The 55,917-nt window shown below is 65.4% G+C and carries 55 protein-coding genes (1 of these 55 only partly in view); 34 read left to right on the forward strand and 21 right to left on the reverse strand.

What is annotated here, in order from left to right; all coding sequences use genetic code 11:
- Together RT697_RS04115 and RT697_RS04120 are read left to right on the forward strand one after the other, a co-directional pair.
- Positions 1-431, forward strand: a 431-nt coding sequence (locus tag RT697_RS04115) for a TonB-dependent receptor domain-containing protein (protein WP_313697107.1), incomplete at its 5' end; no start/stop codon positions are given.
- Between the two features lie 72 nt (positions 432-503).
- Complete coding sequence (locus RT697_RS04120) at positions 504-701, forward strand: hypothetical protein (protein ID WP_313697108.1); 198 nt, start codon at positions 504-506, stop codon at positions 699-701.
- Positions 702-737: 36 nt separating this feature from the next.
- Here the strand turns inward: RT697_RS04120 and RT697_RS04125 are convergent, their stop codons facing one another.
- The gene (locus RT697_RS04125) at positions 738-992 is read right to left on the reverse strand and encodes an RNA-binding protein (RefSeq protein ID WP_313697109.1); all 255 of its coding nucleotides are present in this window, start codon (positions 990-992) and stop codon (positions 738-740) included.
- Between the two features lie 17 nt (positions 993-1,009).
- A complete protein-coding gene (ppk2, locus tag RT697_RS04130; protein WP_313697110.1) occupies positions 1,010-1,831 on the reverse strand; it encodes a polyphosphate kinase 2 in 822 nt (273 codons plus the stop codon).
- 236 nt (positions 1,832-2,067) lie between these two features.
- On the opposite strand from ppk2, the gene RT697_RS04135 reads away from it, so the two are divergent.
- From RT697_RS04135 to RT697_RS04170, 8 genes are all read left to right on the forward strand, one after another.
- On the forward strand, positions 2,068-2,313 hold the full coding sequence (locus RT697_RS04135) for a hypothetical protein (RefSeq protein ID WP_313697111.1): 246 nt from the start codon (positions 2,068-2,070) through the stop codon (positions 2,311-2,313).
- A 30-nt stretch (positions 2,314-2,343) separates the two neighbouring features.
- Positions 2,344-2,736: a PRC-barrel domain-containing protein gene (locus RT697_RS04140; protein WP_312438454.1), complete on the forward strand. Its 393-nt coding sequence runs from the start codon at positions 2,344-2,346 to the stop codon at positions 2,734-2,736.
- A 59-nt stretch (positions 2,737-2,795) separates the two neighbouring features.
- Entirely contained in the window at positions 2,796-3,074 is a 279-nt protein-coding gene (locus tag RT697_RS04145; protein ID WP_313697112.1) for a hypothetical protein, read from the forward strand.
- Between the two features lie 21 nt (positions 3,075-3,095).
- Positions 3,096-4,091, forward strand: a complete 996-nt coding sequence (locus RT697_RS04150) for a Ku protein (RefSeq protein WP_313697113.1) — start codon at positions 3,096-3,098, stop codon at positions 4,089-4,091.
- Between the two features lie 2 nt (positions 4,092-4,093).
- Positions 4,094-6,655: a DNA ligase D gene (gene ligD / locus RT697_RS04155; RefSeq protein WP_313697114.1), complete on the forward strand. Its 2,562-nt coding sequence runs from the start codon at positions 4,094-4,096 to the stop codon at positions 6,653-6,655.
- A gap of 132 nt (positions 6,656-6,787) precedes the next feature.
- Positions 6,788-7,333 (forward strand): cytochrome b, encoded by a 546-nt coding sequence (locus tag RT697_RS04160; RefSeq protein ID WP_313697115.1) that lies wholly within the window; start codon positions 6,788-6,790, stop codon positions 7,331-7,333.
- Positions 7,334-7,366: 33 nt separating this feature from the next.
- The gene (locus RT697_RS04165; RefSeq protein ID WP_313697116.1) at positions 7,367-7,606 is read left to right on the forward strand and encodes a DNA-3-methyladenine glycosylase; all 240 of its coding nucleotides are present in this window, start codon (positions 7,367-7,369) and stop codon (positions 7,604-7,606) included.
- Positions 7,607-7,706: 100 nt separating this feature from the next.
- On the forward strand, positions 7,707-8,609 hold the full coding sequence (locus RT697_RS04170) for a symmetrical bis(5'-nucleosyl)-tetraphosphatase (RefSeq protein ID WP_313697117.1): 903 nt from the start codon (positions 7,707-7,709) through the stop codon (positions 8,607-8,609).
- A 10-nt stretch (positions 8,610-8,619) separates the two neighbouring features.
- On the opposite strand, the gene RT697_RS04175 is transcribed toward RT697_RS04170, so the two are convergent.
- On the reverse strand, positions 8,620-8,904 hold the full coding sequence (locus RT697_RS04175; protein ID WP_313697118.1) for a hypothetical protein: 285 nt from the start codon (positions 8,902-8,904) through the stop codon (positions 8,620-8,622).
- 261 nt (positions 8,905-9,165) lie between these two features.
- Between RT697_RS04175 and RT697_RS04180 the strand changes: the two genes are divergently transcribed.
- Both RT697_RS04180 and RT697_RS04185 read left to right on the forward strand, forming a co-directional pair.
- A complete protein-coding gene (locus RT697_RS04180; RefSeq protein ID WP_313697119.1) occupies positions 9,166-10,605 on the forward strand; it encodes an NAD-dependent succinate-semialdehyde dehydrogenase in 1,440 nt (479 codons plus the stop codon).
- Positions 10,606-10,851: 246 nt separating this feature from the next.
- Positions 10,852-11,475: a class I SAM-dependent methyltransferase gene (locus RT697_RS04185; protein WP_313697120.1), complete on the forward strand. Its 624-nt coding sequence runs from the start codon at positions 10,852-10,854 to the stop codon at positions 11,473-11,475.
- A gap of 65 nt (positions 11,476-11,540) precedes the next feature.
- Here the strand turns inward: RT697_RS04185 and RT697_RS04190 are convergent, their stop codons facing one another.
- On the reverse strand, positions 11,541-12,269 hold the full coding sequence (locus RT697_RS04190) for a carbonic anhydrase family protein (RefSeq protein WP_313697121.1): 729 nt from the start codon (positions 12,267-12,269) through the stop codon (positions 11,541-11,543).
- Positions 12,270-12,535: 266 nt separating this feature from the next.
- On the opposite strand from RT697_RS04190, the gene RT697_RS04195 reads away from it, so the two are divergent.
- The 13 genes from RT697_RS04195 to RT697_RS04255 all read left to right on the forward strand — a co-directional run bounded on the left by RT697_RS04195 (position 12,536) and on the right by RT697_RS04255 (position 27,209).
- Positions 12,536-12,772, forward strand: coding sequence for a lipopolysaccharide assembly protein LapA domain-containing protein (locus tag RT697_RS04195; RefSeq protein WP_175121496.1), 237 nt, complete (start codon positions 12,536-12,538; stop codon positions 12,770-12,772).
- Positions 12,773-12,850: 78 nt separating this feature from the next.
- A complete protein-coding gene (locus RT697_RS04200) occupies positions 12,851-13,291 on the forward strand; it encodes a hypothetical protein (RefSeq protein ID WP_313697122.1) in 441 nt (146 codons plus the stop codon).
- 40 nt (positions 13,292-13,331) lie between these two features.
- Positions 13,332-13,829, forward strand: a complete 498-nt coding sequence (locus RT697_RS04205; protein WP_313697123.1) for a glycine zipper 2TM domain-containing protein — start codon at positions 13,332-13,334, stop codon at positions 13,827-13,829.
- Between the two features lie 67 nt (positions 13,830-13,896).
- Positions 13,897-14,553: a response regulator transcription factor gene (locus RT697_RS04210; RefSeq protein WP_313697124.1), complete on the forward strand. Its 657-nt coding sequence runs from the start codon at positions 13,897-13,899 to the stop codon at positions 14,551-14,553.
- 1 nt (position 14,554) lies between these two features.
- On the forward strand, positions 14,555-15,958 hold the full coding sequence (locus RT697_RS04215) for an ATP-binding protein (RefSeq protein WP_313697125.1): 1,404 nt from the start codon (positions 14,555-14,557) through the stop codon (positions 15,956-15,958).
- 108 nt (positions 15,959-16,066) lie between these two features.
- Positions 16,067-16,486, forward strand: coding sequence for a NirD/YgiW/YdeI family stress tolerance protein (locus RT697_RS04220; protein WP_313697126.1), 420 nt, complete (start codon positions 16,067-16,069; stop codon positions 16,484-16,486).
- A 130-nt stretch (positions 16,487-16,616) separates the two neighbouring features.
- Complete coding sequence (gene ribA, locus RT697_RS04225; RefSeq protein ID WP_313697194.1) at positions 16,617-17,198, forward strand: GTP cyclohydrolase II RibA; 582 nt, start codon at positions 16,617-16,619, stop codon at positions 17,196-17,198.
- A 324-nt stretch (positions 17,199-17,522) separates the two neighbouring features.
- Positions 17,523-19,583, forward strand: a complete 2,061-nt coding sequence (locus RT697_RS04230; protein ID WP_313697127.1) for a TonB-dependent receptor domain-containing protein — start codon at positions 17,523-17,525, stop codon at positions 19,581-19,583.
- Between the two features lie 3 nt (positions 19,584-19,586).
- On the forward strand, positions 19,587-20,141 hold the full coding sequence (locus tag RT697_RS04235) for a MotA/TolQ/ExbB proton channel family protein (RefSeq protein WP_313697128.1): 555 nt from the start codon (positions 19,587-19,589) through the stop codon (positions 20,139-20,141).
- Complete coding sequence (locus tag RT697_RS04240; RefSeq protein ID WP_313697129.1) at positions 20,138-20,497, forward strand: DUF2149 domain-containing protein; 360 nt, start codon at positions 20,138-20,140, stop codon at positions 20,495-20,497. The genes RT697_RS04235 and RT697_RS04240 overlap by 4 nt, the downstream gene beginning before the upstream one ends.
- A 3-nt stretch (positions 20,498-20,500) precedes the next feature.
- Complete coding sequence (locus RT697_RS04245; RefSeq protein WP_313697130.1) at positions 20,501-24,442, forward strand: cobaltochelatase subunit CobN; 3,942 nt, start codon at positions 20,501-20,503, stop codon at positions 24,440-24,442.
- 4 nt (positions 24,443-24,446) lie between these two features.
- The gene (locus RT697_RS04250) at positions 24,447-24,680 is read left to right on the forward strand and encodes a hypothetical protein (protein ID WP_313697131.1); all 234 of its coding nucleotides are present in this window, start codon (positions 24,447-24,449) and stop codon (positions 24,678-24,680) included.
- A 96-nt stretch (positions 24,681-24,776) separates the two neighbouring features.
- On the forward strand, positions 24,777-27,209 hold the full coding sequence (locus RT697_RS04255) for a membrane-bound PQQ-dependent dehydrogenase, glucose/quinate/shikimate family (RefSeq protein ID WP_313697132.1): 2,433 nt from the start codon (positions 24,777-24,779) through the stop codon (positions 27,207-27,209).
- 54 nt (positions 27,210-27,263) lie between these two features.
- On the opposite strand, the gene RT697_RS04260 is transcribed toward RT697_RS04255, so the two are convergent.
- The 5 genes from RT697_RS04260 to RT697_RS04280 form a co-directional block, all read right to left on the reverse strand.
- On the reverse strand, positions 27,264-29,045 hold the full coding sequence (locus tag RT697_RS04260) for an iron chelate uptake ABC transporter family permease subunit (RefSeq protein ID WP_313697133.1): 1,782 nt from the start codon (positions 29,043-29,045) through the stop codon (positions 27,264-27,266).
- Positions 29,042-30,034 carry an ABC transporter ATP-binding protein gene (locus RT697_RS04265; protein WP_313697134.1) on the reverse strand — a complete coding sequence of 331 codons (993 nt, stop codon included), beginning with the start codon at positions 30,032-30,034 and terminating at the stop codon, positions 29,042-29,044. Before RT697_RS04265 ends, RT697_RS04260 begins: the two co-directional genes overlap by 4 nt.
- Positions 30,034-32,208: a TonB-dependent siderophore receptor gene (locus tag RT697_RS04270; protein ID WP_313697135.1), complete on the reverse strand. Its 2,175-nt coding sequence runs from the start codon at positions 32,206-32,208 to the stop codon at positions 30,034-30,036. Before RT697_RS04270 ends, RT697_RS04265 begins: the two co-directional genes overlap by 1 nt.
- Positions 32,209-32,393: 185 nt before the next feature.
- A complete protein-coding gene (locus tag RT697_RS04275) occupies positions 32,394-32,792 on the reverse strand; it encodes a hypothetical protein (RefSeq protein WP_313697136.1) in 399 nt (132 codons plus the stop codon).
- 196 nt (positions 32,793-32,988) lie between these two features.
- The gene (locus tag RT697_RS04280) at positions 32,989-33,492 is read right to left on the reverse strand and encodes a hypothetical protein (RefSeq protein ID WP_313697137.1); all 504 of its coding nucleotides are present in this window, start codon (positions 33,490-33,492) and stop codon (positions 32,989-32,991) included.
- 416 nt (positions 33,493-33,908) lie between these two features.
- Here RT697_RS04280 and RT697_RS04285 point away from each other — a divergent pair, with 416 nt between their 5' ends.
- On the forward strand, positions 33,909-34,634 hold the full coding sequence (locus RT697_RS04285; RefSeq protein WP_313697138.1) for a glutamine amidotransferase-related protein: 726 nt from the start codon (positions 33,909-33,911) through the stop codon (positions 34,632-34,634).
- Between the two features lie 72 nt (positions 34,635-34,706).
- Here the strand turns inward: RT697_RS04285 and RT697_RS04290 are convergent, their stop codons facing one another.
- Positions 34,707-35,411 carry a ribonuclease activity regulator RraA gene (locus tag RT697_RS04290; RefSeq protein ID WP_313697139.1) on the reverse strand — a complete coding sequence of 235 codons (705 nt, stop codon included), beginning with the start codon at positions 35,409-35,411 and terminating at the stop codon, positions 34,707-34,709.
- 165 nt (positions 35,412-35,576) lie between these two features.
- Here RT697_RS04290 and RT697_RS04295 point away from each other — a divergent pair, with 165 nt between their 5' ends.
- Entirely contained in the window at positions 35,577-35,864 is a 288-nt protein-coding gene (locus tag RT697_RS04295; protein WP_409517396.1) for a LysR substrate-binding domain-containing protein, read from the forward strand.
- On the opposite strand, the gene RT697_RS04300 is transcribed toward RT697_RS04295, so the two are convergent.
- The gene (locus tag RT697_RS04300) at positions 35,861-36,796 is read right to left on the reverse strand and encodes a dihydrodipicolinate synthase family protein (protein ID WP_313697140.1); all 936 of its coding nucleotides are present in this window, start codon (positions 36,794-36,796) and stop codon (positions 35,861-35,863) included. The genes RT697_RS04295 and RT697_RS04300 overlap by 4 nt on opposite strands.
- A gap of 42 nt (positions 36,797-36,838) precedes the next feature.
- Entirely contained in the window at positions 36,839-37,624 is a 786-nt protein-coding gene (locus tag RT697_RS04305) for an SDR family oxidoreductase (RefSeq protein ID WP_313697141.1), read from the reverse strand.
- A gap of 279 nt (positions 37,625-37,903) precedes the next feature.
- On the opposite strand from RT697_RS04305, the gene RT697_RS04310 reads away from it, so the two are divergent.
- The 4 genes from RT697_RS04310 (at position 37,904) to arsC (ending at position 41,086) form a co-directional block, all read left to right on the forward strand.
- Entirely contained in the window at positions 37,904-38,812 is a 909-nt protein-coding gene (locus RT697_RS04310; protein WP_313697142.1) for a LysR substrate-binding domain-containing protein, read from the forward strand.
- A 275-nt stretch (positions 38,813-39,087) separates the two neighbouring features.
- On the forward strand, positions 39,088-39,414 hold the full coding sequence (locus RT697_RS04315) for a helix-turn-helix domain-containing protein (RefSeq protein ID WP_313697143.1): 327 nt from the start codon (positions 39,088-39,090) through the stop codon (positions 39,412-39,414).
- An 89-nt stretch (positions 39,415-39,503) separates the two neighbouring features.
- Positions 39,504-40,583: an ACR3 family arsenite efflux transporter gene (arsB, locus tag RT697_RS04320; RefSeq protein WP_313697144.1), complete on the forward strand. Its 1,080-nt coding sequence runs from the start codon at positions 39,504-39,506 to the stop codon at positions 40,581-40,583.
- 71 nt (positions 40,584-40,654) lie between these two features.
- The gene (gene arsC, locus RT697_RS04325; protein WP_313697145.1) at positions 40,655-41,086 is read left to right on the forward strand and encodes an arsenate reductase (glutaredoxin); all 432 of its coding nucleotides are present in this window, start codon (positions 40,655-40,657) and stop codon (positions 41,084-41,086) included.
- A gap of 498 nt (positions 41,087-41,584) precedes the next feature.
- Here arsC and RT697_RS04330 read toward each other — a convergent pair whose 3' ends face one another.
- The 7 genes from RT697_RS04330 to RT697_RS04360 form a co-directional block, all read right to left on the reverse strand.
- Positions 41,585-42,751: a PepSY-associated TM helix domain-containing protein gene (locus tag RT697_RS04330; RefSeq protein WP_313697146.1), complete on the reverse strand. Its 1,167-nt coding sequence runs from the start codon at positions 42,749-42,751 to the stop codon at positions 41,585-41,587.
- Complete coding sequence (locus tag RT697_RS04335; protein ID WP_313697147.1) at positions 42,751-45,147, reverse strand: TonB-dependent siderophore receptor; 2,397 nt, start codon at positions 45,145-45,147, stop codon at positions 42,751-42,753. The genes RT697_RS04330 and RT697_RS04335 overlap by 1 nt, the downstream gene beginning before the upstream one ends.
- Before the next feature lie 106 nt (positions 45,148-45,253).
- Positions 45,254-46,234, reverse strand: a complete 981-nt coding sequence (locus RT697_RS04340; RefSeq protein ID WP_313697148.1) for a FecR domain-containing protein — start codon at positions 46,232-46,234, stop codon at positions 45,254-45,256.
- 4 nt (positions 46,235-46,238) lie between these two features.
- Complete coding sequence (locus RT697_RS04345; protein WP_313697149.1) at positions 46,239-46,739, reverse strand: sigma-70 family RNA polymerase sigma factor; 501 nt, start codon at positions 46,737-46,739, stop codon at positions 46,239-46,241.
- A 133-nt stretch (positions 46,740-46,872) separates the two neighbouring features.
- The gene (locus RT697_RS04350; protein WP_409517397.1) at positions 46,873-47,898 is read right to left on the reverse strand and encodes an HAD family hydrolase; all 1,026 of its coding nucleotides are present in this window, start codon (positions 47,896-47,898) and stop codon (positions 46,873-46,875) included.
- Positions 47,899-47,957: 59 nt separating this feature from the next.
- Positions 47,958-49,091, reverse strand: a complete 1,134-nt coding sequence (locus tag RT697_RS04355; protein ID WP_313697150.1) for a formylglycine-generating enzyme family protein — start codon at positions 49,089-49,091, stop codon at positions 47,958-47,960.
- A gap of 55 nt (positions 49,092-49,146) precedes the next feature.
- Positions 49,147-50,469 carry a tetratricopeptide repeat protein gene (locus RT697_RS04360; RefSeq protein ID WP_313697151.1) on the reverse strand — a complete coding sequence of 441 codons (1,323 nt, stop codon included), beginning with the start codon at positions 50,467-50,469 and terminating at the stop codon, positions 49,147-49,149.
- A 416-nt stretch (positions 50,470-50,885) separates the two neighbouring features.
- Between RT697_RS04360 and RT697_RS04365 the strand changes: the two genes are divergently transcribed.
- Both RT697_RS04365 and RT697_RS04370 read left to right on the forward strand, forming a co-directional pair.
- Entirely contained in the window at positions 50,886-52,547 is a 1,662-nt protein-coding gene (locus RT697_RS04365) for an arylsulfatase (RefSeq protein ID WP_313697152.1), read from the forward strand.
- Positions 52,548-52,686: 139 nt separating this feature from the next.
- The gene (locus tag RT697_RS04370; RefSeq protein ID WP_313697153.1) at positions 52,687-53,622 is read left to right on the forward strand and encodes an SMP-30/gluconolactonase/LRE family protein; all 936 of its coding nucleotides are present in this window, start codon (positions 52,687-52,689) and stop codon (positions 53,620-53,622) included.
- An 8-nt stretch (positions 53,623-53,630) separates the two neighbouring features.
- Here the strand turns inward: RT697_RS04370 and RT697_RS04375 are convergent, their stop codons facing one another.
- Together RT697_RS04375 and RT697_RS04380 are read right to left on the reverse strand one after the other, a co-directional pair.
- Entirely contained in the window at positions 53,631-54,116 is a 486-nt protein-coding gene (locus RT697_RS04375; protein WP_313697154.1) for a DUF6644 family protein, read from the reverse strand.
- A 13-nt stretch (positions 54,117-54,129) separates the two neighbouring features.
- Positions 54,130-54,531, reverse strand: coding sequence for a DUF6152 family protein (locus RT697_RS04380; protein ID WP_313697155.1), 402 nt, complete (start codon positions 54,529-54,531; stop codon positions 54,130-54,132).
- A 525-nt stretch (positions 54,532-55,056) separates the two neighbouring features.
- Between RT697_RS04380 and RT697_RS04385 the strand changes: the two genes are divergently transcribed.
- Positions 55,057-55,917, forward strand: partial view of an APC family permease gene (locus RT697_RS04385; protein ID WP_409517398.1) — the 5' portion only. It continues 504 nt past the right edge of the window; the window shows 861 of its 1,365 coding nt (coding positions 1-861); it begins with the start codon at positions 55,057-55,059; the stop codon falls past the right edge of the window.

A 55,917-nucleotide genomic window follows, 5' to 3' on the forward strand; every position in this document is an offset into this window, starting at 1 on the left:
ATGCCATGTCGCCTACCTGGAAGCTGGGCGCCACGCTGGCCTACGCCTGGGGCCAGAACCGCAGCGACGGCCGGGCGCTGCCGCAGATCCCGCCGCTGGAAGCCAAGCTCACCGCCGCTTATGACGACGGCACGTGGTCGGCGGGCGCCTTGTGGCGCCTCGTCGCGCCGCAGAAGCGCTATGCGCTGAACGAAGGCAACGTCGTGGGCAAGGATTTCGGTCCCAGCGCCGGTTTTGGCGTTTTTTCCCTCAATGCCGGTTACGTCGTGAACAAGCAGGTACGGCTGTCGCTGGGCGTGGACAACGTGTTCGACAAGACCTACAGCGAGCACCTGAACCTGGCGGGGAACGCCGGATTTGGCTATCCGGCGGGGACGGCGGTCAACGAACCCGGCCGCAGCGTCTGGGCCCGGGTCAGCGTCCGATACTGACCGAAACGGGGTTGGGCACGCTACTTGCTGAAAGGAGGGTGAGGGTCATTCCTTGTCTTATGGAGAAGCATCATGGAAGAGTTCAAGTACACGCCCACCTTGTCCACCCCCCAGCCGATGACAAATGGCGAACGTTGCGCGTTGCGAACGCTTGCTGCCGCGCAGCAACTGTTGCACCCGGAGCGTCCGCCGGCCGTTCTGATGTCTACGGTCGAGGCTGAATTGGCCAAATATGTAAAAGATACCTACCGGCCGCGTACGGCGTGGTGAGGCGAGAGGGCGGGCGCCGCGGAATGACGGCGCCTGTCACTCGATCGGCGCCCGCATCACCAGCGCCGAGATGGTGTGGTTCTTCCAGAACATCTGATGGATCCGGGGCAGCAGGGCCTGCAGCTCCGGTTCCGTCACGCCGTCAAATGTGACCAGCACCGCCGGACGATCGCCTTCACTGGGCACGCGCTGCACGCCGTCCGGGGCGGGAAAGCCGTACTTCATCAGGAAAGCCCGGATGTCTTCGTCGCTGGTGGTGTCTTCGACCTGATTGATGAGCAGCGCTGCCATGACGGAGCCTCCGGAGGTCAAAATTTCTCGGGCACATACCGGAATGGATGTTCCGGCTGCGTGTAACCCTTGGCCTTCTGCCGTTTGGGCAGGGTGATTTTTTCCCTGGCGCCGACGGTGTAGGGAATGTGTTCGAGCAGGTGGGTGATGATGTTCAGTCGGATACGCTTCTTGTCGTCGGAGCGTCCCACGTACCAGGGCGAGATCGCCGTATCCGACGCCCGGAACATCTCGTCCCGGGCACGGGAGTAGTCGTACCAGCGGCTGTACGAATCCAGGTCCATCTTCGTCAGCTTCCAGGTCTTGCGCGCATCGTTGATGCGCGACTGCAGACGGCGCGTCTGTTCCGCTTCGGTGACTTCCAGCCAGTATTTGAAGAGCAGGATGCCGGAGTCGATCATCACGCGTTCCACCAGCGGCGCGGCTTTCAAAAAGGCGTCGACCTGCGCCTGGCTGCAAAACCCCATTACGCGCTCAACGCCCGCCCGGTTGTACCAGCTGCGGTCGAAGATCACGACTTCGCCCGCGGCAGGCAGGTGCGGCAGGTAACGCTGCATGTACATCTGGGATTTTTCGCGCTCCGTGGGCGCGGGCAGGGCCACCACGCGAAACACGCGGGGACTGACGCGCTCGGTCAGCGCCTTGATGGTGCCGCCCTTGCCGGCGCCGTCGCGCCCCTCGAACACGATGCAGACCTTGGCGCCCGTTTCGATGACCCATTGCTGCAGCTTGACCAGTTCGACATGCAACTGGGCCAGTTCCTTCTCGTACTGCTTATTGGAAAGCCTGGCCTCGTCGGCGGCCTCGGAGGTGTCCTTTTGCTTTTTCTTGTCGCCCATCGTCGCGCTCCGGAAGTATTCCTGCCACGAATGAACGGCGCCTGTCGGCGCCACCTGTGATCTGAATATATTGCCGATTCAAGGCAGTTTGGGACCGCGTTACCAATGGAATTATGGTGCCGCAGCCGGCCAGGCTATTGGGCGGTGGGAAGCCGTCGCGCGATTCGGGAACGCTATTTGCTGTCCAGGTCCATGGCCACGTTTCCGCTGGCCCCAGTAAACCGGAGGTGACGAAAATGGAACCAGTTCATTCCGTTGGGCAGGCATCGTCCCAGGACAACGCCGTAGAGGCGACCTCGACGCCGGACGATCTGCCGGTGCGGCCTGGTGGAGGCCCGGAGGACACGGGCGGCGCGCCGCCGGTCAAGCCGTCTGACGCCAGCGACAACACGCAGGGCAACGAAGTCAGCAATGAGGACATGGAGCCGTCGGACGCCTCCGAATCCAATCCCGATCCCGCCGACTCGCAGCGCTCGTCCTGACCACCAAATGACCCCCGAGGAGATCCGATCATGATCGTAAAGACCGCAATGCTGGGCGTGGCCGTCATGCTGGGCGCCACTGGTGTCGTTTCCACAAGCTGGGCGCAGGGCGCGCCGCAGTCCGTGACCGAGGTCCGTGTCGATGTCGCCAAGGTCGAGGCCGGCTACCGCGCCTCGAAGATCATCGGAGCGACCGTCTACAACGGCAAGAAGGAAAAGATCGGCACCGTGGATGACCTGATCCTCGGCCCGCCCGATTGGGCGCCGTATGCGGTGTTGTCGGTGGGCGGGCTGCTTGGCGTCGGCAATCATCTTGTGACGGTGCCGCTGTCGAAGATGCAGGTCGCCGGCGACCAGTTCCAGCTGCCGGACGCCACCAAGGATACGCTGAAGGCGCTGCCCGAATTCAAGTACGCCAAGTGAACTGGCGCGGGGCAGCCCGCTCCGCACCGCATGCCTGATCCACGCCCGCAGGAGGCCACATGCAGATCGAACCCGTCGACGAACCCCGCCGTTACGAATCGCGCTCGCGTTCATTGGTTGCGCAGATCAAGAACATCGACGCCCGCAGGCCGGATTTTCCCGGCGAACACCTCATCGTGTTTGGCGTGGGCGTGCTGCTGATGCTGTCCGGCATGCGCAGCCGCACGCTGTTGCGGCGCACCCTGGTGACCGCCGCCGGGACCGCCTTGATCGGCCGCGCGGCAAGCGGGACGGGCGGCATTGCCCGCGTCGCCCGGATCGTCAAGCGCCTGGGCTGATCACTGCGCAGGGAGAGTGTCATGGCAGCAAGAACCATATGGAAAGGGGCGATTTCCTTCGGGCTGGTTCACATCCCCGTGGGCCTGCACACGGCCACGACGGAGTCCGGCGTGGACTTCGACTGGCTGGACAAGCGCTCGATGGACCCGGTCGGCTACAAGCGCATCAACAAGCGCACCGGCAAGGAGATCGACAAGGACAACATCGTGAAGGGCGTCGCGTACGAGGACGGCAAGTACGTCATCGTGTCGCCCGAGGAGATATCCGAGGCCTATCCCCGGACCACCCAGACCATCGAAATCCAGCAGTTCGTCGACGCCGGGGGCGTGTCTTTCGTCTATCTCGAGCGTCCTTACTACGTCGCGCCGATCAACAAGGGGCATAAGGTGTACGCCTTGCTGCGGGACACGCTCGTCAAGACCGGAAAGATCGGCATCGCCAAGGTCGTGATCCAGACCAAGCAGCATCTGGCGGCATTGATTCCGTCGGGCGATGCGCTGGTCCTGAACCTGATGCGCTGGGGCGACGAGGTCAAATCGGTGGAAGGGCTCGATCTGCCCAAGGCCGGCGCCAAGAACATGACGCCCAGCGCCAGCGAATTGAAGATGGCCAAGATGCTGGTCGATGACATGTCCGGTGAATGGGATCCCGAGCAGTACAAGGACGAATTCAAGGCCGCCGTGATGGAGCTGGTCGAGCAGAAGGCGCGCGCGGGCGAGACTGAGACCGTTATCGAGCCGCAGGAAGAATCGCCCGCCTATGCAGATAATGTCATTGATCTGACGGAGCTGCTGCAACGCAGCCTGAAGGGGGGCAAGGGCGGGTCGAAGGCGCCGGCCAGCAAGTCGGCAACCAAGTCGGCCAAGAGCGCAAGCAAGACGGCCAGCAAGTCCGCAACCAAGGCGGCAAGCAAGGCGGCAACCAAGGCGACGGCTAAAACCGTCAGCAAGGCGAGCGGTAAGACGAGCGACAAGGCCAGCGGCAAGACGGCGAGTAAAGCGCGCAAGGCGGCCTGACCATGGCTGACACGCTGAAGAAGTACCGCGAAAAGCGCAACTTCGAGGTCACGTCGGAGCCCGCCGAGGGTGGCGAGGCCAATGAGGATGCCCGCGCCTTCGTCATTCAGAAACACTGGGCAAGCCGGCTGCACTATGACTTTCGCCTGGAGCTGGACGGGGCCATGAAGAGCTGGGCGGTGCCCAAGGGGCCGTGCTACGACCCGGCCGTCAAGCGCATGGCGGTCCAGGTCGAGGATCATCCCATCGCCTACAACCAGTTCGAGGGGCAGATTCCCGAAGGCCAGTACGGTGCGGGCAAGGTCATCATCTGGGACGAAGGCAAGTGGATGCCTGTGGGCGATCCGCGCAAGGGCTATCGCGACGGTCATCTGAAATTCGACCTGCAAGGCGTCAAGATGCAGGGCCGGTGGGCGCTGATCCGTCTGAAGGGCAAGGAGTCCGAAAAGCAGCCGCCCTGGCTGCTCATCAAGGACCGCGACGATTTTGCGCGGCCCGAGCGGGAATTCAGCGTGGTGGATGAAATGCCGGATAGCGTGGTGCCGCTGCGCAAAACCGGAAAGGGCGCGGGGAAGGCCAAAGCGCGCCCCAAATCCAGTTCCCCGGCGGATGAGGCGGCTGAGGACCAATCCGAGAATCTGGCCGACAACGCCGTTGATACCTCCGTAGACGATCAGCCCGCCTTGCCCGGCGTGGCCGCCGACTTGCCCGCGCAGCTGAAACCCCAGCTCGCCACGCTGGTGGACGGCGTGCCGCAGCATGCGCCGGACTGGCTGTACGAGATGAAATTCGACGGCTACCGGCTCGTCGCCCGGATCGAAGGCGAGGATGTGCGGCTGTTCACCCGCAACGGCCACGACTGGAGCGCCAAGATGCCGCATCTGGTCGAAGCAATGCGCGCATTGCCCGCCAAATGGGCGTGGATCGACGGGGAGATCGTGATGCTCGACCGCGAAGGCATTCCGAACTTCCAGTCGCTGCAGAACGCCTTCGACAACGATCGGACGCAGGACATCGTGTTCTACGCCTTCGACCTGCCGTTCATCGGGATGCGGGACTTGCGCCAGGAACCGCTGGGCGTGCGGCGGGCGCTGCTGCAGCAACTGATGGACACCGCCGAAGACGACCAATTGCGATTCAGCGAGGCCCTTGAGGCCGCGCCCTCAGACTTGGTGGCAACCGCGTGCAGGATGGGGCTGGAGGGCATCATGGCCAAGCGCCTGTCTTCGCCCTACGTGTCCCGCCGCAGCGATACCTGGGTCAAGGTCAAGTGCGCCCGGCGCCAGGAGTTTGCCATCGTCGGGTACACGGCGCCCAAGGGCAGCCGCGCCGGATTGGGCGCGCTGCTGCTGGCGGTCACCGAGCAGGACGGGAGCTTGCGCTATGCCGGCAAGGTGGGCACGGGGTTCGACGACGCGAGTCTCGTGTCCCTGCAGAAGCGCCTGGCGGCCATCGAGACGGACAGGAAGCCGGTGACCAATGTGCCCGCGGCCGGCGGGGTGCGCTGGGTCAAACCGGAACTGATCGCCGAAGTGTCGTTCGGCGAATGGACAAGTGGCGGCCACATCCGTCATTCCGTGTTCCGGGGTTTGCGGGAGGACAAGCCAGTGAAAGCGATCTCCAGGGAGAAGGCGGTGCCGGTCGAGGACATTGACGCCGCCAAATCCACGCCCGCCAGCAAAACCGGCCGCGCCAAGGGCGGCAAGCTCACCAATCCGGATCGGGTCATCGACCCGTCCACCAAGCTCACCAAGCTGGATCTCGCGCGCTACTACGGGCTGATCGCGCCGCTGATGCTGGAGCATCTGAAGGGAAGGCCGGTGTCCTTCCTGCGTGCGCCCGCCGGCATCCAGGGTGAATTCTTCTTTCAGAAGCACCTCGAAGCCGCGATGCCCGGCGTGAAACCCTTGCCCGCGAAGCTCGATCCAGATCATCCGCCGCTGCTCGAAGTGCCGACGGCAGAGGCCATCATGTCCGCCGTGCAGATGAATGTCGTCGAATTCCACACCTGGAACGCCGTCAAGACGTCCATCGGCAAGCCGGATCGCATGATGTTCGACCTGGACCCGGGCGAGGGCGTGCAATGGCCCGCCATGCAGCAGGCCGCCAATCTGGTGCGCGTGCTGCTGCAGGAAATCGGCCTGCAAGCCTGGCTGAAGACCAGCGGCGGCAAGGGGCTGCACGTCGTCGTGCCGCTGCGCAAGCAATACGGCTGGGACACCGTGAAGCGGTTTTCGCAGGTGATCGTGCAGCATCTGGCGCGGACGCTGCCGCAATTGTTCGTGGCCAAGAGCGGCCCGAAGAACCGCGTCGGCAAGATCTTCGCAGATTACCTGCGCAATGGCTTCGGGGCGACGACGGTGTGTGCCTGGTCCGCGCGGGCTCGGCCTGGCCTGGGCATTTCGGTTCCGGTCGCGTGGGACGAATTGGACAAGCTGACTGGCGGTGCGCACTGGACGATTCAGAATGTTCATTCCCGGCTAGATGCGGGCAACACGCCTTGGGACGACTGCGCGCCGCAATCGCTGACGGCCGCCATGTCGGCGATGGAGTTCGAACCATGATGAGCACGCGTCCGCAGCCGTCCTGCCGGCCAATTGCTATTGCAAATCGTTGCACGCGCCCGCAAGGGCGTTGGCACAATGCTCGGATGAGGTCTTGCCTTGCGCCGCATGGATCTCCGAAGGAGGCTTCCTATGTCACCCCGCGTCTCCGCCTCAAGCGTGATGGACCACCCGGACGGGTATGGAATTGTCAGCCGCGTGCTGCACTGGCTCATGGCCGTGTTGCTGGCCTGGCAGTTCACCAGCGCGGCGTCGCGGCAATTTTTTCCGGACACTCCGATCGAAGATTTCTTCTGGGCCTCGCATACGTCGTTGGGCCTGTTGCTGCTGATTCTGGTGCTGGTGCGCGGCGCCTGGGCCATTGCCAACTGGGGCAAACGGCCCGACAGCGGCCTGCTGGCGGGCTTCGGCCATCTTGTCCTGTACCTGATGATGATCGCCATTCCCACGCTGGCGCTGTTGCGGGCCTATGGGCGGGGCAGGGGATATTCCGCCTTCGGCATCCAAATCTTCAGCCCCCGCGACCAGGAGATCGAAGACCTGGTGGAACTCGGCAACGCCTGGCACGGACTGCTGGGCTGGACGCTGCTGGCGCTGGCCGCCGGCCACATCACGATGGCCTTCCTGCACCGCAGGGCGGACGGACGGCGCGTATTGACCCACATGACGAAGGGATGACGGCCGGCGCGGCGGCTGTCAGTGGAGGGAATCATGCAGCGCGATGAGCTCTTGGCACTGATGATCTCAGTCTCCGCACCCGCACCCCGGCTGGATGAATGGGACCGGGTGCTCTCCCTTTACGCGGGATACCTGGAAGGCGTTGCGCCCAAGCTGTCCGAAAAGGAGCTGGGCAACTTAATTGGCGCCGGCGCCATGTTTTACCGCACGCTATGCCAGGCGGATTCCTATCGGCAGGAATCCGTGTGGGGGCGCCGCAAGAAGGACGGCTAGCGCCCCGGATGCAAACGTTTACATGGGCATGGGGCTTGCTGGCCTGCCGGCACGAAAACCATTGATTCGTGCCAGGAACTGGCCGGCCAGAAGGACAAACATGCTACGCAGACGGGTAAGACAGCCAACGACCAGTGCCGGCGATCCGCCGCTGGCGGACAGCGCGCCGGACACACAGCGGCCCGCGATCTGGGCAATTGGCGACGTACATGGCTGCTGCCAGTCGCTGGACGCCTTGCTGGCCAGTCCGGAGATCGCGGGCGATCCCACCTGCAGATTCTGGTTCGTCGGCGACCTGGTCAACCGCGGCCCAGCCAATGCCGAGACGTTGCGGCGGGTCATGTCGCTGGGCGATCGCGCCACGGTGGTGCTCGGCAACCACGATCTGCGCGCCCTGGGCCTCGCCGCGGGATGTCTGCGGCCGGACTCCCGGGATACCCTGCAGGATCTTTTCGATGCGCCCGATGCGGGCGTGCTGTTGGATTGGCTGCGCGCGCAGCCCCTGATCCACGTGCAGGACCGTCACATCCTGGCGCATGCGGGCCTGTATCCCGGCTGGGATGTACTCCAGGCCATGGCGCACGCGGGGGAGGTCGAGGCCATGCTTCGGGACAGCGACTGGCGTCGGCACATGCGAACGCTCTCGGGCGCGGCGCCGCTAGCCTGGAATGCCAAGCTGGATACGCAGCAACGCCTGCGCTTCATCGTCAGCGCGTTCACCCGCATGCGGCTGTGCACCCGCAACGCGGGGCTGGCGCCCGGCGCGAAGTCCACCCCTGGGCGCTGGCCTCGCGAAACCCTGCCTTGGTACGACCTGCCGCGGCGGGCGGGCGCCGACAAGACCATTGTGTTCGGACACTGGGCGACGCTGGGCCTGCTGGTGCGCACGGACGTCGTCTGCCTGGACACGGGCTGCGTCACGGGCGGTCCGCTGACCGCCTATCGGCTATCCGACCGCAAGCTGGTACAGGTGACGCGCGAGGCGCTGACGCAGGTTGCCTGACCGGAGCCGGTCACGCGAACAGCCGGTAGGCCACGCCCAGGCTGAAAAGCAGCACCGTGCCGATCGCGTAGAACGCCAGCGACAGCCAGGCGCTCAGCGGCACGCGCGCCGGCGCGTCAACGTCTGCGGACAGCCGGGCCGACTGCGCCGAGGGCAGGATTTCTTCGTTGGCGGCTTTGGGGCGGAGGCGCTGGCTGACCACGGTGTCCGAGTGGCAGGCCACGGGCGCAATGCCGAGGGAAACGAGGGGGGCGCCGGCGCGAGTCGGCGATAGAACGGGTTCCGGTGAGCTCATGGAAAGCCTCCGCAATCAAAGGGTTGGGTGACGAAAGGCGAAACGCCTACAGCAAGCAGCGTGCCCAATCCATGCCGTCAGCCGGACGTCAGCCTAGGGGCAGCCCCGGCATCAACCGGCCCGTCAGCCGGACGGTCCGCACCTCGCCCACTTCCCGTCTCCTGCCCAAACACTTACGATACGGCAGGCGCCGGGCGTTTCTCGCCGCGCTTGCCCGAATCGACTGACACGTGACGGCCGCATTTCAACCACGGAGCATTCATGAACGGTTACCCAGATACTCTTCTCCTGATCGACAACGAATGGCGCGAGGCCCGCGGCGGCGCGCGCATCGACGTCGTCAACCCCGCCACCGGCCAGAAGATCGGCCAAGTGGCCAGCGCCTCCCGCGAGGACCTGGACGCCGCGCTGGCGGCAGCGCAACGCGGCTTCGAGACGTGGCGCGACACCTCCGCCCACGAGCGTTGCGCGGTCATGCGCAAGGCAGCCGTCCTGCTGCGCGAGCGCGCGGAGGACGTGGCGCGCCTGTTGACGCAGGAGCAGGGCAAGCCGTTCGCCGAAGCGCGCGGCGAAGTGCTGGCCGGTGCGGACATCATCGACTGGTTCGCCAACGAGGCGCTGCGCGTCTACGGCCGTATCGTGCCGTCGCGCAATCCCTTGGCCCAGCAATTGGTCATCAAGGAACCGGTCGGTCCCGTCGCCGCCTTCACGCCGTGGAACTTCCCCGTCAACCAGATCGTTCGCAAGCTGGGCGCCGCGCTGGCGACGGGCTGCTCCTTCCTGGTGAAGGCGCCCGAAGAAACCCCGGCCTCGCCCGCCGCGCTGCTGAACTGCTTTGTCGACGCCGGCATCCCGAAGGGCGTGCTGGGCCTGGTGTTCGGTTCGCCGGCCGAGATTTCCAGCTACCTGATTCCGCACCCGATCATCCGCAAGGTCACCTTCACGGGTTCCACGCCGGTTGGCAAGGAATTGGCAGCCCTGGCCGGCCGCCACATGAAGCGCGTCACGATGGAACTGGGCGGTCACGCACCGGTGATCGTCGCTGAAGACGCCGACGTCGAACTGGCCGTCAAGGCCGCGGGCGGCGCGAAGTTCCGCAACGCCGGTCAGGTCTGCATTTCGCCGACCCGCTTCCTGGTGCACAAGAACGTCAAGGCCGCTTTCGAGCAGGCTTTCGTGGCCCATGCCGAAAAGCTGAAGCTGGGCGACGGCCTGACCGAAGGCACCACGCTTGGTCCGCTGGCCAACGACCGCCGCCTGGCCGCCATGGACAAGATCGTCAAGAATGCGGCCGAGAAGGGCGCGCGAGTGGCCACCGGTGGTCAGCGCGTGGGCACCGCGGGCAATTTCTTTGCCCCGACCATCCTGACCGACGTGCCGCTCGAGGCCGATATTTTCAACGAAGAGCCGTTTGGTCCCATCGCGGCGATCCGCAGCTTCGAAACCCTGGACGAAGCCATCCGCGAAGCCAATCGCCTGCCGTTCGGCCTGGCCGCTTATGGCTTCACCCGCTCGATCAAGACGGTGCACGAGCTGTCGCGCCGCCTTGAAGTGGGCATGCTCTGGGTCAACCAGCCCGCGACGCCTTCGGCTGAACTGCCGTTCGGCGGCGTGAAGGATTCCGGCTACGGTTCCGAGGGCGGTCCCGAAGCGCTCGAGGCGTACCTGGTCACCAAGGCCGTCTCGGTCGTGGGCGTCTAAGTCCGCGTCAGGCCTAGCCTGACTAGAAACAGGCCGTATCCGGAACACAACCGGTTACGGCCTTTTCATTTGTGCCGTTGATTCGTGTTTTGAGCCGGATTTCGTTTCGGCGGCCATCCTTTGGATGTCTCTCGCCGTTCTCCATTTGACAGGGTCGCTTACGCACCGTTGCCGGTCGCGCCCGCTGCCCACAGGTAAGGTCTCCCTGACCAAGTCGCACCGGAGATAGACGTTTCGATGTTTTCCATGCCGCCCCTCAAGACCCTTGCCCGGCACAAGTCCCACGCTGGCCCGGCCATGAACTGGCTGAAGGAACGCAAGCAGTTCGTCAAGGCGCTGCTGTCCAACCCGGCGGCGGTCGGCGCGGTGGCGCCTTCCAGCGCGGCGCTGGCCGCCGCCATCACGGAATCGATCCAGCCCCGCGCCGGTAAAGTCCTTGAGCTGGGCTGCGGGACGGGCGTGTTCACCCGGGAAATGCTGCGCAAGGGCATCGCGCCGTCCAGCCTGGTCCTGGTGGAGCAGGACTCCGAAATGAGTTCCAGCCTGCGCAACCAGTTTCCCGAGGCAGCCGTGCTGCAGGTGCAGGCGCAGGATCTGTCGCGCGACAGCCATCCGGAGCTGCACGGAATCGGCGCGGCCATCTGTGGTCTGCCGCTGCGGAACATGAGCGGCGCGCATCACCACAAGCTGCTGACTGCCGTGTTCGAGGCGATGCCGCCGGGCGGGTCGATGCACTTTTTCACCTATGGCGTGAAATGCCCGATCTCGGCGCGCGTGCTTGAGGACTGTGGTCTTTACGCGCGGCGGGTGCGCTTTGTGCCGATGAACCTGCCGCCGGCCTCGGTCTACAGCTTGAGCCGAATGCCCTGAGGGCAGGGCAGGCGCGCAGCGATGCAAGATCGGCTCGCGCGCCCGACGGCCCGTGGTGCGGGCTGCTACGCCAGGAAGGTCAGCATGCCGTTGCTCAGGTCGTACATCGACCCGACGATCTTAATCTTGCCTTCCTTTTCCAGCCCGGCAAGGATCGGGCTGTTCTTGCGGATGGCCTCCACGGTGTGCAGCACATTCGTGCGCGCCACGGCGTCCACGAACTGGCCATTCTTGCCGCTTCGGTCTCCTGTGTACTTCGTTGCCTCGACCGCCGGCTTGATGACGTCCAGGAGGCCGGTCAGATGGCCGAGCTGGACATTGTCGATCGCGCCGGCCACAGCGCCGCAGGCCGTGTGTCCCATTACCAGAATCACCTTGGCGCCCGCCGCCGCGCAGGCGAACTCCATGCTGCCCAGCAGATCGTTGTTGGAAATGTTGCCCGCGATGCGGCCGTTGAAGGTCTCGCCGATGCCCGTGTTCAGGATGATTTCGGCCGGCGCGCGCGAGTCGATGCAGCTCAGAATCACCGCCGCCGGAAACTGACCGAGGGCGCTGGAACGCTTCTGCGCAAGATAGTCATGCTTCTGAGGCTTGCCCGCGCGAAAGCGCGCATTGCCCCGCTTCATCATGTCAATCACCTGGTCCGGCGTCATCGCGTCGCGCTGCGCCTGCGTGAGCGATGCGGCCTGCGCGTCGCCAGGCGCAAACGCCACGCCGGCCATCGCTGCCGCTCCCGCGCCAACGCCGGCCTTCAACCAGCCCCGCCGCCCCAGGTCCAGAGGGTGCCCAGCCATGCAACAATCCTTGATCGCTTCCATGAGGTGTCCCCTATAAGCAGCCCACAACGATAGACCGCGGGACGCGGCTATTCGATGATGGGCCGGCCACACATGCCGTTTTTGCGGCGAGAGACATTCTGTTCCTGTTTGCGGCGGTGAACAATGGCCGGCGCGTGGCCCTGTTTTTCTTGTTTTCGTGCCGGATGAGTGGCATAGTTTTCCGCACGACGGGCCCCAAGGCGGCTTCGGGGCGGTTCGACAACGAATACGAAAGGTGCCCCATGCGATACCTGTACATCGTATTGATCGTGTTGCTCACGGCGATGGTTTTGTCGTTCAAGATCCAGAACTTCGAATCCGTCACCCTGACGCTCTGGACCTCCACCTTCACTTTGCCGGCGTCGGTTCTCGTCATCGGCGTCTACATCCTGGGCATGCTCACAGGCGGCTTTCTGCTCAGCCTGCTGCGTTCCGCCTTCCGTGGGGCCACCGGCCGTCCCGCCGGTCCCACCCCCTGAAAGATTCCCCAAGCGCCACCCGGCTAGCCGCCGTGCGTCCGCAGTCAGGGCGCGAACGCGTACTTAGGAGCAATCCCGATGAAAAGGCTATTCCTTGTCCTGTCCACGTGCGTGCTGGCCGGCTGCGCCGGCACGGTCGCGACGAAGAACGATCTGGCGAAGTACGGCACCCCGCCCAGCGACGACGACCTGTACCAGTACATGTCGTCGCTGCGCGACACCATGCCGCCGACCCGGTATGTCAGCTATCGCGACAAGGGGTATGCGGAATCCGTGAAGAAGACCACGGTGATAGCGGAAGATGGCAAACCGGTGTCCGCCTGGCAGTACGACTTTGAGGTCGCCGGCTACGACCAGCCTGGCCCCGACCAGCCGCAGTGGACCGCGCGGCGTGTCGTGTTCTTCAATGGCCGCGCGATAGGCGGCTTCGATGCGAATGGGAAGTTCATGCGCACCAGCGCCCAGCCACCGGCGGCGGTTGCGCCCGCGCCCGCAGCCCCGCCGGCGCAGCCGCGCTAGGCCCCGGCATCCCCCATTGCACCGTTCCGGAGAACCCATCATGCAAAAGCCTCAACAGGCCGCCCCGCGTCGCCCCCTGACCCTACTCGCCGCAGGCGGCATCCTTGGCCTTGCCGCCATCCTTGCCGGTTGCGCCAATCCGTCCGCTTCGTCGCGCGTCTACACCTTCGACCAGGCGCAGCGCGCGCAGACCGTCACGCTTGGCTATGTCATCGGCGTGCGGCCCGTCACCATCCAGGCCGCCCAGACCTCGGGCCTCGGCGTCATCGCCGGCGGCGCGCTGGGCGCGGTCACAGGCAGCGCCGTGGGCGGCGGCTCGGGACGCCGCATCACCACCGTCGGCGGTGCGGTCGGCGGCGCCATGGCTGGCAACGCCATCGAAAACGCCAGCGCGCGCCGGGCAGGGCTGGAGATCACCGTGCGCCTGGACTCGGGCGACGTGCGCGTCATCACGCAGGAAGCGGATGTGCCAATCTCCACGGGCCAGCGCGTCCAGATCGTGACGCAGGGCGGCGTCAGCCGCGTGGGCGGAATTTGACGCGGCGGTAAAGGCAGCGGGCGCCCGGCCTTAAGATTCGCTTCATCCTGTCGCGTATAGTCGGCGCATGCGTATCCTACTGGCCGAAGACGATGTATCCCTGGGCGAGTCGATCGAATCCTGGCTGGAGCTCGACGGCTACGTCGTCGACCGCGTGACGCGCGGCGATCTTGCCGAGACCGCGCTTGCCACGCACGACTATCACTGCGTCCTGATCGACCGCGGGCTGCCCGGCATGACGGGTGATGACCTGCTGCGGCGGTTGCGCGCGCGGCGCGACAACGTGCCGGCCATCATGATCACCGCGCGCGACGCGGTGCCCGACCGCATCGAAGGCCTGGACCTGGGTGCGGACGACTACCTCGTCAAGCCGTTCGACCTGGAAGAACTGTCGGCGCGCATCCGCGCCGCCTTGCGCCGCCGTGACGGCAACGCCACCCCTGCGCTGGAATACGGCGGCGTCTCGCTCGATGTGGCCGCCAAGCAGGTCCGTTACCAGGGCGCGCCGGTCGAGCTGACGGCGCGTGAGTTCGCCATCCTGCACGCGCTCATCCGCCATCCCGGCCACATCGTGTCCCGCGCGCAACTCGAAGAAGCCCTGTACGGCTGGGGCGACGAAGTCGAAAGCAACACGATCGAAGTGCACATCTACAACTTGCGGCGCAAGCTGGCGGCGGATCTCATCAAGACGGTGCGGCGCCAGGGCTACCGCCTGGCCGACTGACATGCGCTGGCGCAAGACGACTTCCAAAACCGCGTCGAACACCCCGCGCGGTTATTCGCTGCGGCGGCGGCTGATCGGCACCACCCTCGGCTCCAGCATCCTCGTCGGACTCGTCAGCACCCTCATCGTGTTGGCCATCGCGCGCAAGGAGGTCAACGACGCCTACGACGACTGGCTGGAAGAGGGCGCGCGGCTGGTCCTGGCGCTGGGCGAAGGCAGCATCGGCCGCGTGGCGGGCGAGCGGTCCCCGGCCGACGCGCAACCCGCGCTGCGGCTGGACTACCAGTTGGTGTCGCGCACGGGCGAGGTGCTGCTGCGGGGCGAAGACGCGCCCAAGCGCCCGTTCGTGGATCCCGAGCGCCGCGGCGACCGCTATTACGACGTGCGCGCCGACGGCGAGGACTGGCGCGTCTACGTCCGCCATCACGACACCCTGGGGTTTTCGGCGCAGGTCGGCCAAGAGATGGACGAGCGCACCGACCTCATCTGGGACATGCTCGAATCGCTGGCCTGGCCGTTGGTCGGGTTGTGGGTGCTGCTGGGGTTGATCAACTGGTTTCTGATCTGGCGGCTGCTCAAGCCGCTTGCGCGCATGACGCGCGGCATCGAGGCCAAGTCGCCGACGGACCTGTCGCCGGTGGCCGAGGAGAGCAGGGCGCATGAAGTCCAGTCGATCACGGCGGCGCTGAACCGGCTGCTGGGGCGCCTGGATCATGCGCTGGAAGCGGAGCGGCGCTTCACCGCGGATGCTGCGCACGAACTGCGCACGCCGCTCGCGGCGCTGGCGTCGCGGATCCAGGTGCTGCAACGCAGCCATCCGCCCGAACAGGCCCCGGCGCTGGCGGCCCAATTGCAACGCCTGCGCGCCGACATGATGCGCACGACCAGCCTGGTCGAGAATCTGCTGCAGCTGGCGCGGCTGGACCCGCAATCGGCCGATGCCATGCCGCGTGAGCGCGTTGATGTGCCGAGCCTGCTGCAGGATGCCGCCGAAGCCTGCGGGCCCACGGCGGCGGCGCAGGGCACGACGATATCGATTGCGGCGCGCGAAGCGGCACTGGTCGGCAACCGGGATGCGCTTTTTACCGCCTTGCGCAACCTGATCCATAACGCCGTGTCGTACGGCCGCCCGGGCGGGCGGGTGCAGGTCGCGGCCGACCGCGAGGGCCAATACGTTGCGCTCAGTGTGAAGGACGACGGGCCGGGCGTGGCGCCGGCCGATCTCGAGCGGCTGACGCAGCGTTTCTACCGGGTACTGGGCACCAACGTCCCAGGAAATGGCCTGGGGCTATCCATCGTCGCGCGCGTGACCGGAATGCACGGCGGAGAATTGCGGTTCGGGCCGGGGTTGGACGGACGGGGACTGGGCGTCACGCTGCTCGTGCCAGTCCAGATCAAGGCCTGACGACGACAAATCTGCATCCGCGCCCAACGCTAAGGTCTGCTTCATCTTCGGGGCGTCAAATGACGCCATGTTCAACAACGAAGCGCAATCCGCGCAAGGAGCCGCACCATGACCCAGTCCACTCGTCGTTCCACCTTCATCCGCACCTTCCTGGCCAGCGCCGTGCTGGCCGGCGCCACGGTAACGGGCGTGGCGCACGCCCAGGGCTACACGGGACCCAGCACCGGCAAACCGGCGGCCCAGGGCTACAGCGGCCCCAGCACGGTGGCCGTCACCACGGTCAAGGAATTGCTGGCCAACGGCCGCGATGACCAGAACGCCATCTTGCGTGGCCGCATCGTCTCGCACGACGGCGACGATCACTACACTTTCGACGACGGTACGGGCCAGATCCGCGTCGAAATCGACAACGACGACTTCCCCGCCGGCCAGAAGATCGACGACAAGACCCAGGTCGAACTGCGCGGCGAACTGGACCGCGATCGCAACAACGTCGAGTTCGATGTGGACAGCGTCCGCGTGATGTAAAGAGCGTGCGGCGGGCGCATACGGTATTCTGTCGGCCTCAAGTCGATACCCGTACCTGTTTGTCGTGAACCCCGTAACGCCCCCCGCCGCGGTCCAACTGCCCGAAGCCACCATCCGCGCCACCGTCCGGTTGCCCATCCGTCTTGCCGACGGCTCCGAGGCACAGGCGCTGGCGTACAGCTTTCACGGCCTGGCCGACGCCCGCGACCATCTCGCCCTCAAATTCGGGCAGCCCGGCCCGCAGCCGCTGGTCCGGCTGCATTCCGAATGCATGACCGGCGACGTCTTCGGTTCGCTGCGCTGCGACTGCGGCCCGCAATTGCACGAAGCGCTGCGCCTCATGAGCCAGGAGGGCGGCTACCTGCTGTATCTGCGGCAGGAAGGCCGCGGCATCGGCCTGTATTCCAAGATCGACGCGTATCGGTTGCAGGAATTGGGCTACGACACCTACACCGCCAATCTGGAACTCGGCCACGGGCTGGACGATCGCGACTACACGCCGGCGGCGCAAATGCTGCGGGCGCTGGGCGTCGATGATCTTGAACTGCTCACGAACAATCCCGACAAGCGTACGCAGTTGGAACGCATGGGCATCCGGGTCAGCGGCTGCCGCCTGACCGGTGTCTATCCGAACGAGCACAATAAGGGCTATCTGCTGGCCAAGGCGCTGCGCACACAGCACCGGATCGAACTCGGCCAGACCGAGGAATGACGGTGTCGCCGGCCGCCTAGCCGGCGGCTCGCCGCGCGCGTTCTGCGCGCGGTTCCCGAATCCAACTCCGCTCGCCAAGCGGAATTCTCGCTTCCTTGCAAAGCATTCATGCGCGCCCATCGGGCGCGTAACTATATGCAAATTGAATGTGATGTTATAACATTACGACGGTTTCGCCGGGGGGACGGAACACAACGCGCCAAATGCGCGCCAATCGGCCGCCCGGGGATACGCAGAAATTTCATCCCATTCGAGAAGTCAATGAAGAAGCATCACCACCCGGCGTCTCAAGACCGCCGGCAACGCCGAGGCGCGCGCGCCGCAATGGCCGCGATCACCCTGGGCACCGTCTGCGCCGCACAAGGCGCCGACGTGTCGCCGCCAAACCCGTCGTCCCCGCAACGCGTTGCCAACAGCCCCCAGCCGGTGGAACTGAACCCGGTGGTCGTCACTGCCACCCGGAACGAACAGCGCCGGGACGATGTCGCCTCGTCGATGGAAGTGGTGGACGGCGTCACGCTGGATGAGACGGTGGGCAATACGTTCCTGGACCGCCTGAAAAAGAACGCCAGCGTGGACGTGATCCAGTATCCGAATGGTTTGGCGGGTATCGGCTTGCGCGGCTTGCGGCCGAACTTCGAGTTCACCATCAATCCGCGCACATTGGTGTTGGTCGATGGCCGTCCGTCCGGGTCGACCAGTTTCACGACCTTGTCGCCCGAGAGCATCGAGCGCGTGGAAGTCCTGAAAGGCCCGGCGTCGTCGCTGTATGGCGCCTCGGCCATGGGCGGGGTGGTCAACATCATCACGCGCCGCTCCAGCGGGCCGATCGGCGGCTCGGTTAGCGTGGGCTACGGGTCGTTCGACACCCGGCAGACGGATCTGGCGTTAGGCGGCTCCATCGACGACCGCACCGACTTCGACCTGGCGCTCGGCTACGTGAACCAGCACGGCGATTTTCGAACCGGCGCCGGGGACAAGCGGCCGAACAGCGACTTCCGGCGCACCTCGGGCAAGGCCCGCATCGGCAGCGATCTGACCGACCGCGTGCGCATCGACGCAACGCTCGACTGGGCAGACCTCAATAACAACGCGCCGGGCCCGGTCAGTTTCGATCCGCCCAACGCGTCCGCCAACCAGACGGACCGGCTAGGCGGCGACGTGCGCCTGCAGGTCTCGCCGGACGACCACCTCATCACGGCGGTGGTGTATGCCTCGCGCGAAAACTACAACTACATCACGGTGCCGCCCGCTGCGTCGCGCTATCGCTCCAGCCGCACCGAATCGCGTTATGTCGGCATGCAGCTGCAGGATGTCTGGACGCTGACGCCGCGACACACCTTGACCTACGGCACCGACTGGCAGCGCGTGGAAGCCAATCGCTACAGCTACAACGCGAGCGGCGGCCGGCTTGCGCCCTACAGCCCGAATGAACGGCGCGACAGCAACGGCATCTTTGCGGAGTGGGGCAGCCGCTGGCTGGAGGACCGCCTGATCCTGACGCTGGGCGGACGCATGGACTGGATCGAATCGAGCACCCTGTCCACGCCGTACAAGACCACGTTCTCGCCGGGTTCGTCGCGCTTTACCAGTTTCAACCCGCGTGGCGGCGCCGTGTACAAGCTCAACGAATTCTGGCGCGTGCATGGGTCGGCCGGCACCGCGTTCGCGCCGCCGCAGGGCAGCGAACTGGCCGGCGAAAACGTCGAGTACGCGGGCAAGCAGCGGCGCGTCAGCATCGGCAACGCAAACCTCAAGCCCGAGCGCAACCGCAGCTGGGACCTGGGCCTCGGTTATGCCGACGACCGCGTCGACGCCGATCTGACCTATTTCGATTCCCGAATCCGCGATCGCATCCGCTCGGTGATCGTCAGCAATACCCCGCAGGAACGGATCAGCAGCTACGAAAACGCCAACGACTCGCGCATGCGTGGCATCGAAGCGCGGCTGGCGGTGGATGCCGGGCAGTGGTTCGGTCTGCCGGCCAATCGCGTCGGCCTGTCGGGCAGCTTCACGCGCCTGATCCAGGCCGAAGACTTCGACGCCAGCGGGCCGGTGCCCATCCGCAACGTCGCCAAGTGGAAGGCAAACATGTCGCTAACGGTCAGCAACGGCCGGGCATTGTCGGCCACCGTGACCGCGCGTCACGTCGGTACGCGTTATGACAACGACAACAGCCAGGGCAGCATCTACACCGGCGGGCGCGGCGGCGTGTTCGGCAACGAACCCTTCACCGTGGTCGACCTCACCGCGCGCTGGAACGTCACGCCCAAGGATTCGCTGCGCTTTGATGTGGCGAACGTGTTCGATCGCGACTATTACGAAAAGGCCGACTACGTGATGCCGGGCCGCGCCTATTACCTGCGCTACACGCGGATGCTGTAAGCCATGGAAATCAAGTCCCTGCTGGAAGGCATTGCGCAACTGCTGTTCCAACCCGTCATTGCCTTGCTCATCATCCTGGTGGCATGGACGCTCATCGCGCTGGGCATGTTCGCGCGCAGCGCGCTTCAACGGCTGCGCGGGCGGCGGCCGGCGGTGGCGCACTACACCGCGCGCATCGACGATGCGGCGCAGGCCGCCGCCGATCCGGTGGACATCCGGATCGAACAGGTGCTGGCCGACGCCGACCATGCCAGCCTCCGGTCGCTGAACGCAGTGCGCTTTGCCGTCCGGTGCGGGCCGTCGCTTGGGCTGATCGGCACGCTGATCCCGATGGCCGCCGCCCTCAGCGGGCTGGCGCAGGGCGACCTGCCCGCGCTGGCGAACCATATGGTGGTGGCGTTCTCGTCCACCATCGTGGGCATCGCCGTCGGGGTGGTGGCGCACGTCATCGTCATGGTGCGCGAAGGGTGGCAGCGGCAGGACCTGGACGCGATCCGGCTGCATGCCGAGCGGGTGCTGCGCCGCCATGAAGCGGCCGCTGACGGAGCCGCGTCGTGAAGCCGCGTATGCGGTTCGCGCGGCGGCACGGCGACAGCGCCGTCCATGACGATCCGCTGGCCGGCGTGGCCAACCTTTTCGACGCGAGCCTTGCGTTCATCGTCGCCATGGCGCTGGCGCTGTTCTCGGTGCTGGGGTCCACCGACCTGCTGAGCGACGACGCCAGCTGGACGCTCACGCGCACCACCGCCGATGGAACGCTTGAGGTGGTGAGCAAGGAGAAGCAGCAGATCAAGGTCGAACGCGTGACCGACCAGAAGCTGTCGGGGCAGGGCCATCGGCTGGGCACCGCCTACCGGCTTCCCGACGGCCAGGTCGTCTACGTTCCCGAACAAGGCGCGGACGCGCCCAGATAAGCCATGACATCCACGTTGAACAACTACCCAGCCTTGCAGCGATGCCTGGCCTTCGCACGGCTTGCCTTGATGGCCTGGCTGCTATCGTTGCCCGGCATGAAGACTGGGTTGGCGAACCCCGCCAACCCCGCCATCCCGGCCGCGCCGCCGCGGATCGCCGTGGTGTCGATCGAAATTGCCCAGCAGCCGACCACGCTGCGCGCGGCCGTGCAGCGTCTGGCCGGCAAGTTCCAGATCGATCTGTTCGGGCTCGGAACGGGACAGCTGCCGGGTATCGACGGCGTGGACCTCGGTGCGTATGACCTCGTCCTGGTCGAGGGCGTGGGGCCGAAGCTCGCCCAGTACCGCAGCCAGTTCGACGCGGCGGGCGCGCGCACGCGCGTGCTGGTGATCAACGGGTCGGAATGGCTGCGCGGCAACGTGGCGGCGGACAGCGCGCCGGACGCCATCGTCTACTGGCGCAACGCCACCGTTAGCAATTACGTCCGGCTCTTTGGCTATCTGGGGGTGCGCCTGCTGGGAATGCCGGGCGATGTTGAGCCCCCGGTCCGATACGCCGATCATGCCTATTACCACCCCGCGCATGCCCAAGCATTTGAATCGCGCGAGGACTACCTGGCATGGATGGGCCAGCGGCTGCCGGACGCGTCGGCCAGGCCGCGGGTCGGCATCCTGTTCTATCGCAGCCTTGCCCTGGGCGAGAACACCGGCGTGATCGATGCGCTCATCACGCAAGTCGAACGCCAGGGCGGAATGCCCGTGCCGATCTGGCGCAGCGACAGCCGCGACTCCCTGCAATCGTTCATGGGAAAGGACGGGCGGGCGGCCGTCGATGTGCTGATCCTGTGCGCCAGCCAGATCGATTACCGCGATCATCGCGCCGGCGTGGAGCAGGCAAGGGCGCTGGGCGTTACGGTGCTGGGCTGCACCACCGATTACACGCGCACCCCGGACGAGTGGCGGCGTGACATCGGCGGGTTCGCCCCGGATCGCAGCGGTCAGTTGGCGTTGTCCGAAGTCAGCGGCATCGTCGAGCCCATGATGGTCGGCGCGCGCGTCGTGCAGCCCGACGGCGCGGTGCGCCATATGCCGATCCTCGAACAGGTCGAATGGCGCGTGGCCCGGGCGCTGGCCTGGGCCCGGCTGCATCGCATGGCCAACCACGACAAGCGGATCGTCGTCGCCTTCCACAGTGAAGCCGCGGACCAAGCCGACGTCGGCAGCGATCCGGATACGTATCTGGATGCGCAGGCCAGTCTGGCTGCGTTGCTCAAGCGGCTGCGTAACGAAGGCTACGACGTGGGCGATGCCGAACTGCCCGACGCCGCCCAACTTGCCCGAATGATGGCGCGCGACGCGTCCAACATCGATGGCGGCCTGTGGGATCCGACCCAGCCGGCGCGCGATCCTGCGCAGACACAGGCGGCACAACAAGAAATGGCGCGGCGCGTACGCGATGGCAACGCGGTGCTGCTGCCCGAAGCCGATTACCTGCGCGCCTATGCACGCCTGCCGCAGGCGTTGCGCACGCAGACCGAAGCCCAGTGGGGCCCGCCGCCCGGCCGGCTCATGGTGCATACCGGTCCCGACAGAAAACGCGCGATCGTGCTGCCCATCCTGCGATTCGGCAAGGTCGCGCTGATGCCGCATCCGGTGTGGGGTTACCTGCAGGATGCCGGGGCGCTGCGTTCGACCGGCGCGCTGGCGCCGCACCATCAATACATCGCGTTCTATCTTTGGATGCAGCAGGCTTGGCACGCCGACGCCTATCTGCCGATCTTCACGCAACTGTCGCTGATGCCCGGCAAACAGCAAGGACCCAGCCGCGACGACTGGGTGGGCGCGCTGATCGGCAACGTGCCGCACATCCAGCCCACGCCCCTGCAGGCCAACGGCGGCGTGGGCAACAAACGCCGCACGCAGGCCGTGACGATCGGCTTCATGCCGCCCATCGGACGTCTCCCGCCCGCGCCGCAAGTGCAGGCGCTGCGACAGGCGATTGAGGCGGCCAGTGCGGCCGCGCCTGCCACGCAGGACGCGGTGCGCACGGCGGCGCAGCCGTTTGCCGCGGCGCTCGATCTGGACCCGCAGACGGCCGAATGGCCAGCGCTCGCGGCGGCCCTGCAGGCCTACCTGCAGGAACTGGACAGCGCGGTCACGCCAATTGGCGGCCACGTGCTGGGACAGGCGCCTGGGCCGGACACGGTGGCGAGCATGGTGCAGGCGATGCTGGCGGGCGACTCGGCCGACGCGCCTGCGATCGACGCCGTGCGCGCCGTGCTGGACGGGGAGCCGTCCGCGCTGCCTGCGGAAACCACCACCCGGATTCAAACGTACGCCGAGCGCATCCTGGCTGCGCCGCGGGAAATGGACGCCGTGATCGGCGCGCTGGCCGGCCGCTATGTCTCGCCGGGACCGATGGCGGACGCTATCCGCAACCCGGACGCGCTGCCGCCAGGCCGCAATCCCTACACGTCGGAAACCCGCCGCCTGCCGACCAAGCAGGCCTGGGAGCAGGGGGCGAAGCTGGCCGACGAACTGGTCGCCAACTACCAGCGCGAGCATGGCGGCGTGCCGGGCAAGGTCGCCTTCGTGCTGTGGTCGGGCGAATCCGCCCAGAACGAAGGGATGATCGAAGCGCAGATCATGCGGCTGCTCGGCACCCGGCCCGTCTGGAATCCGCGGGGAGAAGTGGTCGATGTGGCGCTGGAAGACCGCGCGGCGTTGGGGCGGGCGCGCGTCGACGTGCTGGTCACCACGTCCGGCACCTACCGCGATCATTTCCGCGACAAGATCGCCATGCTTGCCAAGGCCGCGCGGCTGGCGGCGTCGGCGCCCGAGGCCGACAACCCGGTGCGCCAAAGCGAGCAGAATACGCGCCGCATCCTGATCGCGGCGGGCGTCGCGCCGGCTGAAGCCGCCACCCGCGCCGGGCGGCGCATCTACTCGACCGCGCCCGGCGCCTATTCGCCATCGACCCAATTTGCCATTCAGGCGGGCGCCGAATGGACCGACGAACGGTTGACCCGCCTGTATACGGACCGGCTCGGCCATGCCTACGGGGAAACCGACTCGGGCGCTGCCGACGCCGAGGCTTTCGCCGCCCAGCTCTCGGGCGTGGATGCCGCAGTCTTCAGCCGCAGCTCGAACGCCTATGGCCTGCTGGATACCAGCATGCCGGCTGCCTATCTGGGCGGAATCGGCATGGCGGTGCGCCAGCAGACCGGACGCCAGATCAGCAACTACGTGGCCGATACGCGGAACATGCGGCGGGGCGAAGTACGGATGGAATCGCTGTCGCGAACGTTCAATCGGGAGCTCGCCACGCGTTACTTCAATCCCGCGTGGATCCAGGCCATGCAGGGCAGCGGCTACAACGGCGCCCGCTACATGGCCGAGCTGCCGGCCAATCTGCTGCTGTGGGACACGACCACACCCGACCTCGTCAGCGACGCGGACTGGGCGCATGTCAAGGAGGTGTATGTCGACGACAAGCATGACCTGGGCCTGAAGACGTACTTCGAGACCAGCAACCCGGCGGCTCGGGAAAAACTCATCGAGACGCTGCTGGCGGCCATCGACCGCGGCGCATGGAAGGCCGACGCGCAGCAGCGCAACGAATTGGCCGCGGCGCTGGCGGACAGCCGGCAAGCCGCGCAAAACGCATGCGCCGCCGCGGACTGCGGCGCATCGCCGGGGACGCAACAGGCGCCGACGCGCGCGCCGGGTGGCCAGACCGCGAACCAGGCGGCGAACCAGACCGCGAACCAGACGGGCAACGAGACCGCCAATCAGGCGACCGGGAACACCGTCGTCGAAGGCTATGCGCTGCAAGCGCGCCAGGCCGCCGACGCGCCGGATCCCGCCGCTTCTCATCACTGGCCGCTGGCCCTGGCCGCCTTGATCGCCGTCTTCGTGGGCCTGCTCATGCGTCCAAGATGGTGATGCGATGAATGGGCTATGCCCGCATTGCCATGCGCTGGCGAACGGCGGCCGGGTCGAGGCGCACCCGCGCCTGATGTACCGGGGCGTCCAGCAGGTGGACGCCACTGGGCCGGAACATGCAGGCCGCCACCACGCGCACTTTTCGTGCTCGGCCTGCGGGACGCTATGGATCCGTTCGTACGACCGATGGGGCGCCGCGTACGGAATGCAGTTGAACCCGAACCAGATCAAGCTGTGATTTCGGGATTCCTTGACCTAGGACAAACCCTTATACTCTGGGCCGGTCATTGAGACGCATTGCTGACTGAGTGGCCGTCTCGTTTTGGAATCCCTCATGAATCAACAACATAAAGACCTGTCCGCGCTCGCAAAAGCGTGGCTGTTTGTGCTGGGCGCGTGCATTCTGGCCGCCGGGCTCTTTTTCGGTTACCACGGCGCACGCCTGGTGGCGCTGAACGGAAGCTGGTATTTCGTGGTGTGCGGCGTGGTGCTTGCCATCTCCGGCATCCAGATCGCCCGCCGCCGTGCCAATGGCGGTCTGCTTTTCGCGCTGGCGCTGGTCGGCACCGCCATCTGGGCGGTCATCGACGCCGGCCTGCAGTTCTGGCCGCTCGTCTCCCGCGTCCTCGTGTTTGTGGGCTTCGGCATCCTGGTCGCGCTGTCGCAGCCGTTGCTGCGCCGCGCGCAGAAGCTGCCGGCCAATCCGGCGCCGTCCCGCATCGCGGCGGCCGTGCTGGCGCTTGCCTTCATCGCGACCGTGGCCGGCATGTTCGTGCCGCACGCGCCCGTGTCGCAAGGCGAGACCTTGGCGCTCAAGCCCGTCGCACCCGGCCAGGAGCAGAAGGACTGGGCGCACTACGGCAACACTGCCGGCGGCACGCGCTTTGCGGCGCTGGACCAGATCACGCGCGACAACGTGAAGGACCTTGAGGTCGCGTGGACCTACCGCACTGGCGACACCCCGGTCAGCCCCGGTGGCGGCGGCGCCGAAGACCAGCAGACCCCGCTGCAGATCGGCAACCGCGTGTTCCTGTGCACCCCGCACAACAACGTGATCGCGCTGGACGCCACCACGGGCAAGGAACTGTGGAAGGTCGAGATCAACGCCAAGCAGAAGAAGTGGATGCGTTGCCGCGGCCTGGCCTATTTCGATATCGATGCGCCGCTTGAGCAGCCCACCGTCGAAGGCGCGACGCCGGTCAAGGCCGTGAGCCTGGACGCCGGCGCCGCCTGCCGCCGCCGCATTCTGATGAACAGCGTGACGCCCGAGCTGATCGCGCTGGACGCCGACACCGGCGCCTTCTGCGCCGACTTCGGCAAGGAAGGCCGCGTGGATCTGCGCGCCGGCATGGGCAAGGGCGCCGACAAGGGCGAGTACTACCCGACCTCGGCCCCGACGCTGGCCGGCACCACCATCGTGATCGGCGGCCGCGTGGCGGACAACGTCAGCACCGACATGCCCGGCGGCGTGGTGCGCGGTTTCGACGTGATTACCGGCGAGCTGCGCTGGGCCTTCGATCCGGGCAATCCGGAAGACCAGGCCGCGCCCGCCGACGGCCAGACCTACGCACGCTCGACCCCGAACGTGTGGGCGCCGATGTCCTATGACGCGCAGTCGAACACCGTGTTCATGCCGGTAGGCAGCGCCGCGGTGGACTTGTGGGGCGTGAAGCACACGGCGCTCGACCGCAAGTACGGCGCGTCCGTGCTGGCCGTCGACGCCAGCACCGGCCGCGAGAAGTGGGTCTACCAGACCGTGCACGACGACCTGTGGGACTTCGACGTCCCGATGCAGCCGTCTTTTGCCGACTTCCCCGTCGACGGCAAGACCGTGCCTGCGCTGGTGTTCGGCACCAAGGCCGGCCAGATCTTCGTGCTGGACCGCCAGACCGGCAAGCCGCTGACCCGCGTCGAAGAACGCAAGGTGCCGGCCGGCAACATCCCCGGCGAAACCTACTCGCCGACCCAGCCTTTCTCCGTCGGCATGCCTTCGATCGGCGCGAACGACATGAAGGAATCGGACATGTGGGGCGCCACGCCGTTCGATCAACTGCTGTGCCGCATTCACTTCAAGTCCAAGCGCTACACGGGCCTCTTCACGCCGCCCGGCACGGATCCGTCGCTGAACCTGCCCGGCTCGCTGGGCGGCATGAACTGGGGCGGCATCTCGAACGACCCGGTCAACGGCTACCTCTTCATCAACGACATGCGCGTCGGCCTGGAAGTGCAACTGGTCGAAGCCGGCGCCAACGCCAAGAAGAGCGACGGCAATGAAGCCGCCGCGATCCAGGGCCCCGTGGCGCTGTCCGGCACGCCCTACGCGATCAACGCCAAGGTGCGCTTCATGTCGCCGCTGGAGATCCCGTGCCAGGCGCCGCCGTTCGGCACGCTGACCGCTGTGGACCTGAAGACGCAGAAGATGGTCTGGCAGGTGCCGGTCGGCACCGTGCAGGACACCGGCCCGTTCGGCGTCAAGCTGGGCCTGCCGATTCCGATTGGCATGCCCACCATCGGCGGCACGCTCGCCACGCAGGGCGGCCTGGTGTTCATCGCCGCGACGCAGGACTACTACCTGCGTGCGTACGATGCCGGCACGGGCAAGGAAGTGTGGAAGGTCCGTCTGCCGGTCGGCAGCCAGGGCACGCCCATCAGCTACAAGTCGACCGCCGATGGCAAGCAGTACATCGTCATCTCGGCCGGCGGCGCCCGCAACTCGCCCGACCGCGGCGACTACGTGATCGCCTACGCACTGCCGGGCAAGATCTGAACGGTGCGGTAAGCGAAGGATCAAGGCGCTCTTCGGAGCGCCTTTTTCTTTGGTTCAAAGCCGGGATTGCAGCGCGCGGGTGCGGTACAGCATGTACAACGCCACCGGCGCGCCCACCAGGCCGATGACCGCGTTCAGGTGGAAGACGTGGCGGCTCCAGGGCAGATGCACCACCAGATCCGCGGCAAGACCCAAAGCCGCGCCGGTCAGCCCGGCGGCCGGCAGCAGCACGCGGTGGTCGGCCGTGCGCATGATCGCGCGCGCGACCTGCGCCGCGACCAGACCCAGAAAGGCCACCGGCCCGCAAAACGCGGACACCAGCCCGCACAGCCAGGCCGCCGCGAACAACGCGCCGCGCTTGACCGCCACGACGCGCAGCCCCATCGACTGCGCATAGCGCTCGCCCAGCAACAGTCCATTGAGCGGCTTGACCAGCAGCGCGCACGCCGCCATGCCGGCTAGCAGGCCAGGCACCAGGATCTGCAACTGCTGGCGCGTGGCGCCCGCGAAACTGGCGTCGTCCCAGACCTTGAAGGCGCGCGCCTGTGTTTCGTCGATGAAGTGCATCAGCACGCTGATCAGGCCTACCGCCAGATAGCCCAGCATCAACCCCACGATCAGCAGCGTCACAAGACCGATGTTGCGCGAAAGCCGTGCCAACAGCAGCAGAACCAGGGTGGACCCCGTGATCGACGCCACCGCCATGCCCACGTCGCCGACCAGGCCGTAGCGCAACAGGAAAGCGTTGCCCGCCACGCCGGCGAACGTGACAAGCACCGCGCAGCCCAGGCGCGCGCCGTGCACGATGCCCAGCACGAACGGATCGGCGAGCGGATTGCGAAACAGCGTCTGCAGCATCAGTCCGGCCACGCCCAGCGCCGCGCCGGACATCATCGCGTTCACCGCGCGTGGCGCGCGAAAGCCCAGCACGATGTCGCGCCAGGCCGGATTGTCCGGCGTGGCGTCCGACAGCAGCGACTGCAACACCGCCTTCAACGGGATCGCGACGCTGCCCAGCGTCAGTTCCGCGACGAACAGCAGGGCGATCAGCGCGGCCAGCCGCTGGTACTCCGCCTCGATGCGGTCGAAGCGGTCGTTCGCCCGCGCTTCCCGGTTGCCCAGCAGCGCAAGCAGCTTGAGCCATTCCGCCCGGCCCAACGGATGGGTCTCGTGGTGGTCCGCCTGCGGCAGGGCGCGCACGCCCAATTCCCACAGGCGCGGATGCATGTTGGCCGCCGGATATGCGGAATAAAAGCTCAAGTACACGTCGGGCCTCACGGCCATGACCTGTTCGATGCTCGCGTGCCCATAGCCCCACATGTCGTGGACCCGTCCGGCCTGGATCCGCTCACGGACGGCGGGCACCGTGGCGTTGCGCACATTTTCCGAGCCCACCAGGACGTCCACCATGCCCAGCTCGTCCAGCGCGCCCAGGATCGCCGAGTTGCCGGTCACGAGCCGCTGGATGGGCACCTGGATCACCGGCTCGTGCGGGCCATGCGGCGGCGCCGGGGTGCCGCACTGGACGAACAGAAAGTCCAGCACCTCGCCCGTGGCCACGCTGGGCGTGAAGCGCACGCGCTTGAAGTTCGGCCCGTACTCGACCTGCAACTGCGACGAATGCCTGAACGCCACCTTGTCCGGAAAGTAGTCCACGCCGGGTTCATAGCCGTCCACGCAGGCGGCCTGCAGGTTGTGCGCAGGGCCTTCCGGCCCGACCGTCTGACGGGGCAGCGCCTGCACGGGCGGCGCGGAAACCTGCATGCACCCGGCAAGCAGCGTCGTCAGAAACGCGCCCGCGATGCAGGCCTGAATGGCGTCCCTCGGGGCCGTCATGCCTGTCCTCGCGCTTCAGCCGCCATGCGCAACGCCGAGGCCACTTCCGCCAAGGTGCCGTGCCGCGAGACGCCGCCCGGCGCCAGCGACAACGTATAGCCATCGTCCAGCACATCGATGGCCGTAGTGGCATCGTCCTGCACGCAATACCCCAGGCGCTGCAGGGCGCGTTGCGCCCACACGCGCCGCACGCCGCTGCCGTTCACGCGTATCGGATTCCCGCCGCCACGGCCCACGCGCAATTCGCCCCGGTCCAGATCGAACGCCAGGCCATCGGCGGAAAATGCTGCCGACAGCGCGCCGTTCAGCGCCAGGTCTTCGGGCGCGCCGGTGTGCAGGCGGCGCTTGCCGTCGATGACCCACAACGCATCGGCATACCGCAACGCAAGTTCCAGGTCATGCGTGGAAAGCACGATGCTCAACTGCTGCTGATGCGCCAGGTCCTGGAGCAACTGCATCAGTTCGATCCGGCGCGGCAGGTCCAGAAAGGCGGTGGCCTCGTCCAGCACCAGCAGCCTGGGCTGCTGCGCCAGCGCGCGCGCGATCATGATCCGCTGGCGCTCGCCGTCGGACAGGTGCGACACCAGCCTGGCCGCCAGCGGCATCGCGCCCGCCTGCAACAGGGCGGTCTGCACGATGTCGTGGTCCGCGTGGCGCAGCCTGCCGCCCCAGCCGATGTGCGGATAACGGCCCAGGCACGCCAGCTCGTAGCCCGTCATCAGCATCGTGTCGACGCGATCGGTCAGCACCACCGCCAAAAGGCGCGCGCGTTCGCGGCTCGACTGCGCCGCCAGCGGCTGGCCGTCCAGCAGGATGTCTCCCGCCAGCGCGGGCTGCATGCCGCATAGCGTGCGGATCAGCGTCGACTTTCCCGCGCCGTTGGCCCCGATCAGACACACGAAGTCTCCGCGCGGCGCATTCAACGCGTAAGGACCCAGCAGCGGCCGGCCGTCGTAGCCGGCCACCAGGCCTTGTGCAAGCAATGCCATCAGAGCCGGACCCCGAACGACACCATGACCGTGCGCGGCGCGCCGGGATAGGTGGGCACGAAGGCGCCGCCCGATTCGTAGTAACGCTTGTTGGTCAAATTCTGGACCGTCAATTGCAGCCGGTAGCGATCGGCCGGCCCAAAGCGGTAGATCGCGTTGGCATCCCAGCGGGTGTAGGAGGGCAGTTCAAAGCTGTTGGCGGTGTTGGCCTGGCGCGCGCCCACATAGGTGGCGCCCAGGCCGAGCCGCAGTCCGCGGGCCCAGCCCTCGAGGTCGTAGGTCGTCCAAAGGCTGGCCGAACGGCGCGGCGCGTTGGCGACCAGATTGCCCTGGATGGCAGGGTCGCTGTCCTCGGTGATCTCCGCCGTCAGATGCGTATAGCTTGCCAACAGACGCCACTGCGGCGTGATGGTGTAAGGCACGTCGAGCTCCCAGCCGCGGCTGCGCTGCTCGCCCACCTGGATCACGTAGTTGAAATCCTCCGGGTCGCTCACCACGCCATTGGTGCGGCGGATGTCGAAAAGCGCGATCGTGGGCTCCAGGCGGCCGTCCAGCAGGCTGAACTTGGCGCCCACTTCAAACTGCTCGCCGCGCGATGGCTCGGGCAGGCTGCCACTGCGCAGCATTCCGCCGCCGGGCTCGGTCAGGAAGGACCTGGACCAGCTTCCGTACAAGGACACTTCCTCGCGTGGCGTCCAGGTCAGGCCCATCCGCGGGGACCACGCATCGTCCGAGCGCTTGAGCGCGCCGTCCGTTGCCAGATACTCGGCTTCGCCGGTCGTGCGCGCACGGTCATGGCGCAAGCCCAGGAGCAAGCGCCACTGCTTGCCGAACGACATTTCGTCCTGCGCGTACAAGCCGACGTTGTGGCTCGTGTAGCGCGACGAATCGTAATGCTGCAGCGGTCCGGTCTGCACGCCATGCACCGGATTCCACAGGCTGATCGGCAGGTTGACGGGAAATCCCAGGCGGTTCATGTAGGCATCGGCCGTGAAGTCCCAGTCGTCGTAGTTGTAGTCCGCGCCGATCAGGACGCGATGGCCGACCGGCCCGGTGGTGAACCGCCGTGACGCCTCGGCCAGCACCGACGTGTCCTTCTGCGTGTCGATGCTGCGCTGGAACCGCCGATTGACGATGGGATCGCTGGTGCCGGCCCCGCTGACCGGCGGAAATCCATAGGCATACCAATGCGCATCGGAGCGCGCCCAGGACCCCTGCACACCCGCGCGCAGGTCCCATCCGCTCTCGAACTTGTGATCGAGCACCAGGCTGGCCAGCGCGCTGTCGTTCTTCAGCTTCGCATTCCGTTCGCCGTAGTTGTAGTGAATCGGCACGTCCAGGAACAACGGGCTGTTGCCGAAGCCCCGGTCGAATGCCGCCTCCTTGTGCCCGAACTCGAATTCCGCCGTGACCGTGGTGCGGGAAGAGGGCGTCCACTGGAACACAGGCGACACGAACTGCGTCTGGTTGTCCACGAAATCGCGGAAGCTGTGATTGCTTTGCAGTGAGCCGGTCAGGCGGTAGCCCAGTGTCTCGCCCAACGGGCCGGTGCTGTCGATGGTGGCGCGGTAGAAGTCGTACCGGCCCGCCGTGAAGTCGATGTCCGTCTGCGCCTTGTCCAGCGGCTTCTTGGTCACGATGTTGACGACGCCACCGGGTTCGAAGCGGCCATACAGCGCCGATGCGGGGCCTTTCAGCACCTCGATCTGTTCGATGTTCACCAGTTCGTCGACCGGTGCGAAGACACTGCGCCTAAACCCGTTCTTCAGATTCGCGGATGTCGCAAAGCCCCGCAGGCGAAAGCGGTCGTTGCTGCCGCCCCAGCCGACCTGGCTGGTCACGCCCGGCACCGTGCTGACCGCGCCGCCCAAGGTGGTGACGCCGCGGTCCTCGATCAATTCCCGTGTAACGGTCTGGATGGAAAAAGGCGTCTCCTTGACCAGCGTGTCGCTCTTGTTGGCAGTGGGCGCCACAATGGCGCGGTAAGGGCGTTCGCGCGTGCCGATGACGGTGATGGTTTCGAGCTTCTGAGTCGAATCTTCCACCGACTCCGCCGCTTCCACCGTTTCGGCCGAGAAGGCCGGCAGTGGGGCGATGGCAAGCGAAATCAGGGCAAGGCAGGTCCGCTGCCGGCGGTTGCTGCGGGCAGTGGCGCCCGACAGGTCAGAACGCATGAACTTCTCCGAATGAATGCGCGGGCGTTTGCGGCGATCCCCCTGGATGCCTGGCCGGGCGCATCTGACGGCCGAATTCCAACGAAGGGACATGGCCGTCTTGTTATGAAATCGAATGTTATAACGTAACTTTCAATTCTCAAATGGTCGGAGTCGGAGAGGGTTCGAAGCGTGTAAGAAGGGGGTTAACCGCTGTGACGATGCTTGCCTGTCTTGATAAACATGTCCGAGAAACTTTCCCAGTCGTGCAGGTACACGAAGAGCTCTCCGTCATCACCTTCGCATAACGCCGATCCGCGACTGCTTTCCTCCCAGAACGAGAAGAATGGAAGACGACGAATGTCTTCCAATCGAACCAGACGGTCTTTCACGATGGGCAAACCAAAGTAGGTTGTGGTCATATACGGAGCCTCAGCGAGGGGCGCACCGAACGTGGATTCGTACTCCGGACATTGCAATGCGCAGTGGGAGTTGAGCGTGGATGCAATCGGATCGCAGGATAAGTTGGTGATCTTAATAGTGAAATCGATGAACCGGGAATGGCGGAAGGGTTTAGTAAAACCGGACCGCTGCACGTCGTTCATGCGGCGTGCAAGTCGGGCCGCCGGCCGCCCCGCGAGTGGTTCGGAAGCACGTCGGACTTGCAGGGCGGCAGGATTCGTTCAATTGGGAATCGTCAAGAGGAAGCCCTGAATCGCTACGGAGAATTACGTATTCCAGGCGGTTCAGGATGGGGCTTGAGCCTGGAGCGGCCAGGGAGCAAACGCCCGCCGGCGTCTCCTAGCGGCAGTTGCGGCAGAACCTTCGAACAAGCATCACGCCGACGACAGCACCGAAGATGTCTGCAGCAACCTGCTCCCATTGTAGGAAGCCTCGAGGCGCCATTTCGAGAGTGCCGACGTAGGCCTGAGTCCATTCCCAAACAAAGCAGCAGGCGAGGTATCCGACCGCTCCGAGCGCGACCAGATGCTGCCCGTGGTCAAACCAAGCGCGCGCAGCATCCCGGAAACCAGCACTTGATGGATGAGCGTTTGAGTATGAATCTGTCGTCCCCGTGAAGGGCCAGAACGGAAGTGCAATCAAGATAGGACACGCAATCGCCGATGCCAAGTGCTCTAACGTCGCACGAACTTCGTAGCCTAAAAATTGGGTCAGAACCTCTCGAAAAGGATGGCCCTCGGCCCCCCGGAGGAACACAGCAAACAGAAGAGCTGCTACAGCAACAATTCCCGCCGAAAAGGGGGGAGTAAAGGGGTGAGCAAGTCGGAGATGGTTGGTCGTCATGGACATTCCAGGTTATGAGCCGCCCTTTGGGGATCCAAAGGACACAACCCGTATAGGGGCGATTGTTTATTCGAAGGCGATTCGAACCAAAAATTTTTTGATGAGCTGTCGGATCCGCTGCCAAGCCACTTGCTCCAAAGGAGAAATGGCCGTGACAAGCGCGCAACTGAGGGTCGGCACACCCGTCAACGGGCGAACCGGTCGGCAGCGATGGTCGTTCAACGTGGATTTCACATCCTTCAACTACCAATTTTTTGTTGTTGCGTCACTGTGTAGGCACCACCCCCAAACATGCCTTAAATACGCATAATGTGTATTATGTAAAGTTCGAAATAGCCGTTTCCGCCCCGTCCTCCGGCCGCCATCAGATAAGATGCCCGCCAAAGGCTCCCCGACTCATCCAATCCAGTACCCCAATGACCCCGCGCGTCGCAATCATCGAAACCATGGAGAACACGCAGCTTGGCCTTCTGCTGAGCGCGCTGAACGAAGCCCAGGCCGACATCACCTGGTTCCGCGTCTATCGCGACGGCCTCGGCGACATTGCGCTGGACGACTTCGACGCCCTGATCGTCCCCGGCGGCTGGCCCAGCGCGCGCGACGATGATCTTTATCCCTACCTGCCCAAGCTTGCCGCGCTGATGCGCGAATTCGGCGACGCCGGCAAGTCCGTGCTGGGCATATGCCTGGGTGCGCAGGTGCTGGCCCGTGCCTATGGCGCCGACAACCTGCTGGGCGTGGCGCGGGAGTTCTCCTGGACGCCGCTGTCCGTGACCAACGATGGGCGCGCGGATCCGCTGTTTGCCGAGTTGCAGGACGGCTTCACCAGTTTTCAGTGGCACGTCGACACGTACACGCTGCCCGAGACCGCCCTCCTTCTGGCCCAATCCGAAACTGTCCAGAATCAGTGTTTCCGCGTGGGACGGGCGACATACGGCATGCAATTCCACTTCGAAGCCAGCGCCGACGTCGTTCACGACTGGACGCGCGGCAATCTCGAGCGGGTCAATCGCATTGCGCCGGGATGGCTGGAAACGCAGGCGTCCGAGGACCGGGCCCGCTTTGCGGCCGACGCGGACGAGGCCGGCGCCCGGATCGCACGAGCCTTCGTGGCCACTATTGGCAAGCCCGCACGGGCCTGAACGCTCGTAAAACCAGAACAAAAAAGGCGATGCCAGGTTTGCCGGCATCGCCTTTATTACATCCCCAACGCGTCAGCGCTTCTTGGACGCCTCGTACTTCGCCTTGTTGGCTTCGTTCGGCGGGTACAGGCCCGGCAGGACGGCGCCATTGTTGACCTCGTCCATGATCCAGCCTTCAAAGCGTTCCTGCTCGACGGCGGCATCCACCACGTCGGCCAGCAGCGCGGCCGGAATGACGACCGCGCCATCCTGATCGGCGACGATCACGTCATCCGGAAAAATGGCCACGCCGCCGCAGGCGACGGGCTGCTGCCAATCCACGAAGGTCAGGCCGGCCACCGAAGGCGGCGCGGCCGCACCGCTCGCCCAGACGGGCAGCTTGGTTCCCAGTACACCGGCCAGGTCGCGCACGACGCCGTCGGTCACGAGGCCCGCCACGCCGCGCTTTGCCATGCGGGCGCACAGGATGTCGCCCCAGATGCCGGCGTCCTTGACGCCCATGGCGTCGACCACCGCGATGCAGCCCGAGGGCATCTGCTCGATGGCGCCGCGGCTGGACTTGGGCGAAGACCAGGATTCCGGCGTGGCCAGGTCCTCGCGGGCGGGCACGAAGCGCACGGTGAACGCGCGGCCGACGATGCGTTCGAAGCCTTGCGCCAACGGGAACGCGCCGCGGATCCAGACGTTGCGCAGCCCTTTCTTGAGCAGAATCGTGGTCAGTGTTGCCGTTGTGACGCCAGACAGCGCCTTGAATTGAACCTCGTCGGAAACGGTCATGGGTTTCTCCCTGGTGAAATCAGAACTGGCGCGTTAAGCACCGAAATCAGGCCGCCGTCCACACGGAACGTCGCACCCGTAATGTAGGCCGCGGGTTCGCTTGCGAAAAATGGCCCCCGCGGCTGCGATCCTTGCTCACGTGTCCCGCAGACGTCGCGAAGACGCTTGCACGCTTGCGCCAGCGGCTCGCGGGAGTCGGTCAAAGAGTCCATCGAGCTGGACGAGCTGCAAGCCATCGCCCAGCTGGTGCGCCGGGGCGTGGGCGTTGCGCTGCTGCCGCTCAGCAAGGCGCTGACGCTGCCCAGAGGCGTCGTCGCCAAAGACCTGGGCGACGCCACGTTCTACCGGGAAATCGGTCTGGTCGAGCGCCCGTCCGACAGCCGGCAGCCGATCGCCGCCCTCCTCGCTCAACGGATCGCGGAGGCGGCGGAACGTCTGCGGCCAACGCCCTAGACCAGATCCCGCGCCCGCGCGTCGCGCTTGCCCAGGCGCGACAAGAGATGGTCGACCTCGGTCCGCGCCTGCGGGGTCAGCGCACTGCCCGGCCGGCGTTGCGCTGCGCTGGTCAGGATGCCCCGGCGCATCATCACGTACTTGCGCACGGCCAGCCCGACACCCGGCTGCTGCTCGTAGCGCAGCAGCGGCAGGTGCGCATCGAACAGGTCATGGGCCTCTTCGGTCCTGCCCTCGCCTACCCATTTGACGAAGTCGCACAGCATGTCCGGAAAGCAGTACCCGGTGTTGGCGCCGTCAGCGCCGCGCGCCATTTCGTAGTCCAGGAACAGGCCGTTGTTGCCGCACAGAATCGAGATATGCCGCATGGCGCCTTCGGCTTCGAAGCGGCGCAGCGCCGAGATCTTCTCCAGGCCCGGCCAATCTTCGTGCTTGAGCATGACGCACGAAGCCAGATCGGTCACGATCCGCCGGATGACCGAGGGAGCCATCTGCACGGAAAAGGTCAGCGGATAGTCCTGCAGCACGAACGGCACGTCGTCGCCAATGGCCTCCACCGCCTGGTGGTAGTAGTTGACGATCTGATCGTCGGTGCGCAGGGTGTTGGGCGGCGCAATCATCACGCCGGCAGCGCCGCGGTCCATCACTTCGCGCGTAAGCGAACGCATGGAAGCGAACCCGGGCGCCGACACGCCCACCACGATGGGAATGCCTTGCGATTTGCCGATCACCTGCGAGGCGATCTCCAGGGATTCCGTGAAGTCGAGTTTGGGCGCTTCGCCCAGTTGACCCAATACGGTCAGGCCGGTCGAGCCGCACGCCAGGTAGAAATCCATCATCCGGTCAATCGAGGCGTGGTCGACGGAACCATCGTCGAAGAACGGCGTCGGGGCGATGGGGAATACGCCTTTCGCGTCAGCAGTCAGTTTCATGGTCAGTTGTTCCAATGATTTGGTTGAGGCAGGCGTCAGGCCTTAGATGCTGGCGATCAGGCCGCCGTCCACGCGGATCGTCGATCCGGTGATGTAGCTGGCCCGTGCGCTGGCCAGGAACGCAACCGCGTCGCCGTATTCTTGCGGATCACCATAGCGGCCCACGGGAATTGCGCCGGTGCTCTCGCGGCTGACGTCTTCAACGCTGCGCCCTTCGCGCTTTGCCCGCGCTTCGTCCAAGAACGTAATGCGCGCCGTCGCGATGCGGCCCGGCAGCACGATGTTCGACGTGATGCCGTCCTTGCCCACTTCGCGCGCCAGCGTCTTCGACCACCCCACCAGGGACATGCGCAGCGCGTTGGAGATGCCCAGATTCGGAATCGGCGCAATCACGCCCGACGAGGTGCTGGTGATGATGCGGCCCCACTGCCGTTCGCGCATGCCGGGCAGGATGCGATCGGTCAGCTTGATGACCGACAGCACCATGCCTTCGAAATGCTCGCGCCAAAGATCGGCCTGCTGCCCGAATGACGGCGTGGGCGGCGGACCGCCGGTGTTGTTGACCAGGATATCGACAGGACCGACGTTGGCCTCGATCCACGCCACCTGGCTGTCAAAGGCGTCCAATGCACGCAGATCCCATTGCAGGGCAAAGGCGGACAGGCCCTGGGCCTTGATGCCGTCGGCGGTGGCCGTCGCGGCGTCCAGGTTCAGATCGGCGACGACCACCTTGGCGCCTTCGCGCGCCAGCGACTGTGCAATGGCGCTGCCCAGACCACCGCCGCCGCCCAACACCAGCGCCGTCTTGTTCTTGATACCCAAATCCATCTTTACCTCCGTACGAAAAAAGCTTGATCGGCCAAAACCGGATTCCGGCCGCCCAATGTTGACCGCGTCGCGCCGCCCCGCGCCTGATGGATCGCAAGGTGCGCGCTGTAGAGATCATTCTCTTGCGAATGCCCATTTCGGAAAAACGGAAAATTGTTGGATAGATCATTCGCTTTATGAATGAACTGTCCCGCCTTGGGCTTGCGCTCTATGGCGCGAACTGTGCGGTCCTGGCCAAGTCCGCTATATTTCGGGTCACGCATTTCATGCACGAATTGAATGAACCCGCGCCGCCTGACCCCCTCCATGTCCCTGCTGCTGGCCTTCGAAGCCAGCGCCCGCCATCTGAGCTTTACGCGCGCTGCGGCCGAATTGGCGCTGACGCAAAGCGCGGTCAGCCGGCAGGTGCAGGCGCTGGAAGAGCTTCTGGAAGTGGCGCTGTTTCGCCGTGAGAAGCGTCGGATCGTACTGACCGAGGCGGGCCGGGGCTACCAGAAGGAACTGGCTGCCGCCCTGCAGCGCATCCGCAGCGCGTCGCTTCAGGCCATTTCACACCGCACCGGCCGTGGCGCCTTCCATTTGGCCGCCTTGCCCACGTTTACGGCGAAGTGGTTGATGCCCAGGCTGCACCGCTTCTATGCCCGCCATCCCGGCATTCTGGTTCACCTGCATTCCCGCGTGACGCGTTTCGACCTGGATCTGGCCGGCATCGACGCCGTGATCGCCGTCGGCGACGGCGACTGGCCGGGATTGGTCCCGCATCGGCTGATGAATGAACAGGTCATCCCCGTCATCAGCCCCGAGATCGCCGCGCGCCAGAACATCCGCAAACCGGCCGACCTGGTCCAGCACGTGCTGCTGCAGGTCGCGGCCCGTCCGGCCGTGTGGCAACGCTGGTTCGAAGCCCACGGTCTGCCCGTGCGCTCGATGCGCTGGGGCGCTCAGTTCGAACTGACCACGCACCTGATCCAGGCGGTCGCTTCGGGCTTGGGCGTTGGGCTGTTGCCGACCTTTCTGGTGGAGGATGAGCTGCGGCAAGGCGTGCTGGCGCCGGCGCTAGATGAGGAGTTCAGTACCGGCGCGGGATACTTTTTCCTGGCGTCGCCCGATAAGCTGGCCATTCCCGCCGTTGCGGCATTCCGGGACTGGCTGCTGGACGAAAGCGCGGCGGGTGAATCCCAGCGTTGATCTGTGATTGGTGGCTTGCGGCAGGTGTCTGACACCCTGGGAAGATGCGGCAGGTGTGGGCAGGTGTCTGACACCCTGGGGAGATGAACGCCAACTTGCAGCGACCTCTCAGAGGGTGTCAGACACCTAGTTCGGCGACCAATCCGTAAAAGGGTGTCAGACACCGGGTTCCGCGACCGATCCGTCAACGCAGACGTCTAGCCCGCGCCCTCCCAAAATCGCCATCTTCCCCAGCCACCATTCAATAATTCAACAATCGTTGTATTATTCGCCGCATGAACGAAGATCATGCCGTCCTCGCCCTTGCCGCCTTGGCCCATGCTCAACGCCTGCGCGTGTTCCGCGCCCTGGTCGCTGCCGGTCCCGAAGGCCTGACTCCCAGCGTGCTTGCCGACCAGCTCGCCGTTGCGCGCAATACGTTGTCATTCCATCTGAAAGAGTTGGCGCATGCCGGGCTGGTCACGATCGAACAGCAAGGCCGCAACCTCATCTACCGCGCCGACTTTTCCCGCATGAACGGTCTGCTCGGGTATCTGACCGAACACTGCTGCGCAGGTGCGCCGTGCGCAGTCACTGACAGTGAGGGCTGCACATCCTGCTGACCCACCGACCGCTTCCGGCTTTGCGTCTCTCCTGATCGGGCGACGTCACGCCGGCAGACCAACCCCCCGCCTTCCCTGAAAAAACGCCGATGCCCTCCACCGCACCCACCGCACTCGCGCCGCCCCAGCGCCCGCCGATGAACGTCTTCGAGCGCTATCTCACCCTGTGGGTCGTTCTCTGCATCGTGCTGGGCGTGGCCTTGGGCCAGGCGGCCCCGGGCGTATTCCAGGCCATCGGTCGCATGGAAGTCGCGCAGGTCAATCTGCCGGTCGGCATTCTCATCTGGGTGATGATCATCCCGATGCTGCTGAAGGTAGATTTTGGCGCGCTGGGTCAGGTGAAACAGCACTGGCGCGGCATCGGCGTGACGCTGTTCATCAATTGGGCGGTCAAGCCCTTCTCGATGGCTTTTCTGGGCTGGCTGTTCATCCGGCACGTTTTCGCCGCATGGCTGCCGCCGGACCAGCTCGACAGCTACATCGCCGGCCTGATCTTGCTTGCCGCCGCCCCGTGCACGGCAATGGTGTTCGTCTGGAGCCGGCTGACGGGCGGGGATCCGGTTTTCACCCTGTCTCAGGTGGCGTTGAACGACACGATCATGGTGTTTGCCTTCGCGCCGGTGGTCGGGCTGCTGCTCGGCCTGTCGGCCATCAGCGTGCCGTGGGACACGTTGCTAGTTTCCGTGGGGCTGTACATCGTGGTGCCGGTCATCCTGGCGCAGGTGTGGCGCCGCGCATTGCTGCGGCGCGGTCAGGCGGCGTTCGATGCCGCGTTGGCACGGATCGGTCCGTTCTCGATGGCCGCCCTGCTGCTGACGCTGGTGCTGCTGTTCGCGTTTCAGGGCGAAGCCATCATCGGCCAGCCCCTGGTGATCGCAATGCTGGCCGTGCCCATTCTCATCCAGGTCTTCTTCAATTCCGGCCTGGCCTATTGGCTCAATCGCCGCGTCGGGGAAAAGCACAGCATTGCCTGCCCGTCGGCGCTGATCGGCGCATCCAACTTCTTCGAACTCGCCGTCGCGGCCGCCATCAGCCTGTTCGGCTTCCAGTCCGGCGCGGCGCTGGCCACCGTGGTCGGCGTGCTGATCGAGGTGCCCGTCATGCTGCTTGTCGTGCGGATCGTGAATCAAAGCAAGGGCTGGTACGAAGCCGGCGCCGCGCGCCACTGACGCTGCGTCGGCAAAGCGCATTCGCGGTTGCCGGCGACATGGATTTTTTACAGCGCCCACTGGGGCATGCCATGAGTTCAATCACGATCTATCACAACCCTGCTTGCGGGACTTCCCGCAATGTCCTTGCGCTCATCCGCAACAGCGGCGAAGAACCCATCATCGTCGAATACCTGAAGACGCCTCCCGACGCTGCGACACTGAAGTCGTTGATCGCCGCCATGAGGATGCCGGTGCGCGACGTGCTTCGGCAAAAGGGCACGCCTTACGACGAACTGGGATTGTCGGATCCAACATGGACGGATGAGCAACTGATCGGTTTCATGCTCCAACACCCGATCCTCATCAACCGCCCCATCGTGGTAACGCCGCTGGGCACCCGCCTTTGCCGGCCGTCGGAAGCGGTCCTGGAAATTCTGCCCTCAGCGCAACAAGGCGCCTTCAACAAGGAAGATGGCGAGCCGGTGATTGATGTGAATGGCAATCGAGTCCACGGTGTTTAGTTGAAGGCGTCCGACGTCCTGGAGGCCGGGGGTAGGCGGCTTTGCAAACTAGCGGCGGGTGTCTGACACCCTGGGGAGATGAACGCCAACTCGCAGCGACGTCTCAGAGGGTGTCAGACACCGAGGTCGACGACCGATCCGTAAGACTGATTCAGGTGTCAGACACCAAGGTCGACGACGTCCCAACGGCCCGATGCCGATTGCCGCCGCCCGGGCGGCAGCAATCGGCGGCCCCGCAAATCCCCTCCCGTGACCACAGGTCTTACAGCGCCACGAACCAAAGACCCTAGCAGCACGGCGTCGCGGTCGCCGTGGGCGCGAGCGCCGTCGATGCGCCCGAGGGAATCCGTAGGGAGCCGAAGGCGGACGAGGATGACAACGGGGGGGGCCGCCTAGGCCAGTCCGGAGCGAAGGCTCCGGACCGCAATCGTGGGCGATCGTGCCCACGGTGACCGCGGCGTCGGGCGACCTACGGAGACTACCCCCACGAGGCCAGTGTCAGACACCAAGGCCCGCAGGCGTCCGCTGCCGCCGCAATGACCTCCTCCGCCACCACAGCCACAACCCGCTAACCCCCAGCGCGCCCAACCCCAGCCCCAGCACCGCCACGATAGCCTCACCTGCGGGCCCGCCAAGTTCCCCGGTATGCAACGGATAGATCACCGAGTTGATCCGCGTGCCGGGATCCAATTCGTTCCAGCGATGTGCAGCCAGGACACGGCCGTCACGTGGGTCTACCCACACGGTGGACCGGCCGTTGGGATGCGGATCGTCGGGGACGCGCATGCGGATGGCCAGGGGCCGATCAAGGCGCGGGGTGTAGAGAATGAAACCAACCTCGCCGTCCGGAAACGTCGCTCGCGCTGCGGCGGCAAGCGCGTCCAGGGTTGGCAGCTGAAGCATTCCAGCCTGCATAAGCGGCATTCCCGCTGGCGGCCGCGGCATTCCAGTCTGCAACGCCGCCATTCCAGCCACGAGCCCCGGCAGCTTCGGCGCCACCACCCGAGCCTGCCCGCTGGCCGCCGTGATCCAGCCACCAATCGGACGCCACGCGAGATAAGCCCCCGTCGCCACCGACACCGCCAAGAAAACCGCCAGAATCGCCCCGCCCTGGCGATGCACATCAAATAACGCCCGCAACGTTCCCTTATCGAACACCATGCGCAGCGAAGGCGGCCATTTGCGCGGCCACCAGATCACCAGCCCAGACACCATCAACACCAAATAAGCCAACGCGACCCACGCCAGCACCGCCTTGCCCATCTGTCCCAGCATCAACGCGCTGTGCAACTGATAGAGGACGGCGGCAACGCCTTCGTTCTCCGCCCGCCTCCCTTGCTCCCGGCCAGTCGACGGATCCAGATAGACAGTGCCGCGCCAGCCGCCGCGCACTCGTACCTGCAACGTGTCACCCGCCTTATCGGGCGGATCGAACGTCAACGACGCATCCGGGCCGAACGCCTCCGCCAAACTGCGCCGCACGCTTTCCAGCGGTACAGCAGTGTCACCAGCCCCGCTTTCCACAACGAAATATTCCGGATGCAACAGCCGGTCCAGCGGCCGCGCCGCCACGAGCAAGCCGCCCGTCAGTCCGGACAGGATCAGGATCCCGCCCAGGATGAGCGCGACCCAGCGATGGCAGGCCAGCCAGACGCGCCGAGGCATCAATACGCCAGTCGCGCTTGCAGGTAGACCATGCGCGGCGCGCCCACCATGCGGCCGCCGTTGGTGTCGACGTTGCGCGTGTAATAGCGGCGATCAAATAGGTTGTTCACCCCCACCGCCAACTCGCTGCCGCGCCATTGCGGGATCTTGTACGCCAGTTGCGTGTTCCAGACGCTGAAGCCCGGCACACGGCCGTCGGTCGCATCCGCATTCTCAGGCCCCGAGTTGGCGGTATCCGAGTACTGACCGCTCTGCGCCGTCGTGAACAGGTTGAACGTCCAGTTGTTGCGCGTGTACCGGCCGCCCACCGTGCCGGTCTGGCGCGAATAGAACGGCACGTCGTTGCCCTCGAACTCCCCCGACTTCTGAATGGCGCGCACGTACGTGTAGTTGGCGTAGACATTCAGGCCGGCAAGCGGGCCGGAGCGGTCAAAGTCGTAGTCGATGGCGAACTCGACGCCGTTGTGCGTCGTGGCGCCCAGGTTGCGGAAGACGGCTGGGTTCGTGCCGGGAATCGACAGGATCTGGTTGTCGAAACGCAGGTCGAACACGGTGAACTCCGTGTGCAGTTGCTCGCCGGTGTAGCGCAGGCCCGCCTCGACCGTCTTCGCAATCTCGGGGTTCAGCGGATTGGTCGCCGACATCGAGTTCAGCTGCGTGTACTGGACCGCGCCGAACGAGGTGTTGTAGTTGGTGTAGAGCGTCAGTGCGTCACTGACCAGGTACGCGACGTTCAGCGACGGCAGCCCGCGGCTGTTGCGCATGTCGAACGGCGTGTCGTTGGCGGTGCCGCTCGGCTGGCGGTGCGTGTCGATGCGCTCGTAGCGAACGCCCGGCGTGATGCGCCAGTTGCCGTAGGCAATGCGATCGTCCAGGTACACGGAGTGCGCCTCGGTCTCGTTGTCGAAGACCTGCCGCACGCCCACACGCTGCCCGGTCGTCAGCGACTCGGAATAGCGCCGGTCCTGGCCGGTTTCGTGGATGTACCGGTAGCCGATCGTCACGTCGTGCGCCGTCGGCCCCCATTCGATGCGCTGCGTGTAACGCGGTTCGATGCCCAGGACCTGGTTGTTGCGCGGCTGGTAGTCGTTGCGGTTCGCGGCCGGATTGATCAGCGAACTCTGGCGCGAGCTGTCGTAGTGATAGACGCGCGCCTCGAACTCCTGCGTGTCGGATATCGAGTTCAGATAGCCGATATCGACCTGATCCCGCTGCCCTTTCCAGTAATCGGTCGGGTGCGTGTTCTGAAAGGGATCGTCCCGATACTGCGCGACCGTCAGGCCGCCGGGCGTCATGGATTTGACGTCGTAATGCGCGAACTTGCCGTAGATCTCGGATGTCGGCGTCAGCGCAAAGCGCCATTTCAATGCCACGTCGTTGTAGCGGTCGTCGCTGCCGTCGCGCCATTGTTCGCCGTCCATGCCGGAATACATCAGCGCCACGCCCAGGCCGTTGTCGAACTGCGTGCCCAGAAAGCCGGTGTATTGGGTATTGGCGCCGCCGTGGCTGAAGATGTTGTAGCGGGCCGAGGCTTCCGCGGTCAGGCCCGACGTGTTGGGAATCGCGCGGGTCTTGAAGTTGATGACGCCGCCCACGTTCTGCGGACCATAACGCACCGCCCCGCCACCGCGCACCACATCGATCGCCTCGATGTTGCCCAGGCTGGTCGGCGACATCACCAGGTTCGGTTGCCCGTAAGGCGCCATCGCCATCGGGATGCCGTCCAGCAGCATCGTCGTGCGGAACGAGTTGCGGGGGTTCAGGCCCCGGATGCCGACATGCAACCCCACCGAACTGCCCGTGGCGCTGGTGCTGCCGCTGATCTGCACGCCGGGCACGCGGCGCAACGCATCCGCCACGCTGGTGGCGCCGCTGTTCTGGATTTCGTCGCGCCGCAGAAGCGTGCGTGCGCCGCCGAAGGTCTGCACGCTGTTTTCAAGGCCGGTGCCCAGCCAGTCGCCGCTGACCTGGATGGATTCCAGCGTGCTGGCGCTGGCGGCGGGCACGGCGGCCTGCGCCGAAGGCTTTGCAGCGGACGCCGCCGCGCGCACGACATAGCCCTGCCCGCCCTGCGCCTCGACGACAAGGCCGGTGCCAGCCAGCAGCTTTGTCAGACCGGCGTCCACGCCGTAGTTGCCGTACAGCCCCTGCGTCGTCAGGCCGCCGGTGTCTTCCGGACGGAACGACACCGTAATGCCCCCCGCCTTGGCGAAGGCGGAAAGCGCCTGATCCATCGGACCGGCGGGAATGCGGTAGTCCTGCGCCCCGGCTTGCTGCACCGGTTGGGCAACTGCGGACGACGACGCGCCAAAGGCGGCGGTCAGGCTCAGGCTCAGTGCGGCGAGGCGCAGGACGCGCGTTGCGGCGCGCGCGGGCGATGGGTTTTGAAGTGCCACGTGTTCACATCCCGTTCAGGTCATCAATGCGCGGTATGCCGGATGAGCTGGGACAAAAGGGACACGCGGGAATCGACGTAATTGTAATTAAGTGAAACCAGCCGGATTATCTGGCCAGCGTCACCCAGTACGAAGTCCGCGTCACCACGCGCAGATCAAGGGTATTCGCCACGACAGCCAGCAGCGCATCCGTGTCCTGCAGGCGGAACACCCCGGACACGCGCAGGCTCGCCACCGCCGGATCGCATCGGACGACACCCCGCCGATAGCGGGACACTTCAGCGAGCAATGCGTCCAGCCGCATGTTGTCGGCTTCGATCACACCGCGCGTCCACCCCGGCGCGGCGCCGGACGGCGACGGGCTGTCAGCCCGGGAGACAGCAGGAAGAAATGCCTGCGCCGTGAAGCGGACGGATTCGCCCGCGTTGAAAACCCGCGAGGAACCGCCGGCCGCAAGCGTCACAGCGACCCGATGCTCGAGCACCGTCAATTCGGTCATGGCGTCGCGGCCGTCGAGTTGCCGGACGACAAATCGCGTGCCCAGGGCTTGCAGACGTCCCTGCGGCGTCTCGACGTAAAACGGCCGGGCCGCCCTGTCCGACGCCGTACGCACATAGACTTCGCCGGCCCGCAACTGCACCACGCGGGTCGTGTCGGAATAGCGCACGTCCATCCCGGTATCGGTATTGAGCAGCACCTGGCTGCCGTCGGCCAACATCAGGTCATGGTTTTCGCCCACTGCCGTGCGATACGCGCCCGCCTGCCGGTTGTCGACGTGGTAGCCCAGCCATGCCGCGGCCGGCGCCGCGAAACCCACGGCCGCCAGCGTACGCAACACCGTGCGCCGGCTGACTCGCGGCTCGCGCGTCAGCAGCGGCACACCCAGCGCGGCCGGCACGGCGTTGAACTGTTGGGTCAGGCGCTGCGCCCGTTGCCAGGCGAGCTCGCGATCCGGACTGCCCGCGCGCCAGCGTTCGAAGGCGGCATGATCCGCAGGCCCCGCCTCGCCCGAGTGCAGCCGCACCAGCCAGCGTGCGGCCTCGCGGATGATCGCGGCGTCCAGGGGCTTGGAGTCGGTGGCGGCCATGGAATCAATGCTCCAGCAAGGTCAGGCAGACCTCGAAGCCCTGCGCCATGTACCGCTTCACCGTGCGGTCGCTAAGGCCGGTGCGCGCCGCGATTTCGGCGTAGGTCAGGCCTTCCAGTTGCGACAGCACGAACACTTCGCGCGCCTGCGGCGCCAGGTTGGCCAGCATGCGGTCCAGCTGTTGCAGCGCCTGCTGCACGCCCAACAGCATCTCTGGCGACGCCTCCATCTCGGGCGGAATCTCGGCTACGGCCTGCAGCCAGGCGCGCTCGAGCGACCGGCGGCGCCAATGGTCGTTCAGCAGTCCGCGGGCGATGGTGGTCAGGTAAGCGCGGGGCTGCCGCAGCGTGCGGACTTCTTCGGGATTGCGCAGGACGCGCAGAAACGTGTCGTGGGCGAAATCCGAGGCCTCGTCGGCGTGGCCGAGCTGACGCCGCCACCATTGGCAGAGCCATTCGTAATGGGTTTCGCAGAGAAGCTGGAGCGGCTGGAGGGGTTTGGACATGCTCAAACGCCCCGGCAGGCAGCGCGATGACACAGAAAAGCCGCCTGGCCGGAGTGGGCTCAGGCGGCGAGAACCGCCAAATGATACCAAGAATTGTTCGCAACATGTATTGCGGCGTGGCGTCACCCCTCAGTCACTGCCAGTCTTGCGCATAAATCCGCTTCCACTCCTTCTCCATGTCGACCACCGTCCATCCGTTGGCCGGCGCCGCGTCCAGGGCCTTGTCCAGCCGGCCGACGCTCGAATCGCGGTCATAGGCCCATTCGCGTTTGGCGTCGGTGTGGTGAACGATGCCGCCGAAGCGCTTGCCCGGCCCGGCGGTGGTCCATTGCAGCATCTGCAGGTCGCCGTCCGAGTTACCGAAGGCCATGATGGGGCGCTTGCCGATATGGCGCTGGATGGCCACGGGTTTGCCGGGGCCGTCGTCGTTGAAATCCAGTTTCGGCAACCGCATCAGCTCGTAGCCGCTGCCGCTTGCCACGAACTCGCTGCCGAACGCAGTGCCGATGACCTGTTCCGGCGGGATGCCATAGGCCTTCTGCGTCCAGGCCCGCATGAACTCGGTTTCGCCGCCCGACACGACGTAGGTCTTGAAGCCGCGCGCGCGCAGGTAATCCAGTAACTCCCGCATCGGCACGTACGTCATGCTGTCGTACGGCAGCTTGGTGCGCGGATGGCGCGCGGTTTGCAGCCAGTGGTCGACGCGTGGGGTGAACTGCGCGACGGGCATGCCGGTGTTGGTCGCCATCACAATTTCCATCATGCCGCGTTCGCCGGATTTGGCCACCGCCTCATGATCGTTCTGCAGCACGGCCATGAAAGGCTGGCGCGTGGCCCAGTCCGGATGCGATGGCGCCAGCGCGTGCACCTCGTCCATCGAGAACATCACCTGGAAGTAGATCGGCTTCTCGCTCCACAGCGTGCCGTCGTTGTCGAAGACCGCAATGCGATCCTCCTCGGCCACGAAATCCGGGCTGCCCGGTTCAGTGACCGCCTTCACGAACGCGACGATGGCCACGCGGGATGGCCCGTCGGTCCAGGACGCCAGCTCCGCCTGCTTCTGGCGGTCTGACGCAGCGCACCCGGCCAGCAGGCACAGGATGCAGAGCCACATCCAGGCCAGCCGCCGCATGGAGGGTTGTTGAGTCGAAGGCTGCATGACGATCTCCCGTGCGCACGCATGGCGCGGTGGTGACACCATTTGGACGCCGTCATGCATCAACGGCTGGCGATGCTGCCTTGGGACGCTTGCGCCGCCTTCCACTGCTGCGGCGTCATGACGGTGCGAAAGCCGATATGCGACATGGGATTGAGCGGATCCGTGCCGCGCCGGGCGCTGTTGCGGTAGCTGATGCAGTACGTGTCGCTGCACAGAAAGGATCCGCCACGGGTGACGCGCTTGGGCGCAGACACGGGGGTGGCGCCGTCATCGGGATCGAAACTGTCGGCCGGGCCGACCGGGTCCTGCGGCGGCTGGCGGTATTGCGCCTGAAACGTGAAGGCGTCCGCGCGATACCAGTCGGACGTCCATTGCCAGACGTTTCCCGCCATGTCGTACAGGCCATAACCGTTGGGCGCAAAGCTGCCGACGGGCGTGGTGCCGACCTGCACCTTTTCATCCTTGACGACGGGAAACGGCTGCGGCTGTTGGGTGTCCCAGATGTTGGCCATGGCCTTGCCCTGCGGCAGCAGTTCGTTTCCCCAGGTATAGGTGGCCTGCTCCAGTCCGCCGCGCGCAGCGAATTCCCATTCGGCCTCGGTGGGGAGCCGCTTGCCCGCCCATCTAGCGTAGGCTTGCGCGTCTTCGTAAGACACCTGCACGACCGGGTGATCGTCCTTGCCGTCGATATTGCTGCCGGGCCCCTCGGGATGCCGCCAGTCCGCACCGGGAACAAAGCGCCACCATCGGGAATAGTCACGCAACGAAACCTCGGTCTCGGTGCCCACAAACACCATGGCGCCCGCCTGCAAGGCGCTGTCGTCAGGACGGGGCGTGCCTGCCGGAAGCTGGACGCGCAGGTCTTCCCAGCGTGGCTTTTGCTCGGCGGTCGTCACATAACCGGTCGCCTCGACGAAGTGGCGGAATTGCGCGTTGGTGACGTCGTGCACGTCCATCCAGAACCCGCTGACGCGCACCTTGTGCGCCGGGCGCTCGTTGGGCTGCGACATCTGGTGGTCGTTGCCCATGAGGAATTCATGGCCGGGAATCCAGGCCATCGCCGCTGGACCCTGCTTGCCGTCGCCCAGCGTGATGACGGGCTGACCCGCCGGCGGCGCAGAAACCGCAACATAGGCGCCGATCGCGCCCAGTACCACCACCACCGCCAAACCAATCTTCGCGTGCTTTTTCATGCGCGTTCTCCTTGAAGAGAATCCTTTCGCAATGCAGGCGTAGCTTTTGAATCCGTTATAGCGCCGCGGCCCGCGAGGCCAGCTTGCGGTTGCCCTCGCTATTGGGTTTGAGACCCATGCGTTCGGCGGTCAGCACCTTTGCGATCGAACGCGCGCCGTTACGCAGCGCCGCCTCGACCAGCGTCAGCGCCAACACGTCACGCTGGGCGTGGCTGCCCCCGAACCGGTGCGCGATGAGGCGCACGTCCCGCAGCAGATCCACGGTCAGCCCGTAGTCTTTGCGGGCGAAGGCCACCAGCGCGTGCGCCACCGGCAGCCCCACGTCGCGCGTCATCATCGCGTTGGTCCCCGCGCCCTGCGCGGCGGCTTCCATGGATTCGATCAGCGTCTGTGCCGCGGCGCTGTCGCCGGCGCCCAGGTAGGCCATCAGGGCATGCACGTCGTTGAAGGCGTAATAGCCCGTGCCGCCGCGCGCCTGCCAGACTTCGGCAAGCTGCCTCCACCGCCACTCGACGTCGACGCCACGCAGCAACAGACGCCACAGCATGGCCGACGCATCGATAAGATCAAGCACCTGCCCGGTGGACGTTTCGCGCAGGCGGTCGTCGTACATGGCGAGCACTTCGGCCATGTCCTCGCGGTCCAGGTGAAACAGGGCCAGGTGCCACCAGTTGTGGATGGACAGCATGTTATCGCTGGACCAGTCGTCGCGGCGGCCAGTCAGCCAGGCGATGCCCTCGTCCACCCTGCCCTGCATTTCCAGGACGTGGGCCACCGCGTGCACGGCCCACGGGTCGCGCGGGTTCAGATCCAGTGCGCGGCGGCCCTGTGTTTCGGCTGCGCTGTAGAGATTGGTCTCTTCCAGCCCGAAGGCATGCATGCCGAGCACGTAACCGTAGTCGGGCATCTTGCAGTTCCAGGCGGGCAGGATGCCGGCCACGCGGTCGCGCAGCATGGCCGAACGGCCCAGCAGGAAGTCGCCGATGTGACCCACCTGCAGCGCCAGCGTGTCGTGCGGGTAATCGGCCAGGATGTCGGCGTAGCGCCGTAGTGCGGTAGAGAAATTGCCGTCGAGCCAGGCGCGCGCCGCGGCGGTGTGGCGGCGTTCGCGATCATTGGCGATATCGAAAAGTTCTTCGGCGGCCTCCACGCTTTCGCGCAGCAGCGGCTCGACGCACTTGTCGCTGGCGGTGATCATCATGCCCGCGCGCAGCAGGTGGCCCATGACGAAGACGGGATCCTCGGCCAACGCCTTGTCGATGACGCCAAGGGGGGCGCCGTAATAGCCGTGGAACAGGCTTTGCGCCTGCTCGTAGGCGGCCATTGACACCGGTTCATCAGTGGAAACGGGATTGCCCCGCACATCGCTCAGCGCCATGGCGATCTCCCAAAGGGCCGGCCCGCGACGGGCTTTGGAAATATAAGCACGGAAGTCCCGTGCCGGCAAAACGCAACTGCGCTAGTGCGACTGCACCGGGCATGCGGGTACGGTCATGGACAGACGCGGTCACAACGCGTGATGCCGCCGCGCCGGTCCGTGTTGACCAGCGCGGCGGATGAATGCGCGCGCACCGCAGAATCCCGTTGACAGGCGGGAAAGGAAGATGAAAATTATTGCAGTTCAAACCCCGCGGACGATGCACATCGGACTCCGCGTCCCGGACTCCGCGTCCCGGACTCCGCGTCCCGGACTCCGCGTCCCGGATTGAACACCCCCAAGTACGTAGGCCAATGTGAACCGCACGGTGTGCAGCTTCGTGCGGTTGATTTCACTCTCACACAACGGAGTTGAAAATGGCGACCAAACGAACGCTCACTTGCGGTGCCGCAGCACTTTTCCTCGCGGGAGCGGCAATCTGTGCCCCCGCTTCCGCGCAAGACCAGCGCAAACCCAACATCATCCTGCTCGTCTCCGATGACACCGGTCTCGGCGATATCGGTGCGTATGGCGGCGGCATCGGCCGCGGCATGCCAACGCCCAACATCGACCGGCTCTCTTCCGAAGGCATGACTTTCTTTTCGTTCTACGCGCAACCCAGTTGCACACCCGGCCGCGCCGCCATGCAGACCGGCCGCATCCCCAATCGCAGCGGCATGACCACCGTGGCCTTTCAAGGCCAGGGCGGGGGCTTGCCGGCGGCCGAATGGACGCTCGGTTCGGTCCTGAAGACCGCCGGCTACAAGACGTTCTTCACGGGCAAATGGCACTTGGGCGAAGCCGACTACGCCCTGCCCAATGCCCAGGGCTACGACGAGATGAAGTACGCGGGCCTCTATCACCTGAATGCCTACACGTACGCGGATCCCACGTGGTTCCCGGACATGCCCGCCGACGTGCGCGAGATGTTCCAGCGCGTCACCAAGGGCGCGTTGTCCGGCAATGCCGGCGAAAAGCCGCGCGAGGAATTCAAGATCAACGGTCAATACGTCGACACGCCCATGGTCAACGGCCGTGAAGGCGTCGTCGGGATTCCGTTCTTTGACCGCTACGTCGAAAAGGCCTCGCTGGACTATCTGGACCGCAACGCCAAGTCCGAGCAGCCGTTCTTCATGAGCATCAACTTCATGAAGGTGCACCAGCCCAACATGCCGGATCCCGACTACATCCACAAGTCGATGTCCAAGAGCAAGTACGCCGACTCGGTCGTGGAACTGGACGCGCGCATCGGCCGCATCATGGACAAGATCCGCGAACTGGGCCTGGACAAGAACACGCTGGTGTTCTACACGACGGACAACGGCGCCTGGCAGGACGTCTATCCCGATGCGGGCTACACCCCGCTGCGCGGCACAAAGGGGACAGTGCGCGAAGGCGGCAACCGGGTTCCCGCGATCGCGTGGATGCCCGGCAAGATCGCGGCGGGCGCCAAGGATCACAGCCTGGTGGGCGGACTGGATCTGATGGCGACGTTTGCCGCTATCGCGGGCGTGAAGCTGCCCACGAACGACCGCGAGAACAAACCGATCATCTTCGACAGCTATGACATGTCGCCGGTTTTCTTCGGCACCGGCAAGTGCGACCGCAAGTCGTGGTTCTACTTCACCGAGAACGAGCTGTCGCCGGGCGCGGTGCGCGTCGCCAACTACAAGGCGGTGTTCAACCTGCGCGGCGACGATGGCGCGCACACCGGTGGGCTTGCCGTGGACACAAACCTGGGCTGGAAAGGCGCGGAGTCCTACGTTGCGACGGTGCCCCAGGTGTTCGATCTGTGGGCCGATCCGCAGGAGCGTTACGACATCTTCATGAGCAACGTCACGGAGCGGACCTGGACGATGGTCATGATCAACGACGCCGTCGCGCCGCTGATGAAGACATATATCGACTACCCGCCCCGCAAGATGCAAAGCGAAGGCTATGACGGACCGCTGACCCTGTCCGGCTACGAGCGGTTCCAGTACATCCGCGAAAGTCTGGCGAAGGACGGCTTCAAGCTTTCATTGCCCACCGGGAACTGACGCCGGCACGCCGCGGTTCGCCTGATTCAGGTGAACCGCGCGGAGGCGGGACACGTCCAGGCAGGCGGCTTGCTGCAACAGACGGATGGACGCGGCAATGCCATCCCGGCAAGCTTGCCGCCTGCCCTCAGGAGGTCCCATGTGGGAGCCCAGCGAACGCTATCCCGATCCGGCCATCGAAGTGTTGGATCCCCGATTTTTCAAAATCCGGCTCACCAACGCCGGCATCGAACGGCTGGCCACGGGCGTGCGGTACGGCGAAGGACCGGTCTGGTTCGGAGACGGCAGGTGCCTCATCTGGAGCGACATTCCCAACAATCGCCTTTTGCGATGGGACGAGGAAACGGGTGCGGTATCGGTGCACCGCCAGCCGTCCGGCTACACGAACGGCAACACGCGGGACCGCCAGGGCCGGCTCATCAGTTGCGAACACGGCGAAAGGCGCGTGGTGCGGACCGAGTACGATGGCACGCTGACGCTGCTGGCCGACCGGTTCGAGGGCAAACGCCTGAATGCGCCGAATGACGTGGTGGTGCGGCGGGATGGATCGGTCTGGTTCTCCGACCCGGTGTTCGGCATTCTGAGCAACTACGAAGGCTTCAAGGCCGACCCGGAACTGCCGACCAACGTCTATCGGCTGGACCCCGGCACCGGGCAGCTGCAGGTCGTGGTTCGGGGCATCCACAATCCCAATGGCTTGTGTTTTTCGCCGGATGAACGGTTGTTGTATGTCGTCGATAACGGATCTACGCCAAACCGCATCCTGGTTTACGGCGTTGGGGATGACGGCATGTTGGATGAAGGGCGCACGTTTGTCGAGGCAAGCGTCGGCGCGATCCCGGACGGCATCCGCTGCGACACCGACGGCAATCTCTGGGCCGGCTGGGGACCTGGACCGGATCTAAGCGGCGTGATGGTCTTTGCACCCGATGCCACCGCCATCGGCCGTATCGCCCTGCCCGACCGGTGCGCCAACCTGTGCTTTGGCGGCGCGCGCCGCAACCGGCTGTTCATGGTGACCGGTCAATGCCTGTTCGCGCTGTATGTGAACGCGCAGGGCGTCGCGTACTGCTGAACAGGCCGCTACAGAAAGCCGATCCAGCGTCCTGCCACCAGGCATCCGAGCCAAAGCGCGAGCGACGCACCTGCCTGCGCGCGAAGCGTGCCGGTCGGCGGGCTGCCGTTTTCGATGCCGCCCCACCCGCGGCCGCGGTGCACCAGCCAGGCATTGAGTGCGCCCGCAGCCAGCAGCGCCATCTTCGCGAGGAACGCGGGATTCTCCAGATATTCCTGCGGGCGCACTGAAAACAGCAAGGCGCCGGTGACGATCGCCAGTGCCAACCCCGTTGCGGCGGTGCGCGCCAGCACCGGCGCCAGGACGGCCAGCGAGGTCGGCTTCAGGATGCCGAGCAAACGCAGATCCAGCGGCACGATGGACCCGATCAGCAAACCGATGGCGCCGATATGCGCGGCGTTGACCAGCAGGTAGAGAACGCCAGACCGGCGCAGCCACAGCGCCGGCGGCATGCTTTGAAGCTGTTCGAGGGCGAGCCGCAGGAGTTCAGGCATCCGGCGCGGGCGCTCAGGGTTTCTTGATGCGGCTTGGGTAGATGTCGTAGGTTTTGCCGCCCACCGACACCTGCACGGCCTTCATGCGTTTGGCAGCGGCGTCCTGGTCGCGGTTGCCGACGGCGGTGATCGCATCGCCGGGCTTGGCGGATCCTTCCACGAACCCGGCTTCCTTTGTTTGGCTGGGGTTGCCCAACTCGACGGTCCAAACGCCATCCTTGGCCCGCACCTTCAGGGTCGGATGCGGCGGCGCAATCTGCACCTGCTCGATTGTGCCCTGCAACGTCATCTGTTCGGATTCGGCCCACGACCAGCCGTGATGCGCCATGGCTGTCGGGATGACACCGCCGAAGGCGGACAGCGCCAATGCGGCGATCATCGCGCATTGGGAAAGCTTCAGTTGGGAACGCTTCATGTCGATGCTCCTGAAGTGCGATGGCACGCTGTCCGCCCGCGCGGAAACGCAGGCGTGAGCGCCGGAAAAAACAGGATAGCAGCGGGTTCTTGCGTCGGAGGTGAATTTATTTGGCGTGCGGAAGGCGATGAAATGTCGGGAGGATCTTCAGGTTTCACTTTTAAGAAATTACTTTAAGTTTGCGGTTAAGTGACTTCGGATAATTCCAATTAATCAAATACTTGAAGCTTACACATGAAATATCACATGAAGTTGAAAATAAGCGCCAGATCCATCACACATCCCGTTTTTCCCCAGGAAAACCCTGCGGAACTTTCCCCGCTCCGTAACGGTCGCTTTATGTTCAGGCAATTGTCAGCATATGCCGACATACACCTTGAACCCGACTCCGCGCGTCCATCCCCGGGAGAATTGCATGTCATTGCTCCGCTCGCGTTTCCTCGCGAATCTGCCCCCCGCCTCTACCGCGCGCCCGCCTGACCACCCTCCCCCCCACGGACGTTTCCTGCGCGCCGAACCATGTCCATGGCGCGCGCAACCATGAGCGCCGTTCCTGACGCCGTGAACAATCGAGCGCCCACTGGCCTGTCGGTCATGGACGCAACCATGGTGCTGGTGGGTGTCGTCATCGGCATCGGCATCTTCGGTTTCCCTCCCCTTGTCGCCCAGCATGCCCATACGGAGGCCATGTATATCGGCCTGTGGTGCGCGGGCGGGCTTGTCATGCTCGTGGGCGCGCTTTGCTATGCGGAACTCGGCTCGGCGTATCCGGGCGCCGGCGGCGAATACCTGTATCTGACCCGGGCATGGGGCGCACGCGTCGGGCTGATGTTTGCCTGGGCCCGCTGCTCCGTCATCCAGACCGGCGCAATCGCGGTCGTGGCCTTCATTTATGGCGACTACGCGAACCAGCTGCTGCCCCTCGGATCACAGGGACCCGCCGTGCATGCGGCCATCTCGGTAGTCGTGCTGACTGGGCTGAACCTGATCGGCACGCGTTACTCCAAGCGCCTGCAATGGGTCTTTACCGTGCTCACGGTGATCGCCCTGGCCGCCGTGCTGATCGCCTGCCTGACGGCCTCGGGCGGCGAAGCGCTCAAGACCCCGGACCCCACACCGCTATCGGGCAACACTGCGGGCCTCCTGGGCATGGGCATGGTCTTCGTCCTGCTGACTTATGGCGGTTGGAACGAAGCCGCGTATCTCAGCGGTGAACTCCGCGACCCCGGGCGCAACATGAGCCGCGTGCTGCTGATCGGCACGGTAGTCGTCACCGGCGCCTATGTGCTGACCAATATCGCCTTGCTGGAAATCTTTGGCCTGCAGGGGCTGCGGGACACGCCCGCGCTGGGCGCCGAGGTCATGCAGCTTGCGGCCGGTCCGTAC

This window comes from Achromobacter sp., assembly GCF_032113835.1.
Classification (GTDB): Bacteria; Pseudomonadota; Gammaproteobacteria; order Burkholderiales; family Burkholderiaceae_B; genus Achromobacter.

Coding starts and splice junctions, on each gene's coding strand:
- RT697_RS04120 (WP_313697108.1), top strand. CDS start 504: ATGGAAGAGTTCAAGTACACGCCCACCTTGTCCACCCCCCAGCCGATG.
- RT697_RS04125 (WP_313697109.1), bottom strand. CDS start 992: ATGGCAGCGCTGCTCATCAATCAGGTCGAAGACACCACCAGCGACGAA.
- ppk2 (WP_313697110.1), bottom strand. CDS start 1,831: ATGGGCGACAAGAAAAAGCAAAAGGACACCTCCGAGGCCGCCGACGAG.
- RT697_RS04135 (WP_313697111.1), top strand. CDS start 2,068: ATGGAACCAGTTCATTCCGTTGGGCAGGCATCGTCCCAGGACAACGCC.
- RT697_RS04140 (WP_312438454.1), top strand. CDS start 2,344: ATGATCGTAAAGACCGCAATGCTGGGCGTGGCCGTCATGCTGGGCGCC.
- RT697_RS04145 (WP_313697112.1), top strand. CDS start 2,796: ATGCAGATCGAACCCGTCGACGAACCCCGCCGTTACGAATCGCGCTCG.
- RT697_RS04150 (WP_313697113.1), top strand. CDS start 3,096: ATGGCAGCAAGAACCATATGGAAAGGGGCGATTTCCTTCGGGCTGGTT.
- ligD (WP_313697114.1), top strand. CDS start 4,094: ATGGCTGACACGCTGAAGAAGTACCGCGAAAAGCGCAACTTCGAGGTC.
- RT697_RS04160 (WP_313697115.1), top strand. CDS start 6,788: ATGTCACCCCGCGTCTCCGCCTCAAGCGTGATGGACCACCCGGACGGG.
- RT697_RS04165 (WP_313697116.1), top strand. CDS start 7,367: ATGCAGCGCGATGAGCTCTTGGCACTGATGATCTCAGTCTCCGCACCC.
- RT697_RS04170 (WP_313697117.1), top strand. CDS start 7,707: ATGCTACGCAGACGGGTAAGACAGCCAACGACCAGTGCCGGCGATCCG.
- RT697_RS04175 (WP_313697118.1), bottom strand. CDS start 8,904: ATGAGCTCACCGGAACCCGTTCTATCGCCGACTCGCGCCGGCGCCCCC.
- RT697_RS04180 (WP_313697119.1), top strand. CDS start 9,166: ATGAACGGTTACCCAGATACTCTTCTCCTGATCGACAACGAATGGCGC.
- RT697_RS04185 (WP_313697120.1), top strand. CDS start 10,852: ATGCCGCCCCTCAAGACCCTTGCCCGGCACAAGTCCCACGCTGGCCCG.
- RT697_RS04190 (WP_313697121.1), bottom strand. CDS start 12,269: ATGGCTGGGCACCCTCTGGACCTGGGGCGGCGGGGCTGGTTGAAGGCC.
- RT697_RS04195 (WP_175121496.1), top strand. CDS start 12,536: ATGCGATACCTGTACATCGTATTGATCGTGTTGCTCACGGCGATGGTT.
- RT697_RS04200 (WP_313697122.1), top strand. CDS start 12,851: ATGAAAAGGCTATTCCTTGTCCTGTCCACGTGCGTGCTGGCCGGCTGC.
- RT697_RS04205 (WP_313697123.1), top strand. CDS start 13,332: ATGCAAAAGCCTCAACAGGCCGCCCCGCGTCGCCCCCTGACCCTACTC.
- RT697_RS04210 (WP_313697124.1), top strand. CDS start 13,897: ATGCGTATCCTACTGGCCGAAGACGATGTATCCCTGGGCGAGTCGATC.
- RT697_RS04215 (WP_313697125.1), top strand. CDS start 14,555: ATGCGCTGGCGCAAGACGACTTCCAAAACCGCGTCGAACACCCCGCGC.
- RT697_RS04220 (WP_313697126.1), top strand. CDS start 16,067: ATGACCCAGTCCACTCGTCGTTCCACCTTCATCCGCACCTTCCTGGCC.
- RT697_RS04230 (WP_313697127.1), top strand. CDS start 17,523: ATGGCCGCGATCACCCTGGGCACCGTCTGCGCCGCACAAGGCGCCGAC.
- RT697_RS04235 (WP_313697128.1), top strand. CDS start 19,587: ATGGAAATCAAGTCCCTGCTGGAAGGCATTGCGCAACTGCTGTTCCAA.
- RT697_RS04245 (WP_313697130.1), top strand. CDS start 20,501: ATGACATCCACGTTGAACAACTACCCAGCCTTGCAGCGATGCCTGGCC.
- RT697_RS04250 (WP_313697131.1), top strand. CDS start 24,447: ATGAATGGGCTATGCCCGCATTGCCATGCGCTGGCGAACGGCGGCCGG.
- RT697_RS04255 (WP_313697132.1), top strand. CDS start 24,777: ATGAATCAACAACATAAAGACCTGTCCGCGCTCGCAAAAGCGTGGCTG.
- RT697_RS04260 (WP_313697133.1), bottom strand. CDS start 29,045: ATGACGGCCCCGAGGGACGCCATTCAGGCCTGCATCGCGGGCGCGTTT.
- RT697_RS04265 (WP_313697134.1), bottom strand. CDS start 30,034: ATGGCATTGCTTGCACAAGGCCTGGTGGCCGGCTACGACGGCCGGCCG.
- RT697_RS04270 (WP_313697135.1), bottom strand. CDS start 32,208: ATGCGTTCTGACCTGTCGGGCGCCACTGCCCGCAGCAACCGCCGGCAG.
- RT697_RS04275 (WP_313697136.1), bottom strand. CDS start 32,792: ATGAACGACGTGCAGCGGTCCGGTTTTACTAAACCCTTCCGCCATTCC.
- RT697_RS04280 (WP_313697137.1), bottom strand. CDS start 33,492: ATGACGACCAACCATCTCCGACTTGCTCACCCCTTTACTCCCCCCTTT.
- RT697_RS04285 (WP_313697138.1), top strand. CDS start 33,909: ATGACCCCGCGCGTCGCAATCATCGAAACCATGGAGAACACGCAGCTT.
- RT697_RS04290 (WP_313697139.1), bottom strand. CDS start 35,411: ATGACCGTTTCCGACGAGGTTCAATTCAAGGCGCTGTCTGGCGTCACA.
- RT697_RS04300 (WP_313697140.1), bottom strand. CDS start 36,796: ATGAAACTGACTGCTGACGCGAAAGGCGTATTCCCCATCGCCCCGACG.
- RT697_RS04305 (WP_313697141.1), bottom strand. CDS start 37,624: ATGGATTTGGGTATCAAGAACAAGACGGCGCTGGTGTTGGGCGGCGGC.
- RT697_RS04310 (WP_313697142.1), top strand. CDS start 37,904: ATGAACCCGCGCCGCCTGACCCCCTCCATGTCCCTGCTGCTGGCCTTC.
- RT697_RS04315 (WP_313697143.1), top strand. CDS start 39,088: ATGAACGAAGATCATGCCGTCCTCGCCCTTGCCGCCTTGGCCCATGCT.
- arsB (WP_313697144.1), top strand. CDS start 39,504: ATGCCCTCCACCGCACCCACCGCACTCGCGCCGCCCCAGCGCCCGCCG.
- arsC (WP_313697145.1), top strand. CDS start 40,655: ATGAGTTCAATCACGATCTATCACAACCCTGCTTGCGGGACTTCCCGC.
- RT697_RS04330 (WP_313697146.1), bottom strand. CDS start 42,751: ATGCCTCGGCGCGTCTGGCTGGCCTGCCATCGCTGGGTCGCGCTCATC.
- RT697_RS04340 (WP_313697148.1), bottom strand. CDS start 46,234: ATGGCCGCCACCGACTCCAAGCCCCTGGACGCCGCGATCATCCGCGAG.
- RT697_RS04345 (WP_313697149.1), bottom strand. CDS start 46,739: ATGTCCAAACCCCTCCAGCCGCTCCAGCTTCTCTGCGAAACCCATTAC.
- RT697_RS04350 (WP_409517397.1), bottom strand. CDS start 47,898: ATGCAGCCTTCGACTCAACAACCCTCCATGCGGCGGCTGGCCTGGATG.
- RT697_RS04355 (WP_313697150.1), bottom strand. CDS start 49,091: ATGAAAAAGCACGCGAAGATTGGTTTGGCGGTGGTGGTGGTACTGGGC.
- RT697_RS04360 (WP_313697151.1), bottom strand. CDS start 50,469: ATGGCGCTGAGCGATGTGCGGGGCAATCCCGTTTCCACTGATGAACCG.
- RT697_RS04365 (WP_313697152.1), top strand. CDS start 50,886: ATGGCGACCAAACGAACGCTCACTTGCGGTGCCGCAGCACTTTTCCTC.
- RT697_RS04370 (WP_313697153.1), top strand. CDS start 52,687: ATGTGGGAGCCCAGCGAACGCTATCCCGATCCGGCCATCGAAGTGTTG.
- RT697_RS04375 (WP_313697154.1), bottom strand. CDS start 54,116: ATGCCTGAACTCCTGCGGCTCGCCCTCGAACAGCTTCAAAGCATGCCG.
- RT697_RS04380 (WP_313697155.1), bottom strand. CDS start 54,531: ATGAAGCGTTCCCAACTGAAGCTTTCCCAATGCGCGATGATCGCCGCA.